Here is a 54796-nt window from a genome sequence, read left to right as displayed (position 1 = left end):
GCAAGACCCTCGCCCATATCGTGCAGCAGGAAGTCGGAATAGGGCCAGATCAACTGGAACCGGTGCGCCGCGTTCTCGGCATTGCGGCTGGTCACGTATTTGGGTGTGTGACAGGCGACGCAGCCGGAGTTGTAGAATATGCTCTTACCCCTCAGCACCATCGCATTGTTGATGCCACGACGCGCCGGTGGCGCGAGGTTCTCGGAGTAGAAGGTCACGAGATCGAGAACCGGATCCGGCGCTTCGGTGTCGCCGAGACGCTTCTGCACACCGTTCGGCAAGGACAGGCATTTCCTCTGAGCCTGCGTGCAGTCGCCCCAATGGTGCGGCGCATCCGGGGTGGAAATGCCGATGTCGCCCTCGAAGGCGCCGGAATTCTGATCCCGCACGGAGGCGTTCTGTGCCTTCCAGCCGAAGCGGCCGAGCCTCAACTCACCGGTTCGATGATCGCGGGCGCGGGCCGCACGGCCGGAAATGCCGTTGCCGTCTCTATCATCTGGATCGGCTTTGGCGAGGATGTCTGCGTCGGCGATCGCCTGGATCAGCCCCATGCCGATCATTGGATTGGCGATGCGCGGCGACAGCGTCGTCTCCGGGTCGAGTGGACCATAGCCAAGATCGGCGATCTCGTATTTTGGCCTGCGCAGGGAGACGGTCTCGCCGCCCGCGAGCGTTACGGTTTCCTCGCTATAGGTGATGACCATCCGTCCCTCGGCGGCAAGCCCCGGGACGGCGAGATCCTGCAACTGGGCGCCATAGGTCGGGTCGGGAAAATTGACGACCTTGAGATCGGCGAGTGCCTCGCGCTCCTCCTCGGTGCGCGCCGGGCGGGCGAGCCGCAGAAACATCGAGGTCGAATCGGCCGACCCTTCGGGTGGATGGCCTCGACCGTCCTTCAGGTGACAGCTTTGGCAGGCGCGCGCGTTGAAAAGCGGCCCCAAGCCGTCCGAGGCCTGGGTCGAAGAGGGCGAGGACACCCACAGCTTTCGAAACAGCGCATTGCCGAGCTTGAACTCTTCCTCTTCGGAGAAAGTGATATTGGTGGAGAAATGCGAAAAGGCATCTCCATTGAACGGATGGGTGGAGGTGGTGGCGCCACCCTGCATCAGCTCAAATCGCTCCGGCTTGGAGAAATCCTGCGTTGGTGCGGTGACCCGTTCGACGCGCTTCAGATCTTTTGGGGTCAGATCCGTACGTCTTGCCGCATCATCGGCCCGCGCCGTGCAATGCGTCGCGAACGACAGGATGGTCGCGAGCAAAAGATGTCGGGTCCTGGAGGCGGTTATGCGGAGCATGGCATGAAAATCGGGCCACCGAAGCAATCCGGTGGCCCGCCTTTGTCTTATTGGAACACAGCGTTAGGATTATCCAGGCTGTCGGAACCTTCAAGCTCGACCGCACCTATGTCCAGTGAGGCAATGACGCGTTCGATGGTCTTGGTCTGGTCGATCAGTCCGTCGATGGCGGCCTGAATAGTAGCATTGCCTTCGGCATTGCCTTCGCCGATCATCTGGTCATAGGCCTCGACCGTCTCTGCGCGCTTGGCCATGGCGTTCATGGCGTCGAGCGTCGTGGTCAGCTTCGCCTTCATTTCGGTATCGAGTGCGACATCCTTGGCGGCGACCAGTTCGGAGAGCGACGGACCGGTCATCTTGGTGCCGTCGATGCGGGTGTATTCGCCGGTATAGGCCGACGCGATGCCGATGGCGTCGTTAAGGTGCGAGGCATGAGTGTTGTCGGAGAAGCAGTCCTGCTCTTCTTCCGGGTCATGCAGCAGGACGCCGAGCTTCATGCGCTCGCCAGCCAATTCGCCGTAGGAGAGCGAACCCATGCCAGTCAGAATGGCGGAAATGCCGGCCTTGGGATCTGCGGTTACGGTCTTCGTCGCTTCGCCTTCCGGTGCCCAAGCGGTGACCATTTGCTCAAGATCGGACACGAGCAGAGACGTGGCGGCCTTCAGGTAGGCCGCGCGGCGGTCGCAATTGCCGTTCGTGCAGCTCTTGGTGTCGAAATCCGTATAGGGACGGTTGCCGGCGCCTGGGCCGGTGCCGTTAAGATCCTGACCCCAAAGCAGGAACTCGATGGCATGATAGCCGGTCGCCACATTGGCTTCAATCTCGCCGGCTTCATGTAGCGTTTCGGAGAGGAATTCCGGCGTCAGATTGGTGGCGTCGACGTCCTTGCCGTTGATCTTGATTTTTGGGTTGGCAATGACATTGGCGACGAACAAGGCGTTGTCGTCGCTTTCCGTGCCATAGGAGGCGTCGACATAATCGATCAGGCCCTCGTCGAGCGGCCAGGAATTGACCTTGCCCTCCCAATCATCGACCACGGCATTGCCGAAACGATAGACTTCCGACTGCTGGTAGGGCACGCGGGCCTTGATCCAGGCCGCGCGGGCGGCCTTCAGCGTTTCATCGCTCGGGGCCGCGATCAGCGCGTCGACAGCGGCATCTAGGGCCTTCGCCGTGGTCAGAGAATCTTCGAACTTGGCCTCCGCCATCGCCGCATAATGGACGAGAACGGCCGCTTCGTCGGCAGCGGCTGCCGGGCTGGCCATGAAGCTTGCCGAGGCAATCAAGAGCGCGAACGAGGCGCCAAGAATGGATTTGCGGGACATGGTCTCTCCTTCGACGCCGGTGCGCCTTCTCCTTGAAACGAATGACCCTCTCTTGGCGCAAAATTAAACTGGTGTCAAATAGTCTACAATGATTTCGGCTTTCGACTTGTCCTCGGCCAAGTGCTGATGCCTGACGGCAATCAGCCCTTGCGACGCATGCGGCAGAAGAAGAATCCATCAGTGTCGGTGGAAGCTGGGCTGAGCGTCACAGTCAGGCCGTTCTGCGACAGTGGGCGAGGAGACGCCTTGCCGAATAGCTTGTCCCAGGTCTCGAGCGACGGAGCGATCGAGAATTCCGTATTGGCAGCGCAAAAAGCGGTGACCTGCGCATCGTTCTCCTCTGGAAGGAGGGAGCAGGTGACGTAAAACAGATCTCCACCTGGGCGCACATAGGCGGCCGCTTCGGTCAGCGCTTCCTGTTGCTGCACAACGCGTTCCTGTAGGTTGCGGTCAGTCAGCCGCCACTTGGTGTCCGGGCGCCTGCGCCAGGTACCGGTACCGGTGCAGGGGGCGTCAACCAGAACCCGGTCGACATGGCCTTTCAGCCCGTCGAGGCCACGCAGGCTGTCGTGTACCTGAACATTGCGCGTGCCAGCGCGCTTAAGCCTTTCGATAATCGGCGCGAGCCGCTTGCGGTCGGCGTCATAGGCGTGGACCTGGCCTTTGTTGTGCATCGCTGCCGCCAGGGCCAGAGTCTTGCCGCCGCCGCCGGCGCAGAAGTCCAGCACCTGATCGCCTTCACCGGCATCGACCAGATCGGAGACGATTTGCGACCCCTCATCCTGGACCTCGAACCAGCCCTTCTGAAAGCTGAGTTCGGCGGTGACGTTCGGCAGACGCGAAGCGCCTTCGCCAGCTGGCACCCGCATGCCGAAGCGGGCGATGTTTGCGGCTTGCACGCCGGTACGATCGAGCGCCTTCAGGACCTTGTCGCGATTGGCCTTGAGGGTGTTGACACGCAGGTCGAGCGTGGGCCGACCGGCGAGCGCTTTGGCTTCCACCAGCCAGTTTTCTCCGAAGGCGGCCTCGAAGGACGCCTGAACCCATTCCGGAATGTCACCCTGTACGTGAAGGGGAGCGTCTTCCAAACGGCGGCTGGCAAAGGCCGCCGATTGCTCCGCAGAAAGCGGCTTCGGGGCAAAATTGTCGCCGTCGAATTGCGACGCCAAGTCTGCCGCCGTGAAATTCCATTGGCGCAACAGCACGGCCCAGCCGAGCGCCGTAGCGCTATCGTCGTCCATGAGCCAGCCATGAGAGAGTTTCATCCTCAGCGCGTCATAGACGATATTGCCGATCGCGGCGCGATCGCCAGAGCCGGCGAAGCGGTGCGCGAGACCCCAGTCCTTCAGCGCGTCTGCCACGGGGCGACGACGTGCTTCGATGTCATCCAGTACTTCGATCGCACCGGCAAGTCGGCCGCCCAGACGCATGTTCCATTCTCCTGCATTTGAAGAGAGCGTGGTAGCTGCGAACCGATTGAAGAGCAAGCGCCTTGCCGACCACTCGTGTGCACGGTCGCCGGCTCGCGGTCAGCCGATGATCTCGTAACAGACTTTGCTGTGGCCAGAGCGGATCATGCCGATATTCTGGGCGGCGGCCTTGGAGAGGTCGAGAACGCGGCCGCGGATGAAGGGGCCGCGATCGTTTATCCGCACGATGACACTCTTGCCGTTCGTGGCATTGGTGACTTTCAGCTTGGTGCCGAAACTCAGCGACTTGTGGGCAGCGGTGAGAAGCGTCGGGTTCATGCGTTCACCGGAAGCTGTCTTGGAGTGGAGCGCATACCATGATGCGCCGCCGCATGAAGAGGCCGCATGGGCCGAGAGCGGCAAGAAAGCAGAGAGGGCAACAATAGTTGCAATGGTGAAGGTTGAGCGCCGTTTATTCGTCAATTTACATTTCCCTAGTCGTTGACCCGAGCCAAATTTTGCGTGGCGGCGCCAAAACGAGGGAAAAAATGGCAAAAACGTGCCCTTTGGCAATCACGGAATATTACGAGATGTAACATTTGTGATTCGGCGTGTGCGATTTACGTGTTTACGATTTGGTAAGAAAGCGCAAAAACAGTTTAATTTCAGGTGAAAAACAGAATTCCATTTCGGGTGAATCCCGGAATGGTGCAATCACGAAAAAAAACACGGAAAAATAATCCAAGCCGCCACATTTTTTGCCTGAAATGTGGAAATCCGGGGGCGGACGGCGGCGAGTCAAACCTCTGGAGATGTCGTTCTTACGTTAAAACGCTTAGGCGCCAGCTTTGTTCCAGCTGCCGTCCAGCCACAGATCGTTCAGCGACTGGCGATAGTTCTCGTGGCGGAAGGCAAAGCCCAGCGCTTGCAGGCGAGCGTTCGAAACTCGCTTGTTTTCGCCGTAGAAGGAGCGTGCCATCGGGGAGAGCTCGGCTGTCTCGAACGCCTGTTCCGGCGGCGGATCGATCCCCATCAGCCGCGCTGCTTCGCTCACCACGTCCTGGGGCGGGCTGGGCTCATTGTCGGTGACATTGAAGATGCCGGGCTCACACCTTTCGGCGAGGAAGACAGCGGCACGGGCAATGTCTTCGACACGAATGCGGTTGAACATCTGATCTTTCTTGACCAGACGCCGCGCGGTGCCATTGGCGAGATTGACGAAGGCGTTGCGGCCGGGGCCGTAAATGCCCGAGAGGCGCAGGATGGCGAGCGGCAGGCCGTTCTTTTCGGCGAGCGCCTGCCAGGCTTGTTCCGCCTTGACCCGCTCGACCGAACGCTCTGACACCGGCTTCGGCACCGTGTCTTCGTCCACCCAGGCGCCGGCATGATCACCATAGACGCCGACCGTGGAAAGATAGGCGACCCATTCGAGCTTCGGCATTAGTGTTTCAAGCCGCTCCCTGCCGAACAGGCGGATCAGCGGATCTCCGTCACGGCCCGGAGCGATCGATTGGACGAGATGGGTGACAGTCGCCAGCTCCGTGCGCAGCTCCAGCGTAAGTGTGCTGCCATCGAACACGAAGGGCACGATGCCGCAGTCGCCAAGGGCAGCCGTCTTCTCGAGGCTGCGCGTCGTGCCTGAGACGCGGTGAGCGGCGACACTGAGCAGGCGGCCGATCGCCTTGCCGGAATAGCCGGCACCGAAAATCATCACATGCATGGTCTCACTCCGATAGCATCCATTCCCGTCTTACCTCGGCATCAGTCTCGAGCGGAAGGCGCTCTCTGCTCAGCCGCTCGAATTCCGGGCCCGGCATGAGCCGCGACAGAGCCCAGACGGCCATGCCGCGAACCTCCGGTGCGGGATCATCGACGAGCGTCTGGCAGGCGGGGATCAGTTCGGGCAGGGCTGAATTCCCTGCCGCGATCAGGCAATTGCGAACGAAACGGTTGCGGCCGATGCGCTTGACCGGCGAACCGCTGAAGAAGGTGCGGAAGTGCGGGTCGTCCAGAGCAAGCAGGAAGCGAAGATCCGGTTCGATCAGATCGGCGCGGGCCTGAAGCTTCATCTCCCGCGCGGCTTGCGCGAACTTATTCCACGGGCAGACCGACAGGCAATCGTCACAGCCGTAAATCCTGTTGCCAAAGGCGGCGCGCAACGCCGGATCGATGCTGCCCTTGTGCTCAATGGTCAGATAGGAAATGCAGCGCCGCGCATCAATCTTGTAGGGTGCAGGGAAGGCATCGGTTGGGCAGGCGTCGAGACAGGCGCGGCACGAGCCGCAGTGGTCGATTTCTGGGGCGTCTCTATTGAGATCCGCGGTGGTGAACAGGCTGCCGAGGAAGAGCCAGGAGCCAAACTTTCGGCTGACCAGATTGGTATGTTTGCCTTGCCAGCCGAGTCCGGCCTCTGCGGCGAGCGGTTTTTCCATCACCGGGGCCGTGTCGACGAAAACCTTGACGTCGGCACCGGAACGCGCGGCAAAGCGCGTAGCGATTTCCTTCAGCCGCCCTTTCATCACGTCGTGGTAGTCGCGATTGCGAGCGTAGACCGAGATCGCTCCCTTGCCGGGCTCTTGCTGGAGGTGGCGCGGGTCGAGGTCGGGTCCATAGTTCATGCCGAACATGACGATGGAGCGTACCTCACTCCACAGAACGCGCGGATCGGCCCTGCGCTCGCGCGTCTCCGGCATCCAGTCCATGGTGCCGTGATAGCCTGCCGCGATATAGGAAGAGAGCCGCGCTGGTGCATCGGGAATGGAGTCGGGCGCTACGACGCGACAGAGCTCGAAGCCGAGAGCCTCGGCCTCCTTCTTGATGAAGGCCGTCAGTGATGCACGCTTCCTGTCGCTTGTGGAAATAGCCTGCGCTTCCGGCATGGCCCCGTTCCGTCAGAAGTCCAGATCCGCGTAATGAGAAACCGGTGTGAGGCCGCGCAGGCGCTCGGCCAGCAGCGGGCGGAAGGACGGACGCGACTTCAGTCGCTGATACCATTCCTTGGCGATGGGGTATTCCGACCAATCGATCTCGCCGAGATAGTCGAGAACAGAAATGGCCGCGGCGGCCGCGAGGTCCGCATAGCTGAGCCGGTCACCGGCGAGCCAGGGGCGCGAGCCGGACAGCCAGCTCAGATATTTCATGTGCTGGCGGATATTTCCACGGGCGGTACGCAGCACCTTCGAATCTGGCGCGCCGCCACCGAGGCCATTCGGGATCAGCAGTTTGTGAACGCGTTCGCGTACGAGTGGTTTGGTGACGTCCTGCTCCATCTTCTGTAGGAACCATTCCGTGAGACGGCGGATTTCGGCGCGTTGGAACGGATCTTCGGCCAGCAGCCGGCGGTCGCGCTTCAGGACGCCATGAGTCTCGTCAAGGAATTCGGAGATGACCGCCGGGCCGCACAGGACCCGCATATTGTCGTCGACATAGACAGGCAGTGTTCCGGCCGGATTGAGCGAAAGGAACTCTCGACGCTTTTCCCATGTCTGTTCTTCGATGAGGTCAACCTGGAAGCCATATTCGGAGAGGACCAGTCGGATGAACCGGGACGCGGTCGACATGGGGTGATGATACAATGTTGGCATTGTCACTCGGATTTTAATGACGCTTGGACACCGGCACGGGCGCGCGACTTGCGGCTGGTCATGACCACGGCTTCCAAGCTATAGGAGCTTGATTGACGTAATACAAGCAGATCGCACATCCTCCCGTCCCGCTTCCTCTCAAGGATTTTCCATGGAAGACCAGTCCATTCTAAGCGCGCTGTTCCTCGGCCTCATCGAAGGGCTTACGGAATTCATTCCTGTCTCCTCGACCGCCCACGTCTTGCTTGCGGGCCATTTTCTCGGCTTCAAATCGCCGGAAAACACCTTCGCCGTGCTGATCCAGCTCGGCGCCATTCTGGCGATCCTCAGCGTCTATTTCCGCAAGCTCTTTCTGCTGGCCATCGGTCTGCCGACAGATCCGGCAAGCCGCCACTTCGTTGCGGCGATCCTTCTGGCCTTCCTGCCGGCGGCGGTGGTCGGCGCGCTTGCCCATGATTTTATCAAGTCGGTGCTGTTCGAAGAGCCGATGATGATTTGCGTCATGCTGATCCTCGGCGGCTTTGTTCTGCTGTGGATCGATCGGCTGAAGCTCACGCCCAAATATACCGAAGTGACTGAGTATCCCCTGTCGCTCGCCTTCAAGATAGGTCTGTGCCAGTGCGTCGCGATGATCCCCGGTGTTTCACGTTCCGGCGCGACGATCGTCGGGGCTCTGCTGCTGGGCACTGATAAACGCTCGGCGGCAGAATTCTCTTTCTTTCTCGCCATGCCGACCATGGTCGGCGCCTTTGCGCTCGACCTCTACAAGAATCGGGATGCGCTGAGCTTTGATGATAGCGCGATCATCGCCATCGGCTTCGTCGCGGCTTTCCTTTCGGCGCTGCTGGTTGTCCGCAGCCTTCTCGACTTCGTCTCGAAGCGTGGCTACGCCCCCTTCGCTTGGTGGCGGATCGTTGTCGGTGTTCTCGGCCTCATCGGACTGATCCTCGGGATCGGTGGCTGAGACTTCTGCCTGAGATAAAAAAAGGCCGCCCTCGGGCGACCTTTTTTGTCTGGAAAGCAGTCTTTTTACTGCGTGATCGAAATCGAGGCAGTGCTGCAGGGATCCACGCCATAGGCGGGTGCGCAATTGCCCTTGCGCGCAGCAACGGTGGACGGAGCCAGGAACGAACCGGCGATGATGACCAGTGCCGCACATGCAAAGAACAGTGCGATAGACTTACCCATGAAGAGGTCCCTCGGTGTGATGGTTTGTTCGTCGCCAGCGACAATCCGCGGCGCCAGAAGTGATGGTTTCTTTACGCATTGGCAGCACGGTCATCAATAGGCGATCTTGCTGAATCCGCGGTTAACGCAAGGATTCCATCCCTGCGTCTTTTGTGCAACGCAGAGATGGTCGATCAGGTTCCACCTGAAGTTCAGGCGGCCTTGCCCGAGCCGGTATACTGACCGTGTGGCCGGTATTGGACGAGATAGGTCGGCAGGATCGGTTCGACGGAAGCCGGGCTGATCCCCATACCCTCGAGGGTGCGTCCCTCGGCCTTGGCGGCGTCCGACACGACATTGTCGGACTTCAAAAGCTTGACCTGATCGCTGGTCAGCGCCGGTTTGACGAAGGGGATAAGCGAGGCAAGGCTGCCAAGCAGTGAGGCGACGGCGAAGGGAAGCGAGATGAAGGCGCGCTTGCGGTCCACCACGGCAAGCATGGTTTCCATGCATTCGCGGAAGCTCATGACGTCGCGGCCGCCGAGTTCATAGATCTTGCCGCCGGCGAGCTTGCCGTCGACCGAACGGGCTACCGCCTCGGCGACATCCTCTACATGGACCGGCTGGAGCCGGGTCCTGCCACCGCCAACGAGCGGCAGGACGGGCAGCATCTTGGCCATGGCGGCGAACTTGTTGAAAAAACCGTCTTCCGGGCCGAAAATAATCGAAGGGCGCAGGATGACGGCATCCGGAACAATCGACTGGACGGAAGCCTCGGCGCGCCCCTTGGAGGCAGCATAGTCCGATTCCGACTTGGCGTCGGCACCGATAGCCGAAATATGGGTGAGCTTGGCGCCAACCGCACGGGCGGCTTCAGCGACGGCGCGGGCACCGAAATCCTGTACGGCGTCGAAACTATTGCGGCCGCTCTCGAACAGAATGCCAACGCAGTTGACGACATGGTCGGCGCCTTGCACCGCCTTGTCGACCGAACCGCGATAGCGCAGGTTTGCCTGGACGAAGGAGATCTGGCCGACATTGCCAAGCGGTTGAAGGAAGAAAGCGAGGTCGGGACGACGCACCGCGACGCGGATGCGGTAGCCGCGCTTGGCAAGCGCCCGCACGACATGACGCCCGACGAAGCCCGATCCCCCAAACACGGTGACGAGCGGCGGAAGGTTGGACAAGGTCATGATGGGCTCCTTGGAATAGGCATGCGCAGGATGCGCTGAAGATCTTGCTGTCTTTAGCCGAATCGGAAGGCGAGCGGAAGGGCTGTCGGTGCCGGCGGCCCCTCGAAAAGTTCTTAATCAGGCGCCTTCGACAACGACCATTTCCGCATCGGCCACTTCCTGGCGGATTCTCGCGGCGATCTGGTATTCCGGCGAGTTATAGCAATTGACGGCGGCCTGATGCGACGGGAATTCAATGACGACGTTGCGCGCGCGCGCCTTGCCTTCGAGTTCGGTGAACTCACCGCCGCGCGCAAGGAACTTGGCGCCATATTTCTCGAACGCGGGCTTTGCTGCCGCCACGTAATCCTTGTAGCGTTCACCGTCGCGAATATCGACACGTGCGATCCAGTAGCCCTTGGCCATGTTTTGCCCCATTCCTGTTGGTTATTGTGGTTTCATTTCGCAATTCGACGCCCCGGTCAAGCGTTTCACCTTACCGCAGTTCGGGGTGAGACGAGGCTGGTTAACAGGAATAGAGCGATGCGCAGATCTGCTGGAGATCGGAAGATTTTGTCGTGGAGACGCGTCTGGCTTGCCCTGGCGTTGATCGCCGGTGGGTCCGCCCTTTGGCCGGCTGGTGCGGCTGAAGCCAGGGCCTGCCCGGCATCGGTTTATAGTGAGTTGCGTAGTCCGGCCGGTGCCATGGCAGATCCGGTCGAGATCGTCTGCGACCTGACACTCGGGCCGAAAGACGTTGTCGCCCGCCCGATTGCCTTTTCTGGCGCCAAGGCCTCGGGCATCACCCTCGACTGCCGAGGCGGAACGCTCGGCACGTCCGATATGACGATCAGTTATCGACGTCCGACCGTCCTGATCCGCTCGCTCAAGGGCGACGGCGGCAGATGGAGCGCGCCGCGCAACATTACGGTGAAAAACTGCACGATCATCGGCAATCTGCGTCTCGTCGGCCTCGGCTTGAACGGCCAGGCGGAGCCGGTGCGCCTGTCGTCTCTGAAGCCCGGTCACACGGCCCGGGCGCAGGCCGCCGCACCGACGGCCATTGTCCTCGACAATCTCGTCTTCATCGCCCGTGGCACTCTGCCGCTCTATCTCGGGCCTGGCGTGACGAGAGTGACGGTCAACGGCTCGCGGTTTGAAGGCGACACGACGGCCACGGCGCTATATCTCGACGCCGAGAGCGCGGAGAACCGCATCACCGGCAATCGCTTTGCCGTGAAGACGACGCGGCGCGAGCAAATCGCGATCGACGGTTCGGCGGGTAATGTCATTTCCGGCAATGTCTTCGAGGGGGCGGTCAATGGCGGCATCTTCCTCTACCGCAATGCCGGCGAGGGCGGTACGATCCGTCACCAGTCGCCGCAGTACAATCGCATTGAGGGCAATCGTTTTCTCTACGACGCGTTGATCCGGCCGCGGCCAGCGATCTGGCTGAACCAGCGTAACGGCCGCACCACCCATCGCTTTAGTGCCCCGGACCTTCCTTTGGGCAGCGGCCTCGACCCGCGTGACTTCGCCAAGTTCAATGTCGTGCGCGATAATCGTATTCTCGGCGGCTGGAAGGGACTGATCCGCAATACCGATCCGACCAACGAGATCGTCGGAAACGACTGATCGCCTCTTGCCGGCGGTCGTTCCGTCAGAGAGCGGTGGCCATTTCCGCGAGGATCGCCAGTGCGGCGGCCTTTGGATCCGGAGCTTTGACGATCGGGCGGGCGACGACGAGGTGGCTGGAGCCGGCCTTCAGCGCGTCGGCGGGCGCCATCACCCGCTTCTGGTCACCCTTGTCGGCGCCGGCCGGGCGGATGCCGGGCGTAACCAGTGCCATATCCGGACCGATGATCTTGCGCACGGCGCTTGCTTCTTCTGCCGAACAGACAATGCCGCCCATGCCGGCAAGGCGCGCCTGTTCCGCACGCTTCAGCACGAGCGTGTGCGGATCATATTCATAGCCGGCATCGACCAGATCCTGCTCGTCCATTGAGGTGAGCACGGTGACGCCGAGCAGACAGAGACCGGAGCCCTCTGCCGCCTTGACAGCGGCCCGCATGGCTTTGGGATAGGCATGCAGTGTCAGCATCGACATGCCCATCTTGGCGATGTTCTCGACGCCGGAAGCGACGGTATTGTCGATATCCAAGAGCTTCATGTCGAGGAAGATCTTCTTGCCGCTCTGGGCAAGTTCGCGGGCGAACTCGAGCCCACCGGCAAAGGCCAGCTGATAGCCGATCTTGTAGTACAGGATGTCGTCTCCAAGTGTCGTGACGATGGTCTCGGCTTCCCGGACGGTCGGCACATCCAGGCCGACGATGAGGCGTTCGCGTGGCGTCATTGGTCCATCCCCTGCCAGTCTTCGATGGGGGTCCAGTCGCATGCGACGCGCAGATCTGCAAGAGAGAAGGCGAAGAGATTACCGCCGCCCGGCGCCTGATCATGGGCGCGGGCGATTGGACGGTTGTCGAGATGGCACTTGAGCAGGGTTCCCACCCCGCCATGGCCGATAAAGGCGATCGGGTTGCGCGGATTGTGTCCGATGAGGATCTTTTCGACGGCGGCAACGATGCGGGCCTGCGCATCCGCTGCCCGTTCCCAGCCGCGAAAGCTATCTTGCGGATGGGCGAAGAACCAGTCGGCGGCTTTTTCGAATTCGTCGGGCTTCAGGAAGCCGGTGGCCGACCGGTCGTTCTCATGCATTGCCTCCACGGTCTCGAAGCCGATGCCGGCAGCCCTGGCGAGGATTTCCGCGGTTTCGATCGCCTTTGTTTCTGCGCTTGAGACGATGCGCGCCAGTTGCTTCGCCCAGGGGCGTGCCGCGGCTAGTTCAGCGCGAGCGGCACCGATGTCTGACAGTCCCCATTGAGGAACGGGAACGGTCGGATCGATCCAGACCTGGGGGTGGGTGATATAGAGGCCGAACATCCCGGCTTGCTGCAGCCGTCAGCCGCGACGATAGATCCACAACTGCGCCGGAGGAATGTTGCGCATGACGAAGTCGAAATGCTGGATGTGATAGCTTTCCGGCTTGGCGATGATCGGTGAGACGGCGCCATAGGAAATCTGCATGACGGGGCGTCCCGGCGGCAGGCGGTCGAGCAGCGCTTCCAACATGCGGATGCGTTCTGACATCGGGAAGTTGAGCAAGGGGACAGCCGAGATGACCGAGTCGAACATCTGGTCGGCGCGGGGACCGAGCGTCTTCTGAAGATCGAAGGCGTCTCCGTGGATGAAGTTGACGCCTGGATAGGTTTGAACCAGATGGTCGTAGAAATCTTCGGAATACTCGATCGAAACGAGGTTTTCCGGCCTTACGCCGCACGCCAGGATCGCCTTGGTGATCACGCCCGTTCCGGGTCCGAGTTCCAGCACCGGCAGACTGGAGTGTGGATTGACGACGCTGGCCATCCTGCGTGCGGTGATAGAGGACGTCGGAGCGATGGCACCCACGGTCTTCGGCCCTTGCATCATGCCCTTGAAGAAGCGGATCTCCTCATCGAACTTCTTCTCGAACCGCTGCTTCAACCGTCGTACCATGGCTTAATCTCCACTCAAGACCTTAAAACGCGCTCATCCACGTCCGGCGCATGTTGCGCTGGATTGTCGCAAAAACAAGACAAAATGGCGCACAAGGAGAAATATCCCCCGAATGCGTCAGGAGTCACACGCGCATCGGCATCAGGACGTAGAGCGCGTCATCGCCGGCTGTGTCGCGGATCAGCGTCGGAGACCCGGCATCGGCCAGCAGAAAGATTGCGTCGTCGCCGGACAATTGTGCGGTGATGTCGAGCAGATATTTGGCGTTGAAGCCAATTTCCATCGGGTCGTTTTCATAGCCGACCGCGACCTCTTCCGTCGCACTGCCGGAATCCGGGTTGTTGACGGTCAGTGTCAGGTGCCCTTCGGCAAGCGCCAACTTGACGGCGCGGCCGCGCTCGGATGAAATGGTCGACACGCGATCGACAGCCCGGGCGAAGCTCTGGCAATCGACGCGCATCTCCTTGTCGTTCGCCTGGGGAATGACGCGCTGGTAGTCGGGGAAGGTGCCGTCGATCAGCTTGGAGGTCATGACGATCTCGCCGATGGTGAAGCGAATTTTGGCGTCCGACACTTCGATGGTGACAATAAGGTCGGGATTGTCGACCAACTTCTGCAATTCGCCAACGGTCTTGCGCGGGATGATGATGCCCGGCATGCCTTCCGAGCCGGCCGGCGCCTCGACGTCGGCGCGGGCCAGTCGGTGACCATCGGTCGCCACCGCGCGCAGCTTGAGCGCGCCGGCGCTCTCGATCGTGTGCAGAAAGATGCCGTTCAGATAATAGCGCGTCTCTTCGGTCGATATGGCGAACTGGGTGCGGTCGATCAGCATCTTCAGTTCGCTTGCCTTCAACTTGAAGGAATGCGTGAAATTGCCTGCGGTGAGATCGGGGAAATCGGCTTCCGAAAGGCACTGCAGCGAGAACTTCGAGCGCCCTGATGCGATTGTCATCGAGGCGCCGTCGGGCGTAGTGGCGAGTAGCACTTCCGAACCGTCCGGCAACTTGCGGACGATTTCATAGAGCAGATGCGCAGGGACGGTGGTCGCGCCGGCCTGTTCGACCATAGCTGGCGTCGCCTCGGTAATCTCGAGGTCAAGGTCGGTGGCCTTCATTGCCAGGCTCGCGCCTTCGGCTCGCAGCAACACGTTTGACAGGATCGGGATCGTGTTGCGACGTTCGACCACTCTGTGCACGTGGTTGAGCGACTTGAGAAGGTTGGACCGTTCGAGAGTAATACGCATGGACGCTTCCGCTTTCGACCTGTCGCGGCCCGGTATGCCGCGCCGCATTGTTCCTTGCCGGCCGTCGGCGGCCGGATGATGTGGGACGGGCAAAATGGCAGGAATTAAGCGCGAAAAGCAAGAGGTAGCTGTGATGTCGCGCACCAATTTGACGCCATGACTAACGAGGCGTCGGGAATGCCGCCCTTGCCCAACCGGAGGGGCTGGATGATAAGGAGGGAAGCAGGCGAGCACACAGGACGGACAGAGTGACGGAAGATGTAAAGCAAGGGACGGGACAGCTGCGGACCTATCGCATCAATGACGTGGTGATCACCGCGCGGCCGCAGGAGCCGGCGCTCTATCTGGTCGCTACCCCGATCGGCAATCTCGGCGACATTACGCTGCGGGCGCTGGAAACCCTGGCCGGTGCCGATGTGCTGGCCTGTGAGGATACGCGCGTGACCCGTGTGCTGCTGGACCGCTACGGTATCAAGAACCGGCCCTTCTCCTATCATGAGTATAATGCCAACGAGGCCGGGCCGAAGTTGATCGCCGCGCTCGAGGCGGGCAGATCCGTGGCACTTGTCTCTGATGCCGGGACCCCGCTCGTTTCCGATCCAGGCTATCGCTTGGGGCAGTTGGCGATCGAGGCCGGCCATCGTGTCGTGCCGATCCCTGGTGCCTCGGCGCCGCTCGCCGCCCTGGTCGGATCCGGTCTACCCAACGACGCCTTCCTTTTTGCCGGCTTCTTGCCGGTCAAGGACAAGGCGCGCCACGAGCGGCTGGCCGGGCTGATCGACGTGCCCGCCACGCTGATTTTCTTCGAGAGCCCGCACCGCATCGGCGACACCCTTCTTGCCGCCGCGCAGGAGCTTGGGGCCGAGCGCCACGCCTGCGTCTGTCGCGAACTGACCAAGACCTTCGAGGAATTCCGCCGGGGTACGCTTCAGGAGCTTGCTGACCACTATGCGGACAAGGCGGTCAAGGGCGAGGTCGTGCTGGTGATCGGACCACCGCTGGAAAAGCCGGCGCCCGAGTCCGGCGATGTCGACCGGATGCTCATCCAGTTTGCCGAGACCCTGCCGACCGCCAAGGCAGCGGCGGAAGTCGCGAAACTGACCGGCCAGCCGCGCAAGGAGCTTTATCAACGCCTGCTAGAGCTGAAAGGCGACGGATGAACAGGCTTGCCTCCCCACTAAAGAGAAAGCGGGCCGAACGTCGGGGGCGATGGTCGGAATGGGGCGCGGCATTCTTCCTTATGGCGAAGGGCTATCGTATCGTGGCCATACGTTACCGGGTGCGGGCCGGGGAGGTCGACATCATCGCGCGGCGCGGCGAACTCATCGCATTCGTGGAGGTCAAGGCCCGCCAGGATCTGATGGCGGCGATCGACGCTGTTACCTTCGCAAGCCAGAATCGCATCCGTGCCGCCGGCGATCATTGGCTTTCCCGCCAGCCCGACGCAGCAAGGCTGACGCTACGCTATGACATCGTTGCGGTGCGGCCCTGGACGCTGCCACGTCACTTTGAGGGCGCGTTTTAGGTTCGTTTTGATTTCGGTTTTCCGCAGACTGTAATCGAAATGACATAAAACATTCAATTCCGCGTCACAGATCGCGACTAATGCACTCCTCACCCCAATTCTGGTGGAGAGGATCTATCCATGTTCAAGCAATTCTCAATGGCCGCGCTGGCCCTGTCCATGACCGCTTCCACAACGCTTGCCGCGACCAATATCAGCTGGTGGCACGGCATGGGCGGCCGCAATGGCGAAGTGATCAATGAACTCTCTACGAAGTTCAACGAATCCCAGGGCGAATGCAGCCTGACTCCGGTCAGCAAGGGTACCTACGAGGAGGCTCTCGCCGCTGGCATCGCCGCTTTCCGTTCGGGCGAACAGCCGAACATCCTGCAGGTCTTTGACGCTGGCGCCGCCACCATCATCAACGCCAAGGGCGCGACGGTTCCTGCGGAAGACCTGCTCAAGAATGCCGGCTTCGAATTCAATCGCGACGACTTCATCGAAGGCGTCCGCTATTTCTACGCTGACTCCACCGGCAAATTCGTCGGCATGCCGTTCAACTCGTCGGCGCCGATCATGTACATCAACGACGAAGCCCTGAAGAAGGCTGGCGTTGAAGCCCCCAAGACCTGGGAGGAATTTGAAGCTATCGCTCCGAAGCTGAAGGAAGCCGGCTTCATCCCGCTCGTCCAGTCGCAGCTGACCTGGGAGTTCACAGAGAACTTTTTCGCACGTCATAACCTGCAGTTCGCTTCGAACAACAACGGTTACGACAGCGTCGTCGACACCACGATCAACGTCACCGACCCTAACCACGTCATGATGTATGAGAAGCTGAAGGCCTGGTACGACGAAGGCTTCTTCGGCTACTATGGCGCCGGCTGGTCCGACAACCAGAAGCCGTTTGAAGAAAACAAGGTCGCCCTGTGGATCGGCTCGTCCGGTTCGTTCGGCGGTCTCCAGAAGACCGCTGCCATGCCTTTCTCGGCAACCTTCCTGCCCTACTGGAAGTCGGTCAATCCGACCGGTGTTCACACCTTCATCGGTGGCGCCGCCCTGTTTGCCATGTCCGGGAAGTCGGAAGCTGAAAACAAGTGCACGGCCTCCTTCTTCCACTTCCTGACCTCGCCTGAGATCCAGAAGTTCTACCACCAGTCGACCGGTTATGTTGCCATCACCAAGGCGGCCTACGAGCTTGCCAAGTCTGAAGGCTACTACAAGGAAAAGCCGGCTGCCGAAGTCGGCATCCAGCAGCTCTCGCTGCCGGGCGGCGAGTGGGACAAGGGCTACCGCCTTGGCTTCTACCCCCAGATCCGTTCCGTGATGGAGCGCGAATACAACCGTATCTTCTCCGGCGAGACCACCCCGAAGGACGCCATGGAGACCATCAAGAAGGAAGGCGACGAACTGCTCGCCCGCTTCGCCAAGACGGCTGGCTGATTACTCCAGTCTTGAATTGATTATGGCTCCGGGGGTTCAGCGCCCCCGGACCTTTCAGTAAAAGGGCTCCAGATGAAGCGCGTGCAGTTCAACTCGTCGGTTCTTCCCTACCTGTTTCTGTTGCCGCAGATGCTGGTAGTGGTCATCTTTTTCTATTGGCCGTCGGTGCAGGCGATTCAGTCCTCCTTCTATATCGAGGATCCCTTCGGCTTCGGTTCGACCTTTGTCGGCACCGCGAACTACACGGATGCACTCTTTTCCGTCGAGTATCAGAAGATCGCACGTTTCACGCTCGTCTTCACCGTGCTTGTCACGTTTCTGGCGCTTTCCATAGGACTTCTTCTCGCCGTCAAGGCGGATGCTGTGATCCGCGGCAGCAGCGCCTATAAAACCCTGCTCATTTGCGTTTATGCGATCGCGCCGCCGGTGGCCGGTTTGATCGGCATGATGTTTTTCGATCAGCACATTGGCCCCTTTGTGCACATGGCCTCCTACCTCGGCTGGGACATGAAGGTCGGCATCAATTATTTCGATACCGCATTTGCCATGGTCACCGTCGCGGTCTGGAAACAGATCCCATACAACTTCATATTCTTCCTGTCGGGCCTCCAGGGTATTCCGGCATCTATTCGCGAGGCGGCGGCGATCGACTGCCGCTCCGGCAGCCGGCGCTTCTGGACAGTCATTCTGCCGCTTCTGACGCCGACGGCGTTTTTCCTGCTGATCATCAATATCACCTATGCACTGTTCGATACCTTCCCGGTCATCGATGTCATGGTGAAGGACAAGGCGGCCAACAATCCGATCACGCTTGTCTACAAGGTCTTCCTCGACGGTTTCCGAGGCAATGATCTCGGTTCGTCCTCGGCGCAATCCGTCATCCTGATGGTGGTGGTCTTTGCCCTCACCATAGTTCAATTCCGCTTCATTGAGCGGCGCGTTCATTACGGTTGAGGACGGACAAGATGTACAAGACAAAATTCTGGGACCATCTCGTTCTTATGGCCGGCGTGCTTTTCATGCTGACCCCTGTCGTGGTGGCCTTCATGACCTCGACGCATGAAGCGGCCGATATCCACATGAAGGGCCTCATGCTGAGCTGGGGCGGACACTTCGTGGACACTTACGGGACCGTTCTTACCAAGAAGGGCGGTTTTACCGGGCAGGTCACGGGCGCGCGCATGGTGCTCAATTCGCTTATTCTCGGGCTTGGCTTTGCGGTCGGCAAGATCGCATTATCGATGCTGGCGGCCTATGCGATCGTCTATTTTCGCTTCCGCTTCGCCACGCTGGCTTTCTGGATCATCTTCACCACGCTGTTGCTCCCGCTGGAGGTGCGCATTGTTCCATCCTACCAGGTGGCAAGCGAACTCGGCATGCTCAACAGCTATTCCGGTTTGATCGTGCCGCTGTTGGCGTCCGCGACCGGTACATTCTTCTTCCGGCAGTTTTTCAAGTCCGTTCCCGACGAGCTTCTCGAGGCTGCACGCATCGACGGCGCAGGTCCCTTCAAGTTCTTTATCGACATCCTGCTGCCGATATCGCGCACCATGATCGCGGCGGTTTTCATCATCATGTTTGTCTATGGCTGGAACCAGTATCTCTGGCCCCTGCTGATTACGACTGATGAGACCTATTACACCCTGATGCGCGGCATCAAGCAGATCCTGCAAGTCTGGATCGGGTCCCAAATCCCGGACTATAACGAGGCCTTCGCGCTCGCCGTGCTGGCTCTTCTGCCCCCATTGTTGATTGTCGTCGTCTTCCAGAGTTGGTTCATCAAGGGCCTGACCGAAAGCGACAAATAAGGAGCGTTTGCCATGGCCACGATCGATATCAGCCAGGTTTCCAAGATCTACAGCGGCGGCGTGAAGGCGGTGAATGCCGTCGACATCGCCATCAGGGATGGGGAGTTCGTCGTCCTGGTTGGCCCTTCAGGTTGCGGGAAGTCGACCTTGTTGCGCATGGTGGCGGGTCTGGAAAATATTTCCGAGGGCACCGTCTCGATTGACGGCCGCGTGATAAACAAGATCGAGCCCGCCGACCGCGATATCGCCATGGTATTCCAGAACTATGCGCTTTATCCCCACATGACGGTGTTTAACAATCTTGCCTATGGCCTGAAGAATCGCAAGACACCGAAAGCCGAGATCGCGGCTAGGGTCGCCGAGGCGGCACGGATGCTGGAGCTTGAACCCTATCTCGACCGCAAACCGCGCGCACTGTCAGGCGGCCAGCGCCAGCGTGTCGCCATGGGGCGCGCCATCGTGCGTAAGCCTGCGGCTTTCCTCTTCGACGAGCCCCTGTCCAATCTTGATGCCAAGCTACGCGTCTCCATGCGCGGCGAGATCCGTCGCTTGCAGCGACGGCTGGGCACAACCGCCATCTATGTCACCCATGATCAGTTGGAGGCGATGACGCTTGCCGATCGTCTTGTGGTCCTCAACGGTGGGGAAATCGAGCAGATCGGAACGCCGCTCGAAGTCTACCACCAGCCAGCCTCGACTTTTGTCGCCAGCTTCATTGGCTCCCCGGCCATGAACCTCGCTGACGCCACTATCGATGGCAGGCAGCTTGTCATCGGTGGCGCAACCCTTGAACTCGCCAGATCTCCTTCGGCCCAAGGCGCGGTCACCCTGGGCGTTCGGGCCGAGAGCCTGAAACTGGCAGAAGATCACGATTCTGCAGCGTTGCCATTCAAGGTGGATTATGTCGAAGAGCTTGGGGCACAGCGTCTCGTTCATGGTTTTGTCGGAGACCAGGTTTTGACCGTAGTTCTCTCTGGAACGCTGTCTTTACCGGACACGCTACGGCTCACGGTCGCAGCTGCGGATCTGCACATGTTCGACAAGACGACCGGGCGACGCATCCAATCGGCATCGGATGGGACTGCGGAAGCGCATGGAATGGTTGTCACCAAGGCTCCTGTTCCGGCCTGACAGCCAGACCGGAACAGGTTTGCAATCGATCTCCTCCGGTTCTTCCGGACGCAATCAGGGAAGTTCCCCGATCACCGGGAGGTGGAGCCTCTTGGTTGTCAAAGTTGTTGCATGGCTAAAATTTTAGCCTTCTGGCGAACCATTTCTCCAAACTCGTCGCGCTATCATTGTGTCGGATCAAACGAGTGGGGGGAAGCTATGCCGATCAAGTTGATGTTTGCTGCAGTGGCCCTGGTCGCAATGGCGCGCAGGGAAGCGCCGGCGACAAAACCGGCCTTGGTGGTCGGCCACAAAGAAAAATTGGATTTGAAGCCTGCGCCGATTAATCCAGCTTGGGTCATCCAGGGACAGCCGTGGGCACGCGCGGCCAATCATTCGGAAGCCGACGACAGGGCGGCAGCGACGGCGGTTTGGGATTGCACGGCCGGCGAGTTCCGCTGGTTCTTTCGTTGGGACGAGACTGTGGTGATTGAGGAAGGTAGCGTCTTGGTTACTGCCGAGGATGGCACACAGCGCCTTTTGACAAAGGGTGATATCGCCTATTTCCGTGGTGGAACCTGGGCTACCTGGCGTATTGACAACTATGTTCGCAAAATAGCGTTCTTCCGCCGCCCCTTGCCATCGCCGTTGGCCTTTGCCTATCGCGCCGGCAATGCCTTGCGGCGCAGAAGTCTGGGCCTGCGGCTTCACTGGGGCAGGCTTTCACAAAATTGAATCGCGGACCCGTTGCCTTTGAACGTTGGGCCACCTAAGTCTTTGGACCAAACGAAAGGGCGGTTCATGGCCAAGATTTCCAAAGTTGCGATCCAGATGGATCACGTGTCCTCGATCTCTATCGGCGGAGATTCTACGTTTGCCATGAGCCTGGAAGCGCAGGCGCGCGGCTACCAGCTTTTCCACTATACGCCGGACCGACTGTCGATGCGCGATGGCAAGGTCTATGCGACCGTGGAGCCGATGACTCTTCGTGACGTGAAGGGTGACCACTTCACTTTGGGCGAGGCCGAGCGCGTCGATCTTTCGACCATGGACGTGGTGCTTCTGCGCCAGGATCCGCCCTTCGACATGGCCTATATCACCTCGACGCATATGCTCGAGCGGATCCATCCGAAGACACTCGTCGTCAACGATCCGGCCTGGGTTCGCAATTCGCCGGAGAAGATTTTCGTTACCGAATTCGCCGACCTCATGCCGCAGACGCTGATCACCCGCGACGCCGGCGAGATCGCCCGGTTCCGCGAGGAAATGGGCGACATCATCCTGAAGCCGCTTTACGGCAATGGCGGCGCCGGCGTTTTCCACTCCACCCGTGACGACCGCAATTTCACTTCGTTGATGGAGATGTTCCATCAGATGTTCCGCGAGCCCTTCATTGCGCAGGCCTATCTGCCGGCGGTGCGCAAGGGTGACAAGCGGATCATTCTGGTCGATGGCGAACCGGTCGGCGCGATCAACCGTGTGCCGGCCGAAACCGACAGCCGTTCCAACATGCACGTTGGCGGGCGCGCTGAGGCAACGGAGCTGACGACGCGCGAAAAGGAAATCTGCGCCCGCATCGGGCCCGCGCTGAAGGAGCGCGGCTTCCTGCTGGTCGGCATCGATGTCATCGGCGACTATATGACCGAGATCAACGTCACCTCGCCGACCGGTATTCGCGAGGTCAAGAAGTTTGGCGGCGCCGATATTGCCGCGCTGCTTTGGGATGCGATCGAGAGGAAACGCGCCTGAGGTATTTTCCTTCCGCATTTCCCTTTTTGTTCTATTTGCACAACCGACTGCAACCGAAAAACGAGTATTGCGCGAATTTGTTCCGTTAATGTTCTTGTCTCCTGTCCGAAATCGTGCCAGATTGCAACTCACGGCTCGCGCAAGACGTAGTTGTGAAGAGCGATCTGGTTTCGTGGGGGCGGGCAATGGTAGCGCGTGTCAGTACGGTTGCATTCCAGGGGATTGAAGGCGTTCCGGTTGATGTCCAGGTAATGGTCGCGCCTGGCAAGATCAACATGCATATTGTCGGACTGCCCGACAAGGCGGTGGCTGAAAGCCGCGAGCGGGTCCAGGCGGCGCTGCATGCCTCGGGCCTCGCCCTTCCGCCCAAGAAGGTCACGATCAATCTTGCTCCTGCAGACCTGCCGAAGGAGGGTTCGCATTTCGACCTGCCGATCGCGCTTGGCCTGATGGCGGCACTCGGCGCCATCCCGGGTGATGCACTTTCCAATTATGTGGTGATCGGCGAGCTTAATCTCGACGGCACGATCGCATCGGTTGCCGGCGCGCTGCCGGCGGCGATCGGTGCCAATACGCTCGGCAAGGGGCTGATCTGCCCGGCTGATTGCGGTGCCGAGGCCGCTTGGGCGGGAGCCGACATCGACATCCTCGCGCCGCGCAGCCTGATCGCGCTTGCCAATCATTTCCGCGGCACCCAGGTACTCACTCGCCCGGAACCGGCGATCAGAGCGCTGCCCGCCAACCTACCGGACCTTGCCGACATCAAGGGTCAGGAAAGCGCAAAGCGGGCGCTGGAAGTCGCAGCCGCCGGTGGGCACAACCTCCTGATGGTCGGGCCACCGGGATCGGGCAAGTCCATGCTGGCCGCTCGCCTCCCGTCGATCCTTCCCCCGCTTTCAGCCGCAGAATTGCTGGAAGTGTCTATGGTTCATTCGATCGCCGGCCAGCTTTCCGGCGGCAAACTGTCCGATCGCCGGCCGTTTCGCACGCCACACCATTCGGCGACGATGGCCGCGCTGGTTGGCGGTGGCTTGCGCGCGCGCCCGGGCGAGGCTTCGCTCGCCCACCGTGGTGTCCTCTTCCTCGACGAACTGCCGGAGTTTGCCCCGCCGGTGCTCGATGCGCTACGTCAGCCGTTGGAGAGCGGCGAATGCATCATCGCGCGTGCTAACCACAGGGTTGCCTATCCTGCCGAGTTCCAGTTGGTGGCGGCGATGAACCCCTGCCGCTGCGGCATGGCAGGCGAGCCGGGCCACACTTGCGCGCGCGGACCGCGCTGCATGACGGATTATCAGGGCCGAATTTCCGGGCCGCTGATGGATCGCGTTGACATCCGTATAGACGTGCCAGCGGTCTCCGCCTCCGACCTGATCCGACCGATGGCGGCGGAGAAGAGCGCTGACGTGGCCCGGCGCGTGGCACTCGCCCGAGACATGCAGCGCGAGCGGTTCGAAGCGGCCGGTGTCGCCGGCGTGACCACCAATGCTCGCTGCTCTACGGCGCTGATCGAGACCTTGGCGGAGCCGGACGCGGCAGGCCTGCAATTGCTGCGCGACGCGGCGGACAAGTTCAAGTTCTCTGCCCGTGGCTATCACCGGGTACTGAAAGTGGCACGCACGCTGGCCGATCTCGACGGCGCTCCGCTGCTCGGTCGTATCCATCTGGCCGAGGCGATTTCCTACCGTATCTCCTCCGAGCGGCTGTCGGCGGTGGCCTGAGGCATTGATGTCGGCGCGGGTGGATGAATACCGGCCAAGCGGGGCTCCTCTTGGTATGCGAGCCGTCAGATACCTGGAAAAGAAAAGGGGGGCTCGCCCCCCTTCACGCGAAGGCGAGCCGTTCTCCGCTCAGTCGCCGAGGCCGTCAAACAGGGCCGTCGAGAGATAGCGTTCGGCAAAGGACGGGATGATGACAACGATGGTCTTGCCGGCGTTTTCCTCGCGCTGGCCGACCTTGATGGCAGCGGTGAGGGCGGCACCCGAGGAGATGCCGACCGGAACACCTTCGAGCCGGGCGACGAGCCGGGCGTTTTCGAAGGCTTCTTCATTGGTGACGGTGACGATCTCGTCATAGACCTTGGTGTCAAGGACGCCGGGCGCGAAACCGGCGCCGATGCCCTGGATCTTGTGTGGGCCAGGGTTGCCGCCGGAGAGAACCGGGCTGTCGGCTGGCTCCACGGCGATGACCTGGACAGAGGGCTTCTTTGCCTTCAACACTTGGCCGGTGCCGGTGATCGTTCCGCCGGTGCCGATGCCAGACACCAGGATGTCAACGCCGCCGTCGGTGTCGTTCCAGATTTCCTCGGCCGTTGTCTTGCGGTGGATTTCCGGGTTGGCCGGGTTTTCGAACTGCTGCGGAATGATCGCGTCAGGAAGGGTTGCGGCAAGCTCTTCGGCTTTGGCGATTGCGCCCTTCATGCCTTTCGGACCTTCCGTCAGCACGAGTTCGGCGCCGAGCAGGGCGAGCATCTTGCGTCGCTCGATCGACATGGTCTCGGGCATGGTGAGGATCAGCTTGTAGCCCTTGGCTGCGGCAGCGAAGGCCAGCGCGATGCCGGTATTGCCGGAGGTCGGTTCGATCAGCGTGGTCTTGCCGGGGGTGATCTTGCCCTGAGCTTCCAGGCTCTCGATCATGGCTACGCCGATGCGGTCCTTGACTGAGGCAATCGGATTGAAGAACTCGAGCTTGGCGAGAAGATTGGCTTTCACGCCCTTTTCTTTCGCCAGCTTGTCAAGGCGCACGATCGGCGTATCGCCGATCGTCTCGGTGATTGAGGCATAGACGCGGCCGCGGCCCGGTTTCTTCATATCGGACATGGTGATCTCCCTTTGGGTATGCTTTGGCGACACAGTAGGGCGAAAGCCTGAAGCTATCCAGAACCCTTCGCCTAGACGTTCGCGAATGATTAGAAAAATCACACGCTTCGCGACGCGGGTCGCGAAATTTTATTCAGGCGCGCGCGGCGATATAGGCTGCCGTGCCGGCGAGAACGGTCGCCGCCGAACGGTTGAGTGTTTTTAGTGAATTGGGTTTCTTCAGCAGTGTCCGCGCCTGTGAGGCCAGCAGGATATAGGGGACGAGCACGGCGAGCAGCATGACGAAGGTAATGCCGACGAGGGCGGCATAGTCCTTCGCCCCGATGGCCTCCAGCGGGATCAGTGTCGGAACCAATGCGACATAGAACAGCATGGTCTTCGGATTGCCGAGCGTGACGAGCAGGCCGGAGAGGAAGGAGAGCCCGACATGTGTCGAGCGCTTGGCCTCGATATTCTGCGCGATCAGTCCGGTCGTCCAGAGCTTCCAAGCGATGTAGACGAGATAGAGCACGCCTAGGTATTTGATGATCGCGAAGGGCGTGGTCAACGTCTGCGCCACCAACGCCAGGCCGAAGATGACGGCGGTCAGATAGCAGAGGTCGCCGAGGATAAGGCCGAGCCCCATAAAGAAGGTCGGGCGAAAACCCGATCCCAGCGCGCGTGCCACGATCGCGGTCATGCCGGGGCCGGGAATGACGGCAGCGACGAAAAGTGCACCACTGTAGGCGAGAAGCGTGGCCGGTGTCATGAGATCCTCCGTGAACGGCTGATTGCTAGCGCGCCGCCGCCGAACTTGCAATGGTGACAAGAACGGCGTTGCTGCGGCAGGGCGGCTCGGTTTAGCACGTTCGCGAGAAATGCCAGCCAAGGGCCTCGCCCCATGCCTTCTTCCTCATCCTTGATCGCCTTCGCCCTCATCTGCCTCGGCATGGTGCTGACGCCCGGGCCGAACATGATCTATCTCGTGTCACGCTCCATCTGCCAGGGGCCGGTCGCCGGTCTTGTTTCGCTCGGCGGCGTGGCGCTCGGCTTTGTCTTCTACATGCTGATGTCGGCGCTCGGCATCACCGTGCTGGTCATGGCCGTGCCCTTTGCCTATGACGCGCTGAAGTTCGCCGGCGCCGCCTATCTGCTCTGGCTTGCCTGGCAGGCCATCCGGCCAGGCGGTCGCTCGCCATTTCAGGTGCGCGACCTGCCGAACGACAGCCCGCGCAAGCTCTTCATGATGGGGCTGGTCACCAACCTGCTGAACCCCAAGGCCGCTGTTCTCTATCTCTCCCTGCTGCCGCAGTTCGTCGATCCGGCGTTGGGCAGCGTGCTCCTGCAATCGGTGGTGCTTGGCGGCAGCCAGATAGCCATCAGCCTCGCGGTCAATGCAATGATCGCGCTGATGGCCGGCTCGATAGCGCTTTTCCTCGCCAGGCGGCCCTTCTGGATGGTGGTGCAGCGCTGGCTGATGGGCACGGTTCTCGTCGGGCTTGCCGCTCGCATGGCGACCGAAGCCCAGCGATAGGGTTTCAGAACATCGGCCGCCTGGCGCACGCTGCATGACTGATCTCGACCGGATTCTGGAACGGAGTGTCGACAGGGCCTAGACCAAGGCCTCGATGATCAACTAGATCCCGAAGATGTCGAGGAACACAGTTTTGGCGGCTGCCCAACCGACCGGATCGTCGAAATAGTCCTGCCGGAAGGTCAGCTTTCCCTTCACGGTCAGACCCCCGTCGAGCCGAAGCCGCCGGCGCCGCGGGTGGTTTGCGAGGCATTGGAGACTTCCGCCACACGCGCCTGCACGACCGGCGCGATCACCATTTGGGCGATCCGCATGCCGCGGCTGATCTCGAACGGCTCGTGCCCGAGATTGACAAGCAGCACCTTCACCTCGCCGCGATAGTCGCTGTCGATCGTGCCCGGCGTGTTGAGGCAGGTGACGCCGTTCTTGAAGGCGAGGCCGGAGCGGGGCCGAATCTGCGCCTCGAAGCCTTCCGGGATCTCGAAGACGAAGCCGGTCGGCACCAGCGTTCTGTCGCCCGGCGAAAGCACGAGTGGCTCGCCTTCGGCGACGGCGGCCCGCAGGTCCATGCCGGCGGCGCCCTTGGTCTCGTAAGCTGGCAGGGGGATGCCGTCGCCGTGTGGCAGGCGAACGAGATTGAGCATGGGGCCGAGAACATCTCGCATGGCGGTCATCCTTCCTTCCGGGAGCGTTCCTCTTCCCAATTGCATATTCGACCCCAAGTCGCTAGATAACCGCCCAACAAAAGGATTTCTCTTCATGGCCGAAACGCTTGCAGAGGCGGTCTCCCGCCGCCGCACCTTCGCGATTATCGCGCACCCGGATGCCGGCAAAACCACGCTCACCGAAAAGCTGCTGTTGTTCGGCGGCGCCATCCAGCTTGCCGGTGAGGTCAAGGCCAAGAAGGACCGCATCCAGACCCGCTCGGACTGGATGAAGATCGAGCGTGAGCGCGGCATCTCCGTCGTCACCTCGGTGATGACCTTCGAATATGAAGGCAATGTCTTCAACATTCTCGACACGCCAGGCCACGAAGACTTCGCCGACGATACCTATCGCACGCTGACGGCGGTCGATGCGGCGGTCATGGTCATCGATGCCGCTAAGGGTATCGAGCCGCGAACGCTGAAGCTGTTCGAAGTCTGCCGCATGCGCGACATTCCGATCATTACTTTCATCAACAAGATGGACCGCGAAAGCCGTGACCCCTTCGAGATCCTCGACGAGGTCGAGGAGAAGCTGGCGCTTGATACTGCCCCGGTGACTTGGCCGGTAGGGCGTTCGAAGACTTTCTGTGGCTCTTACAACCTGGTGGAAAACACTTTCCGTGGCTCCGACAAGCAAGTCGATGGCCTGCCGGTTAACAGCCCGTCCAATGTTGCCGAGAAGCTACCGGAAAACGAACGCGCGGCCTTCATTGAAGAGCTGGAGCTTGCCCAGGAGGCCTGCCGCCCGTTTGACCGCCAATCCTTCCTCGAAGGCCACATGACTCCGGTCTTTTTCGGCTCGGCGCTGAAGAACTTCGGCGTGCGCGATCTGATCAATGCGCTCGGCGATATGGCCCCGCCACCACGCGACCAAGTGGCCGACACCCGCACCGTCCATGCCAATGAAGACAAGATGACGGCCTTCGTTTTCAAGATTCAGGCCAACATGGACCCCAACCATCGCGACCGCATCGCCTTTGCCCGCATCTGCTCCGGCAAGCTGGAGCGCGGCATGAAGGTCCGCCTTGCCCGTACCGGCAAGCAGATCGGTTTAACGGCGCCGCAGTTCTTCTTCGCCTCGCAACGCCAGCTGGCCGACACGGCCTTTGCCGGTGATGTGGTCGGCATTCCGAACCATGGCACGCTCCGTATCGGCGATACGTTGACTGAAGGCGAGCCTCTGGTCTTCCAGGGCGTGCCGAATTTTTCGCCGGAAATCCTGCGCCGTGTGCGACTTGAGGATGCGATGAAGGCCAAGAAGCTGAAGGAAGCCTTGCAGCAGATGGCCGAAGAGGGCGTCGTGCAGCTATTCTCTCCGGAAGACGGTTCTCCTGCGATCGTCGGCGTGGTTGGCGCGCTTCAGCTCGACGTCCTGAAGGAGCGCCTTTCTGCCGAATACGGTCTGCCGGTCTCATTTGAAATGTCGCGCTTTTCGGTCTGCCGATGGATTTCTGCTGACCAACCGGCCGAGCTGGAGAAATTCATGAGCCAGCGCCGCGGCGATATCTGCCGAGACCTCGACGGTGACCCGGTGTTCATGGCGCAGGACGGCTTTTCCCTGCGCTATGAGAGCGAACGTTACCCGGCGATCAAAATGGCCGCGATCAAGGAATATCACGCCATCAAGGCGGCGTGATCGTCCGCTCCGCAGGGCGGCGTCCTGGCCGCTCTCGATATACCGCAGCATGACGCCCGGGCGTGAACCCGTGCTTTGCCGCAGATGAAGGCCGGTCAGATCGCCCGGACGATCTGCAAATGGCCCGTCGAATCGACGTGCACGCCAAGGCCCTCATAAGACGCGATCGTCGGATGCGGGGTCTCCATCGTATGGCCATGGGTGGCGGTGACCACCATCACGTCGGCCCCTGCGGCCTCGGCCGCGCGCACGCCCGCCAGAACATCCTCGAACACCAGGCAGCGGGCCGGGTCAGCGCCGATATGCCGCGCGCCCAGCCGATAGCCCGCGGGATCCGGCTTGCCGATCACCACATCCTCGGCGGTGACGATCTTCGGCGGCTGCGGCAGGCCGGCGGCCTCAATGCGGGCGCGGGCCAACGCAACAGGGGCCGAGGTGACGATCGACCAGCGGTCGGACGGGAGCGCGTTCAGGAAATCGATCGCGCCGGGCAGGGCCACCACGCCCTCGACATCCTCGATCTCGGCGCGTTCGATGACCAGCGCTTCGGCTTCCACGTCGACGTCCGGCAGGCCCAGTCCGCGAATGGTGTCGATGCCGCGCTTGCCATGCATGGTGGGCAGAAAGGCCTCAACATCAAGGCCATGACGCGCCGCCCATTTTGCCCAGACCCGCTCGGCGGCGGCGATGGAATTCAGCAGCGTTCCGTCCATGTCGAACAGGAAACCGGCATAACGTTTGTCGAAGACTGTGGTTTGAGCGGAGGTCAATCGCGGGGCTCCTTGCAGCGGGACGGGAGGCGAGGCAATACAATGCACTAGCCGCTTTTGGCGATCACCGCAAACGGCGCTGGCCGACCGCGAACAGTGAGTGATCAACTGGATCCGGCAGAGTGTCGACTCTCCGAGATCCTTCTTCGGTGCGATCAAGACGGCACCATCGCCTTGGCCGATATTGAGGAAGACGATCTCAAGCTATCGCTCGCTCGTCGTGTGGGCTTTGGGAATGCGGAGCGTTTCCGGCTTCTTGGTCGTCGGGCCCCAGAGAATTTCCAGTCAGCCAACGGGTTGTTCTGGCACAACCTCAAGTCAGTCACTCCATAGGACCTGTCGCTTCCCCGTTGTTCGATTGGTGGCGTAGAAGTAGGTCTTCGCGGTCCGGCCGCGGCTATTCTTCGGCAAGTCGACGAAGCGATGATCCAAGCCAGGCGTCTCCATCAAGGGTGCTGCCAGGAAGCGGAGCACCCGGACGGGGCTATCGTAGCGGATTCGCCTCTTTTGCGCGAGATGGCAAATAGATACACGTTATGGGTGAGAATACTTGGCCGATGTTGTGTTCGCTGGGGAGGTGACAGGTCGCTGCGCTGCATCTATAACGGAGGCATTGAGAGACAGGGGCGTTCGTCTAACGATGGGCTGAGAAGCACCCTTTGAACCTGAACCAGATAATGCTGGCGGAGGGAGTCGCTCGGGGTCTTTTCGCCGTTCGCGCGCTACTTGTCCCCCAGCACTTGCCTCGCTGAAAGGGGCAAGATGACCAAGGCCGAGACATTTGGAACACTGCTGGACGAAATGCGTGCCACCGCGCCGCTTGTGCAGTGCATCACTAACTACGTTGCAATGAACATCGCCGCCAATGTCCTGCTGGCGGCGGGGGGCTCGCCGGCCATGGTGCACGCCCAAGAGGAAGCAGGCGAATTCGCCGGTTTTGCTGGGGCGTTGACCGTCAATATCGGCACGCTCTCGCCTACTTGGGTCGACGGGATGAAAGCAGCGATCGGTGGTGCGGTTGCGGCTCGCCGCCCGTGGGTTCTCGACCCGGTCGCCCATTTCGCCACCGGCTTTCGCCGCAAGGTGACGGCTGATCTTCTGGCGCTCGGGCCGACCGTGGTGCGCGGCAACGCTTCGGAGATCATCGCGCTTGCCGGTGGTGTGAGCAGTGCCAGGGGAGTCGACAGCCGCGATCCGGTGGAGCAGGCGGAGGAGGCAGCACGATGGCTGGCGCATAAGCAGCGCTGCATCGTCGCCGTCACCGGCGCGACCGATCTCGTCACCGATGGCAACCGCGCCACTCGCATCGAAGGCGGTTCGCCGCTGATGCCCAAAGTGACGGCTTTGGGTTGCTCGCTGACCTGCCTTGTCGGCGCCTATGCAGCGATCCGCCCGCAAGATCCGTTCGGTGCGACGGTGGCGGCACTCACCCATTTCGCCGTGGCCGGTGAGCAAGCTGGAAAACAGTCGCCGGGACCGGGCAGCTTTGCTGTCGGCTTCCTCGATCTGCTGGCCGAGGTCGATGGCGTCATGCTCGACAAGCTCGCGCGGGTGGTGCGGCTGTGAAAAGGTTCGACCTTTCCCTCTATCTGGTGCTTGATCCAGCGCTTTGCCGGCCGCTCGGCATGGTCGAAACCGCGCGGCTGGCTGTCGCCGGGGGCGTAACTATGGTGCAGTTGCGCGACAAAGGTGCTTCGCCGGCGCAGATGATTGAGACGGGCAGAGCGCTGAAGGCGGCACTGGCCGACAGTGGTGTGTCACTGATCGTCAATGATGACGTCGAGGCGGCGGTCGCGATCGGCGCGGATGGCCTGCATGTCGGGCAGGACGATATGGAGGTGCAGACGGCCCGTCAGTTGATCGGGCCGGACATGATCCTCGGACTTTCGGTGGAAACAGAGGCGCTGGCGGCGCGTGTCGATCCGGCGATGGTTGATTATGTCGGAGCCGGACCCGTTTTCACCACGGCCACCAAACCCGGCCACAAGCCGCCTATCGGCATGGATGGCCTTGCCCGCCTGATCGCGGCGACGTCGTTGCCGGCAGTCGCCATTGGCGGCCTTAAGGTCGAGCATGTCGCGACAAGCCTCGCTGCGGGCGCCGCAGGTCTCGCCGTCGTTTCGGCCATATGCGGCCAGCCCGATCCGCGCACCGCCGCCTTGAAACTCTCCCAAGCCATCCGAAAGGCCAGATCATGATTCGTAACGTTTTATCGATCGCCGGTTCCGATCCCTCGGGCGGTGCCGGCATCCAGGCCGATCTCAAGGCCTTCGCCGCGCGCGGTGTCTACGGCATGGCAGCGCTGACGGCATTGACCGCCCAGAACACGCAAGGTGTCTCCGCCGTCCATCCAGTGCCGCCGGACTTCGTCGGCGAGCAGATTCGCATGGTCTTTGCCGATGTGCGTGTCGATGCGGTGAAGATCGGCATGATTGCCAATGCCGGGATCGCCGAAGCAGTGGCCGCAATACTCGTCCAGCATCGCGGCATGCCAGTGGTGCTGGACCCGGTAATGGTTGCCAAGGGCGGCGCCTCGCTGCTCGATCCGCAGGCGGTGGCGGCGCTGACGACCCTTCTGCTGCCGCTCGCCACACTCGTCACCCCCAATCTCCCGGAGGTGGCAGCTCTGCTTGGCGAAGCCGAGGCAAGCGATCGCCAGACCATGGAGGAACAGGCTGTGCGGCTGCGGGCGCTCGGTCCCTCCGCTGTACTGGTCAAGGGCGGCCATCTCGGCGGTGTGGAAAGCCCGGACGTGCTCGTGTCCGACGCAGGCACCTGCTGGTTCGAGGCGCCGCGTGTCGAAACCCAAAATACCCATGGCACGGGATGCTCGCTATCGAGCGCTATAGCCGCCGAACTCGCCAAGGGGCTTGCCCCGCATGTCGCCGTTGCTGCCGCCAAGACATGGCTCGCCGGCGCGATTGCCGGCGCCGATGCACTTGTCGTTGGCTCCGGCCATGGGCCGGTCCACCATTTTCACACACTCTGGAGCACTAAAGGAAATAACCCATGAGCCTGCCCCTCGACCAACAAACAGTCCTTGTCACCGGCGCCGGCCGTGGCCTCGGCGCCGCGATTGCCGCAGCCTTTGCCGGCGAAGGGGCAAACGTCGCGGTGAACTATCGCAACAGCCGGAAGCAGGCGGAAGAGCTCGTGCTCCGGCTTGGCGAGAGGGCGGCTGCCTTCGGAGCCGACGTGCGTGACGGAGACGCAATCGAGCAAATGGTGGCCGATGTCACGGGGAGGCTCGGTGCCCCGACTACGATCGTCCACAATGCGCTTGCCGATTTCTCCTTCAACGGTGATGCGCGCACCAAGCTCGATGTGCTGAGCTGGGAGGAGGTCGCCGCGCACATGGAAACCGGGGTGAAGGGTGCCCTGAACCTGATCCGGGCCGCGATACCTTCAATGCGGGAACGCGGCTTCGGCCGGATCGTGCTGATCGGCACCAATCTCTTCCAGAATCCGGTCGTGCCCTATCACGACTATACCGCCGCCAAGGCCGCGCTGTTGTCGCTGGCGCGCACGGCAGCCGCCGAACTCGGGCCCTTGGGGATTACCGTCAACATGGTTTCGGGCGGCCTGTTGCGCACCACGGATGCCAGCAGTGCGACGCCGGAATCGGTGTTCGACCTGATCGCCGCCAACACGCCTCTGCGTCGGGTGACGACACCCGAAGAACTGGCCGATGCCGTACTGTTCTTCGCCAGCCCCTGGGCGCGCGCGGTGACTGGACAGAATCTGATCGTCGACGGCGGGCTGGTGTTCAATTGAGCAAGCAGGTTACGGCATCTTCGAGTCGAGGGTGATGTCTTCACCGTCGACCGCGAAGGTACCGTAACCCTTGTGGTGCAAGGTTTTCGGCGCGACTTGTTTTGGGTCATGCCAAGCCTTGACCACGTCCAGCACGAAGAGGTTGTGTCGCTCGACGAAGTCGCGGTCCACCACCTTGCACTCGAGATTGGCGAAACACTCGCCGATCAGCGGCGCGGACACGGCTTCGGCCGGCAGCGCGGTGAGCCCGATCGTGGCGAATTTGTCAGTGTCGCGTCCAGAACAATTGCCGACCGCCACGACCTTTTCCGCCATCGCGGCGGAAGGGATGGAGATCACGCATTCGCCGGTCCTTGAGAGCGCGGCGAAGCTGTGGTCGGCGGAACTGACGATGCAGCCGATCCGTGGCGGGGTGAACTCCATCATCATATGCCAGGACATGGTCATGACGTTCGGCTTGCCGTGGAAGGCGGTGGTGAGCAGGACCACCGGTCCTGGTTCGATCAGTTGGTAAACCTTATCGAGCGCATAGGCTTTCATGGTTTCGGATCCTCCGGCAGGGTCTTGTTGCGGCGATAGCTTTCGACCCAGGCATGATAGGCTTCCGCATCGCCATATTCGAGGAATTGTTCGAAGTAGGGATGGGGATCGGCGGCGCGCGTCGCGTGCTTGATTGGGCACCAGAAGCGCTCGGTGCGCCCGGCGATCTCGCGGGCATAGGCGATCACGCCGTTGGCATAGCCGCAGTAGATGCAGTTGAGCTTTTCCAGCCCGTTCAGATAGGCGAGATGCTCGCGGTCAATGACGATATGGCTGCCGCGCTTGACCCGTTCAATGTCATAAACGCGAAAGCAGATCTGCTGATAGATCGTCACCGAGAGATCGAGCAACACGATTGGAATGATCAGCCCGTAGATGAAGGGGGCCGTCAGCAGGTAGGCAAGGTTGCCGCGCGTGACATAGCGCCAAAGGCCGGTCCGGTATTCGGCCTGCCACTTGCGCATGTCTTTTTCGAAGCGGACCTTGCCTCGCTCCAATTGGTAGCGGAAGCGCTCGCGCTGGGCTGCGATACGCCGGTCGAGTTCCTCTTCAAGTTCTCGGCGGACCGCGGCGAGCCGCTCCTGGATATCCTCGAGAACGGTCTTTTCCATATTGCTATTCCTTGTCGTAATGCCCCGCGGCGAGCCACAGCGTGTTTTGCCCTATCCGAAATGGACCGTATGAATAGGGGCGACGAGCGGATTCTGTCTGATCGCAGCGGCCAGCGCCGCAATTTTCGGGCAATGGACGGTCAACCACTCCTGATCCATCCAGCCGGCCAGCATCCAGAGATAGATGTCAGCCATGGTCATCTGTTGCCCAAGGATGAAAGGGCCGACGATCACTTCTTCCAGAATGGCGTGGTGACGTTTGACGTAAGCGTCGGCACTCGTTTTCACGCCCTCTATGCCATCGGCGTTGTCCGTGTAGCGGTCCGAATAGCCCTTTCGCAATTCGCCTTCGTAAATGTTGACCGCCATGAAGATCAGCCAGCGATCATGCTGGGCGCGCGCCGAGCTTCCGGGGAGTGGCGCAAGCTGCGCCGCAGGCAGGGCGTCGGCGAGGTGCAGCATCATGGCGGAGCCTTCCGTCATGATGGACGAATCGGGGAGCTGCAGGGCCGGAACCTGCTGTCGCGGGTTGATCAGCTTGAAGTCTTCCGTGAGGTGCTTGCCCTCGGCGGTGCTGGTCTGAACGATGCGATATTCAGCGCCGGACAAAGCCAGAGCCGCTTCGACCGATGCGCTGCCCGATCCGGTCGATCCGTAGAGTACGTACATGAACTGACTGCCTCCATTGTTTGGTGGCCACTCTATCGCACGGCGCCGAGATGGAAAGGCCATGTTTCATGGCAGGCGGGTAAGAAACAAAAACGCCGGACGCAAGGCCCGGCGTCATGTCTCTGGCTTTCAGCCGCGATTGTCAGTGGTCGGCTTTGATGAAGGTGCCGTTCTGCAACTCGTGCATCGCCTGCATCAGTTCCTCGCGCGTGTTCATCACGATCGGGCCATGCCAAGCGACCGGCTCCTTGATCGGCTTGCCGGTGACCAGCAGGAAGCGGATGCCTTCATCTCCGGCCTGCACTGTTACTTCGTCACCCGTGTCGAACACCACCAGTGTCCGGTTGCCGGAGAGGTCTCGGATGCTCAGCTCCTCGCCCTGATATTCCTTCTCGACCTTGACGCCGAAGGGCTTGGAGGCATCGCGGAATGTGCCGGAACCCGCGAAGATATAGGCGAAAGCCGAGCGGTAGGTGTCGACTGGAAAGCTCTTGCGCTTGCCCGGCTGCACGGAGATATCGAGATAGACGGGCTCGGCGGCAATGCCGTCGACGGGGCCGGTCTTGCCCCAGAAGTCGCCTGTGATGACACGTACGACGGTGCCGTCGTCATCGACCACGACGGGGATGTCGGCGCCCTTGATGTCCTGATAGCGCGGTGCTGTCATCTTCAGCGACGAGGGCAGGTTGGCCCACAGCTGGAAGCCGTGCATTTTGCCGGAAAAATCGCCCTTCGGCATTTCCTGGTGCATGATGCCGCTGCCGGCCGTCATCCATTGCACGTCGCCAGCGCCGAGTAGGCCGCGATTCCCCAGGCTGTCTCCATGTTCGACCGTGCCGGCCAGCACATAAGTGATCGTTTCGATGCCGCGGTGCGGATGCCAGGGGAAGCCCCGGATGTAGTCGGACGGATTGTCGTTGCGGAAATCGTCCATCATCAGGAAGGGGTCGGTCATCGACGGATCGCCGAAGCCGAAGACGCGGTGCAGTTTCACGCCGGCGCCCTCCATGGCGGGTGTGGCATGGCTTTCATGCTTGACGGGGCGTATGGACATGGTCGAGCTCCTTTCGAGCAGAACGTGAAGTTGAAGCCAATATAGTTGATCCGCAGGCACACGTAGATGGGCGCCCCGGGAACGCAGTGTTCACAAAAGCCGATGCCGCAGTGCAAAAAGTGATTGCGGTCATCGTCAAAATTCTGTCATCAATAGGCCGATTGTTTAGATTTCATTAGCCATTCGAGCAAAGACTGGCAGCAGGGCCGAACTGCCGGATTTGCAAAATCAGGGCCGTGCTGACGCGGACGGGCCATCGGAGATCTTGGAAAACATGTGTCGTTGGGCAGCCTATCGCGGTGAATCGATCTATCTCGAGGAACTCGTCTCGTCGCCCGCCCATTCGCTCATTGAGCAATCCCACTGTGCCACCAGAGCCAAAACCGCAACCAATGCCGACGGTTTCGGCATCGCCTGGTATGGCGATCGGCCGGAGCCGGGGCGCTTCCGTGACGTGCTTCCGGCTTGGTCGGACTGCAATCTGAAGAGCCTGGCGCGGCAGATAAGATCCCCGCTGTTTCTCGCGCACGTCAGGGCAGCGACCCATGGTGCGACGCGTCGTGATAATTGTCATCCCTTCGTTAACGGCATCTGGTCGTTTATGCACAACGGTCAGATCGACCATTTCGACCGCCTGCGTCGGCCAATGGAATCCATGCTGGACGACGAGAACTTCCATGCGCGAACAGGAACAACGGATTCCGAGCTGCTTTTTCTTTTGGCTCTGCAATTCGGTCTGCGCGAACGGCCGATCGCGGCCATGGCCGAGGCTGTTGGTTTTGTTGAGCAGATCAGCCGGCACTTGACCGGCACCGCTCGAGTCCGCTTCACTGCCGCCTTCTCCGACGGCCGCACGCTTTATGCCGTACGCTATGCCACCGACGCCTACGCGCCGACCCTGTTTGCCGCACCGATGGGCGGAAAGGGCGGGTACTGCCTTGTTTCCGAACCGCTCAACGATGAGACAGATACCTGGGTCGAAATCCCGGCCGGCAGTGCGGTGATCCTTGATGCCAACGGTCTCGATGCAGCGGTCTTCGAGCCAGCCTGGGAACCTGAGGCCAAAGTCGAACGGTCGGCTGCACCGGCCGTCGCACTTTGACCGAAAAACACGTCAGGCGAGCGGGACGATTCCGAGTTCGCTGCGCAGCTTGCGGGTCAGTCCCTCTGCAACCAGGTCGTAGGATCGCTTCACATAGTGGACGAGTTCGTCGGGCGACAGCGGTGCCTTGTCGGTAATCGACACCCATTTGCGTTTGGCGAAATAGCGTGCCTGGCCGATCCCGTCGAGCGCAGTCAGGATCTCGAAGCTCTCCTCCGTGCACTTGAGGCAGATGTTCGTGCCCTCATCGCCGCGATGGAGCAGGGTGAATACTTTGTCGCCGACCTTGGCGACATGCGATTCCCACTGGTCGACCAATATCACGCCGGCAAGGTCGGTGACGAAACGGTCGAAATCCACCTGTTGGAAAAGGTCCATGTCGTTCAGCCTCCGTTGAGCCTTCCGGCGATCAGTTGCGCCAGACGGTCGGCAACCTCGTCCTTCGAGAGGTCGGGCCATGTCTCGACGCCGGTCTTCGTGATGAGCTTCACGCTGTTGCGCGTCCCGCCCATGATCCCTGTTTCCGGCGAGACGTCATTGGCGACGATCAGGTCCGCGCCTTTGCGCTCGAGCTTGGTACGGCCGTTGTCCTCGACATTCTGCGTCTCGGCGGCAAAGCCGACGACGATCTTCGGCCGATACTTGTGGTGTCCGACGGTCTTCAGGATGTCGGGGTTCTCGGTGAGCCGCAGCGGTGCGGGTGCCTCGCCGGGTTGCTTCTTGATCTTCTGGTCCGCCGGCGCGACAGTCCGCCAGTCGGCGACTGCGGCGACCATGACGGCGATATCGGCCGGTAGGCGGGAAATGACAGCATCACGCATCTCCTCGGCTCGTTCGACGTGCACGGTTTTCACACCCGTCGGATCGGGGAGTGTCACCGGGCCGGAGACGAGGGTGACGTCCGCGCCGAGTCTGGCCAGCGCTGCGGCGATCGCATGGCCCTGGCGGCCGGAGGAGCGGTTGGCAATGTAGCGGACCGGGTCGATCGGCTCATGGGTCGGGCCGGAGGTGACGATGGCGGTCTTGCCGGCTAGTGGCTTCGGGGCATCGTCGAGCAAGCGCTCGACGGCGGCGACGATGTCCAGCGGTTCGGTCATACGGCCAAGGCCGTTTTCTCCGCTCTCGGCCATTTCCCCCGCCATCGGCCCGACGAGATTGATGCCGTCTGCCTTCAACGTCGAGACGTTACGCTGCGTCGCCGGATGAGCCCACATTTTCGGGTTCATCGCCGGCGCGACGAGAACTGGCCTGTCTGTCGCGAGCAGGACGGTCGAGGCGAGGTCGTCGGCATGCCCGTTGGCCATCTTGGCCATCAGATCGGCCGTCGCTGGGGCGATGACGATCAAGTCGCAATCGCGGGCAAGGCGGATATGGCCGACGTCCTGTTCGTCCTCGCGGGAGAAGAGCTCGGTGTAGACATGGCTCGCCGACAGCGCACCAACCGCCAGCTGTGTGATGAATTCCTGCGCCCCGCGTGTCATGATCGGCCGGATCGAGGCGCCCCGCTCGCGCAGCCGGCGGATGAGGTCCAGGCTCTTGTAGGCAGCGATGCCGCCCGAAATGATGAGAACGATGCGTTTGCCCGCCAAGGTCATGCCAGTGGAATCTCCCTTAAGTCGCGGCGACACTATCGCAATTTCATTGCCGGGCAAATCGGTCGATGCGGCTGGGCGGAAACACTCAGCCCGGTGGTGCCTGGGCGATGGCGATCACCAGCGGCATCTCGGCGATCGTTCCATGGTGAGTTTCAAGATATGAGATGCCTGGGCCGAGGGTTGAGGCCATAGACTTTACGATGCGGCTGCCGAGCCCCGTGCCGGTGGGCGCGCTCGTCAGTTGCATGCCGACGCCGTCGTCCTCGACGCGCAGCAGGGCGGCATTGTCGCCGGTGCGCTTCAGCCGGATGCGAATCTCTCCGGTCGGTTTGTCAGTATATGCATACTTGTAGGCATTGGTGACGAGTTCCGTGACGATCATGCCGATGGAGACGGCGCGATCGGCCGTGATCGAGATCGGATCGGCGTCCAGTGTGAGATGCAGAGGCTTCTCCGGGTTCTGCAGTGAACCCGATAGCTCGCTTGTGAGGTTCCGCAGATAGCGGTCAAGCTCCACCCGACTGACGTCGTCCGAGGTGTAGAGGCTTCTGTGCATGCCGGCGATCGCGGTGATACGCGCTTGCGTTTCGGCAAGCTCGGATTTCACGTCCGGGTTTTTGGAGTTGGAGATTTGCAGGCGCAGAAGGCTGGCGACGAGGGCCAGAGAATTGGCGACACGGTGGTTGACCTCACCAAGCAACGCTTCGGCGCGCTCCTTGGCGAGCCGTATCTCCTCCTCGGCTCGTTCCTTAGCGGCGCGCAATTGGGCATTCGCCACGGAATGCTCGATCGCACTAATGAGTAACGGCATAAAATCGTCACTGACAGTCTTGATGACATAGTCCGACGCACCGGCCCTGATCGCCTCTATGGCAACCTGGGCTTCGTTCGACCCGGTGACGTAAACGACGGGCAGAATGACATCGCGTGCACGCAGACGTCTCAACACCTCGTGGCCGGTAACATTCTGAAGGTAATGGTCGAGCACCAGGATGTCGAAGCTCTCGGCGTTAAGCAGGGCCAGAGCCTGCTCCGGCGTTTCGGCATGGGTCAGTCTGTAGCCCAGACGTGCCACGGCCTTGTCTACCAGGCGGACAATTGCCGCATCGTCATCCAGATAGAGTATCCGGATGCTCATCGGCAAATTCCGCCGTCAGGGGATCTGCATGACTGAGAAGAATAGCCCGAGCTGCCGGATGGCATTGGCGAAATTGTCATAGTCGACAGGTTTGGTGATGTAGACATTCGCCCCAAGGTCGTAACATCGCTGGATTTCGTGTTCATCGTCGGTTGTGGTCAGAATGACGACCGGAAGGCGACGTGTATGCGGGTTGGACTTTACTTTCTCAAGGATATCCGTGCCGGACATATCCGGCAAGTTGAGGTCGAGCAGGATCAGCAGATAGCGATCGGTCGAGGCCAAGCCACTCCGGTCATGACCGAGCACGTAGTCGAGCGCATCATTGCCGTTGGTGAACGGAATGATCTCGTTGTTCACTCCGGCGCGACGCACATTCTTCTCGATCAGGCGAGCATGACCCTCGTCGTCCTCGATCATGACTATGGTGACTTTTTTCCCCACGGCTTTCATCTCTCAACTCCGTATGATCCGCGCCAAATCCGATGGCAGGCGCAGCACGAAAGTGGACCCCGATCTCATTTTTGACCTAACGGTTATCTCTCCGCCGAGGTTCCGGGCGAGTGACCGTACATGCGCAAGGCCGATGCCTTCACCCGACTTGTCTTGTTGTCCTGACCGCCGGAAAAGCTCGAAAATGCGTTCGTGATCTTCGTCTGCAATGCCTCGACCGTTATCCTCGACCTCGATGCGCACCATGTTGCGGCCCTCCGGCAGCACACGCACCGCTAGAGTGAGCGGTCTCCCCGGCTGTTTATACTTCACGGCGTTATCGAAAAGGTTACCAAAGATCTGTTCGAGCGAGAAACGGTCCGTAACGATAAAGGGAACGCGGACATCGACCTGCACCTCGCCGTCGCCCTCGGCGATCTGATGATGGACGCTGGCGCTGGTCGCCTCGATGAGAGCTGTCAGATCGATCCGTTCGGGTTTCAGCTGGCGCCGTCCGTCTCGCGAGATCTTCAGGATCGCATTGATGAGACCGTCCATCTTCTTGGTTGAAGAACGGATGAAGTCGATCGCCTCCGGCAGATCCTCCGCTGCCGCAAGCCGCGCTTCCTTGATCTGATCCTCGCTCAACGTTCCACCATCGGCGAGCACGTAAGCCTGCAAGGCCTTGAGTGAGGCGTCGAGTTCCGCGGTGAAGCCCATGATATTGACCAATGGCGCACGGAGGTCGTGGGTCACAATATAGGCAAATCGCTGAATTTCCTGGTTTGCTCGCATCAGGTCTTCGGTACGCTCGTTGACGCGCTCCTCAAGTCCGGCATTGAGCGATTCGACTTCGCGACGGGCGCTTGACAGTGCCCGCACGTGCTGCGTGATGATCCCGATCGCGCCGCCCATGACTACGATGATGGCGATGGCGCCGCCGACCGTCACCCATTGCAGTTGGTTTGTAGCTTCCGACAGCGTGGAGACGCCGATCGCCACGTTTTCGTCCGACTTATCCTTGAAAAACTCGAGGATCTCCTGAATATCCTCCATGATCTTGCGGCCGTATTCTGTCTTGACCACCGCGATCGCGTCGGCCACACGGTCGGATTTTGCCAGCGTAATCGTGCTCGCGAGCTCAGCCATTTTTGCTGCGACAAGCTCGTCCAGTTTCTGAAGTCGCTTCTCTTTTGCAGGGCGGTCTTTGACGAGTTTGGCGATCAGCGCTTGGTTTCTACGGATTTTTGAAAGTGCCGCCTCGTAGGGTTCGAGAAAAGACTCATCCTGGGTCAGGAGGAAACCGCGCTGTCCCGTCTCCGCGTCCACGAGATTCTGCATCAGATCGGCGGCAGTCCTGCGGATTTGTCGCTCACCATTGATGAACTCGAACGTATTCTGGGTGTGGTTCACGAGCCAGAGCGAGGAAATGACGATTACGATCAGCAGTAACATGCCAATCGCCAGCATCGGGAGTGTCATCCGGGCGAAGCTCGCGTTGGTACCACGCATGTCGGTTCCCGTGCAAAAGACCTCCAGCAAGGAAGGTAGAGAAAGAGTCCGCAAGATACAGGCCGCCCGGCGGAACGTACAATTTCTGTGTTAACGCCTGCTGGAAGGCTTGGTTCCCTCCGGTGGCCTTTTTTTGACAGGTAAGGGAATGTCCCCTTCGGATCAACCGATCTGGACAGCCGCAATGACCACCAGCGTGACCGCAATGACCCAAAGCGCCAGCCGCGCGGACCTTGTGTGGCGCGCTTCGGCGCGGCCAATCGCTTCGGCCGTCTCGGGGTCGAACCTGAGGCCGGTCGCGCTCATCTGAACGATCTCGCCGTGCAGCCGTTCCGTCTTGGCGGCGATCTCGGGCAAGGCTTCCGCCAGACGGAAAACCGCGTGAATGCCCTCCTTGAGGTCGCCGACAATGCGCTTTGGTCCAAGATTGTCGCGGATCCAGGCGGAAACGACAGGATCCGACGCCTTCCACATGTTGAAGCGCGGATTGAGTATGCGTGCGACGCCCTCGACCACGACCATGGTCTTTTGCAGCATCACGAGTTCCGGACGCGTCTCCATGTCGAAGAGCTCGGTGACCTCGAACAGCAGGGTAAGCAGCTTGCCCATGGAGATGGTCTCCGCCGGCTGTCCGTGGATCGGCTCGCCGATCGCCCGGATCGCCTGGGCAAAGCTTGCGACATTATGGTGGGCTGGCACATAGCCGGCCTCGAAATGCACTTCGGCGACTCGCAGGTAGTCGCGTGTGATGAAGCCAAAGAGAATCTCGGCGAGGAAACGCCGTTCCTTCTTGCCAAGTCGCCCGGCGATCCCCATGTCGACCGCGACGATCATGCCGTCGGGGGCAACGAACAGGTTGCCAGGATGCATGTCGGCATGGAAGAAGCCGTCGCGCAGCGTGTGGCGCAGGAAGGACTGGATCAATGTGTCGGCAAGTGCGTCGAGATCATGGCCCGCCGCTTTCAGCGCCTCGACGTCGGACATCTTGATGCCGTCGATCCATTCCATGGTGACGACATCGCGCCCAGTGCGCTCCCAATCGACGGTCGGAACGCGGAAGCCCGGATCGTTCTTGGTGTTCTCGGTGATCTCCGAAAGCGCCGCTGCTTCCAGCCGCAAGTCCATCTCGACCTTTGTCGTCTGCTCGAGCGTACGGGTCACTTCCACTGGACGCAGCCGGCGCGTGTGCGGCAGAAAACGCTCCTGCAGATGAGAGACGAGATACATGGCCTCCAGGTCGGCAGCAAAGCGCTTGCGCACGCCGGGTCTGATCACCTTGACGGCGACCTTCCTGCGACCCTCAGGGGTGTCGACTTCCGCCGGATGGACCTGGGCGATCGAGGCCGCGGCGATCGGTTCGCCGAACGAGGCGTAAAGATCATCGATCGAGCGGCCGAGCGAGCCCGTCACGGTCGCTTTGGCGGCGTCCGTTGGGAAGAAGGCCATGCGGTCCTGCAATCCGGCAAGGTCCTCGGCAAAATCGGCACCGACAACATCCGGCCGCGTCGCGAGGAACTGCCCGATCTTGACATAGGAGGGACCGAGCCGTTCGACCGCCCGGGCCAGCCGGTCGGAGCGCTGCTCGCGCTTGGCGCGCTTGCGGGCAAAGAGTCCGGCGGCACCCTTGGCGATGCTAACCAGCGGGGGCAGATCTTCGGAGGGCAAAGCGGAAATCACGCCTTCCCGGACCAGCACCCAGCCCACCCGCGCCAGGCGGAAATATGCTCCGACAGTGCTCATGCAGATCAGAGCTTCCAGCCAGAATGAAGCGCCGCGATGCCGCCGGAGTAGTTGGTGAAGGTGACGCGCGAGAAGCCGGCCTTGGCGATCATGGCCGCGAAGTCGCGCTGGTTGGGGAATTTCCGGATCGATTCCACGAGGTACTGGTAGGGTTCGGCGTCGCCGGTGATCATTTTGCCGAACTGCGGAATGGCCTTGAATGACCACTGGTCATAGAAACGGTCGAGCAGCGGCATTTCGACTTCGGAAAACTCCAGCACCAGAAGGCGCCCGCCGCGCTTGAGGACGCGATACGCCTCGCTTAGCGCCACGTCGATGCGCGGCACGTTGCGGATGCCGAAGGCGATCGTATAGGCGTCAAAGCTATTATCCTCGAACGGCAATTCCTCTGCATTGGCCTCGACGAATGTGAGGTTTTCCGAGAGCCCCTTTTTTTCGGCCCGCTCGGCGCCGACGCCGAGCATCGAGCCATTGATGTCGAGCACGGTGGCATGCGCCAGCCGTCCGGAGGCTTCGACGATGCGAAAGGCGATGTCGCCCGTACCGCCGGCAACGTCGAGCACCTTGTAGGCCGAATCCTTGCGCGGATTGAGCGCGGCAATCATCGCATCCTTCCAGACGCGGTGCAGGCCGGCCGACATGACGTCGTTCATGATGTCGTAGCGCTTGGCGACCTTGTGGAAGACCTCATTGACCAGAACCTGCTTCTCGCCTTCCGCGACTTCGCGAAAGCCGTAGGAGGTTTCCATGCCGCCATCGGCGGAAGTGCGGCTCTCGGCCATCTGATCACTCCAATGTCTCATGTGGTCGAAAAGACCATAGCGAAAACGCCCTGGGCACGCTATCTCCGACCTGGGCTGGCCAGAGAGCTTTCGCGCTGGTCTACAGACGTTTCAGGCGCCATTCAAACGGAAAGATGGGGTGCAATGCCGGAATTGCCAGAGGTTGAGACGGTCAAAAGAGGGCTGGCGCCGACCATGGAAGGCGCGATGGTGCAACGGATCGAGCTGCGTAGGCCCGATTTGCGCTTTCCGCTGCCGCGCGATTTCGTCGCACGGTTGACTGGTCGGCTGATCGTCGGTCTCGCCCGTCGCGCCAAGTATCTGCTGATCGATCTCGATGATGGAACGACGGTGATTTCGCATCTCGGAATGTCCGGATCGTTCCGCATTGAGGAAGGGGAAGAGTCCGACCAGCCGGGTGAGTTTCATCACGCCCGGTCGAAGGACAAAAAACACGATCACGTCATTTTTCATTTGCAGCGACCGTATGGCAGGGGCGTGGCGCGCGTCATCTATAATGACCCACGCCGTTTCGGCTACATGGATCTGGCATTCCGGAACGAACTTGATGTCTACCCGGCCTTTCGCGATCTCGGGCCCGAGCCGGTCGGCAATGCGCTCGATGCCGCCTATCTTGCGGCGCGCTTCGCCGGCAAGCAGCAACCCTTGAAGATGGCCCTGCTCGACCAGAAGGTCATCGCCGGGCTCGGCAATATCTATGTGTGCGAGGCGCTATGGCGATCACATTTGTCGCCCAAGCGCGCCGTCGCGACTCTGGTGACGGCCACCGGCCGGCCGAAGAAGGAGCTCGAAGCGCTGGTCGAGGCGATCCGCGCTGTGATCGTCGATGCGATCGCGGCCGGTGGCTCGTCGCTGCGTGACCATATCCAGGCCGACGGAACGCTTGGCTACTTCCAGCACAGTTTCAGTGTCTACGATCGCGAGGGCGATTCTTGCCGGACCCCAGGCTGCGGCGGTACGGTCGAGCGTATGGTGCAGGGCGGACGTTCGTCATTCTATTGCCGCCGCTGCCAGAAATAACAATGATTTGAAACGGGAGTTGCCGATGACCTATGAAACCCTTCTGCTGGAGACCCGCGGTCGCGTCGCGATCATCACCCTCAATCGCCCGCAGGCGCTCAATGCGCTCAATTCGACCGTACTGATCGAAATGCGCCAATTGCTCGGTGAGTTGCAGGCGGATGCCGGGATCGGTGCGGTCGTGCTGACCGGCTCGGAAAAGGCCTTTGCCGCCGGCGCCGACATCAAGGAAATGCAGTCGCTCGAATTCGTCGACGTCTTCCTTGGTGATTTCTTCTGTGGTTGGGAAGAGATCGCCGGTTTCCGAAAGCCCTTGATCGCGGCCGTATCCGGCTTCGCCCTCGGTGGCGGTTGCGAGCTTGCCATGATGTGCGACTTTATTATCGCGACGAAAACCGCGAAGTTCGGCCAGCCGGAAATCACTCTCGGCGTCATTCCCGGCATGGGCGGTACACAACGCCTGACACGGGCGGTTGGCAAGGCCAAGGCGATGGATCTCTGCCTCACCGGTCGGATGATGGATGCGCAGGAGGCTGAAAGCGCCGGCTTGGTGGCGCGCATTGTTGATCAGGAGCGCCTGCTCGAGGAGGCGGTCGCGGCGGCCGAGAAGATTGCCGGCTTCTCCCAGGCTGCGGTGATGATGGCAAAGGAAAGTGTCAATCGCGCTTTCGAACAGACGCTGAGCGAGGGGTTGCGCTTCGAGCGTCGTCTTTTCCATTCGCTCTTCGCCACAGAGGACCAGAAGGAGGGCATGGCCGCCTTCATCGACAAGCGCAAACCGGCGTTCAAGAACCGCTAAGGGACTCGCAACGCGCGATTTCCTTGAAAATGCGCGTTGACGACCCTGCGCTTTCCGGCTATATGCCCGCCCACGGTTGGGAAAGCTGATGGCTTTTCCGAGAATAGCTCCCGAATTGCTGAGATGACAGGTCGCAAGGACCCGACGCGGCGATGGCGGATTTTGGTTTGAATTCGAAGAGAGGCATCCATGGCCAATACCACTTCGGCGAAGAAGGCGACCCGCAAGATCGCTCGCCGTACCGCAGTCAACAAGGCTCGCCGTTCCCGCGTTCGCGGCTTCATCCGCAAGGTTGAAGAAGCCATCGCCTCCGGTGATGCTGTCCTCGCCAAGGACGCGCTGAAGGCCGCCCAGCCGGAACTGCAGCGCGCTGCCAGCAAGGGTGTGGTTCACGCCAACACCGCTTCGCGCAAGATCTCGCGTCTGGCGAGCCGCGTGAAGGCGCTGGCGATCTAAGTTTCGCCGCATTTCTGTCACATTTTAGAAAGCCTGGCTGAGAAGCCGGGCTTTCTTTGCGTGCTCAAGGGGGCATATCGGTTCTGGTTGTGTTTGACATTTCGGTGTCAGGCAAATGACAAAAAATATTATTTAATATCAATGTGTTAGTGGAGGATTAGCGCATCAGGGTGACTTCACTTAACGGCAGGCGCCCCCCGATTTGAGTCAAGCAATTTTTTATTTTTCGGCCATTTTTGCCCATTCGGCATCGCTCATTATTGAATCTCGTTGATTCAAAAGCGATTCTCCAGACGGCAATTGTGACGGTCTGATAAGTGCGCATGAGTCAATGGCCGCAGCCAAATTCGACGTAAAAATCACAGTTGATCTTCACTTTTGATCCTGCCTTAATACTTCTCAACAAGGGGCGCGGAGTTAGGCTCCGGAGGTGATCCGAACTGGCAAATTGCGTGTCAGGATCGCTTCAAGTCACTTGTGGCGGGATTTTCTCATTCCGTTTCTTCAGACATCTTTGGTCTTGTGCCGGGAATCTAACGATTCCCGCTTGAGGTGGATTTTGTCAAACGCGCCAGTGATCAGTCGGCGCAGAGGAAAGGGAAAGGGATCTCGCTGACACCGAGTTCTTTCATGTCGAGGATGAAAGTTCGCGGTGCAGGCGCGGAATGCTCGTCGCTGTTGAGGTAGCGGCCGCGTTTCGCATTGCATGGGGTCTTTTGGCTGGGCCAAGTCATGCGATGACGGCTGTGTGGGCGCGGTCCGTCACACCGCACGGGGATAAGTTTGTCATCGGACGTTCGACGCCCGATGAGATAGAGAAGTGAAAAGGCGGCAAGATGCAAATGAATACAATGACGGCTGGTGCGCTGGGCAACGGGGACCAAGCGCAGACGGCGCGGGGCGCTGTGTGCTCCGATGCGGCGGGGAACGGTTCCGAAATGAAACATGATGTGCTGTTTGAGCGCGTCAGTCAGCGGCTGAAGGCGCAGGTGGGTGCCGACGTCTATGCCAGCTGGTTCGGCCGTCTGAAGCTGCATTCTGCGTCGAAGAGCCTTGTCCGTCTGACTGTGCCGACGACCTTTTTGAAGTCCTGGATCAACAATCGCTACCTTGACCTGATTACCTCCATTTTCCAGCAGGAAGACCCGGCCATTCTCAAGGTCGAGATCTTGGTGCGCAGCGCAAGCCGCAACCTGAAGGCGCCAGCCGCGGACGAGCGTCCCGCCACTGATGCCGCCCCGACTACGCCCGCCCGCAAGCCGTCCGCCCAGCCGATCGGCCAACTTGCCGCCTCTGCCGGAAATGTGGCCCCGGCCCGCAGCGCCCCCCATGGGCCGCTTTTCGGCTCGCCGCTCGATAGCCGTTACACCTTTGAAGGCTATGTTGAAGGCTCTTCCAATCGCGTCGCCCTTGCTGCGGCGAAAACGATCGCCGAGGCCGGTGCCGGTGCGGTTCGCTTCAATCCGTTGTTCATCCATTCCTCCGTCGGCCTCGGCAAGACACACCTGTTGCAGGCAATCGCAAATGCCGCGGTCCAGAGCCCGCGGGCGCCCCGCGTAGTTTATTTGACCGCCGAATATTTCATGTGGCGTTTCGCCACCGCCATTCGTGATAACGACGCCCTGACGCTCAAGGATTCGCTACGCAACATCGACCTTCTGATCATCGACGACATGCAGTTCCTGCAGGGCAAGATGATCCAGCATGAATTCTGCCATCTGCTCAACATGCTGCTTGACAGCGCCAAGCAAGTTGTCGTTGCTGCCGACCGTGCGCCGTGGGAGCTGGAGTCGCTTGATCCGCGGGTGCGCTCGCGCCTTCAGGGCGGTGTTGCCCTTGAACTGGAATCGCCCGACTACGAAATGCGCCTCGAAATGCTGAAGAGCCGGCTGGACGCGGCCAAGAAGGATGATGTCTCGCTCGACATACCGCTGGAAATCCTGTCGCATGTCGCCCGCAGCGTTGTTAGTAGCGGCCGGGATCTGGAAGGCGCCTTCAATCAGCTGATCTTCCGACGCTCCTTCGAGCCGAACCTGTCGGTCGAACGGGTTGACGAATTGCTTGCTCATCTGGTCGGCGCATCCGAACAGAAGCGGGTCCGCATTGAGGATATCCAGCGTATCGTCGCGCGGCACTACAATGTTTCGCGCCAGGAATTGGTGTCGAACCGTCGCACGCGCGTGATCGTCAAGCCGCGCCAGATTGCCATGTATCTGGCAAAGACCCTGACCCCGCGCTCCTTCCCGGAAATCGGCCGACGCTTCGGCGGCCGCGATCACACGACAGTTCTCCATGCCGTTCGCAAGATCGAGGAGCTGGTGTCCGGGGATACCAAACTCAGCCACGAGATCGAGCTGCTGAAGCGGCTGATCAACGAGAATAACGCCTGATGAGGGGCCGGCGGAAACGCCGGCCTTCTTCAATTAATCTGCGAGGTGCAATTGGTCCGGTCGTCGGTCGACTTTTACGAGGGTAACGCCGAGGATTACGCTGCCCGTTCATCGGGCGCGGCGCGCATGTGGCTTGATCGTTTCATGGCGGATCTGCCGCCTGGCGCATCCGTGCTCGAACTTGGCTGCGGCGCAGGCCATGACGCGGCGCGTCTTATCGCCGCCGGCTTCGACGTCACCCCAACCGACGGTTCTCCGGCCATGGCGCGCGAGGCGGAAAGGCGTCTCGGCCGGCCGGTTGAGACCCTGCGGTTCGAGGATCTCCACGGTGCGGCGATGTATGACGGGATCTGGGCGAGCGCCTGCCTACTGCACGTACCGCGCAAGGAACTTCCAGATGTGCTGGCGAAGATCGCCTTGCTGCTAAATCCATCCGGATTGTTCTATGCGAGCTACAAGACCGGCGGTCGCGAAGGGCGGGACAGCCTTGGCCGATATTACAACCGTCCCGGTTCAAGCTGGCTGAGCCGGGTCTATTTGGAGGCAGGCTTCCAGGCGCCAGTGATCGAACAGGTCAACGGCGGCGGCTTTGACGGCGTCGCGACCGAGTGGCTGCACGTCGTCGCGAGGCCCAAGCCGCCTCGCAATTGATCGTGGTGGATCGTCGGCGGGGCTACGGCCTCACGCTCGGGCGATGGCAATGATCTCGGCACTGTCTGGAGCAAATGCCGATCCGACCCAGTCCCCCATCCATTCGACGGACGAAAATCCGGCCTCGGTAAGCAGCTTGGCGATGGCTTCCGGGCTTGGAAAGCGCAGCGTACTTGGGCTGATCCGTTGTTCACCCGTCTCCAACAGGGTGAAAACGGCGTCGAAGCGAACGAGATCGTCCCAAACCCCGTTGACATGATAGAAGACCTCGACGGGGCCGACGCCGGCAACATCGGTCTGTTCCCGGGTCTTTTCCGCAGTCCAGCACTCCCATGCCCGAGCAAACGGATTGCGGCTTTCGAAGACAAGCTGCCCGTCCCGTGCGAGATGCTTCCGGGCGTTGGCAAGCACGGCGAGCGTCTCCTCATCTTCAAGGAAGACCTGGAACACATGGCCGGTCATGATGATAAGATTGAAGGTCTCGCCGAGCGCGAAGTCGCGGGCATCTCCCGCAATCCAGCGGACCCGCCCCGCCTTGTCCTTTTCGCGGGCGACGGTGAGCATTCCGGGCGCCGGATCGAGCCCGGTGACGGAATGGCCGAGCGCGGCTAGTCTCAGCGAGAGCGAGCCGGTGCCGCAGCCGAGATCCAGGATGCGGCAAGGCGCTGTGCTCAGGCCCAGGTAAAAATCGTCATCGACTCCGTGGGTGTTAAAACTATCGTAGAGGATGGCCATATCGTAGCGGGCAAAGGCATCGTCGACCGGCATCCGCATCCCCCCTTATCACTAGCAGGCGAGGTCGGCGACCACCGCGTCGAGGATCAGCATCCCCTTCGGCGTGCAGCGTAGTCGCGAGTTGCCCAGCCGTTCGATAAATCCGTGTTCCAGTAAAGCCTGCTCGCGCAGCGGGTCTGGATCTCGGCCGGAAAGCTGCTGCCAGCGGGCGAGATCGACGCCCTCGCGTAGTCGAAGCCCCATGAGCAGCAATTCGTCGGCCTGCTCATCCAATCCCAGCAGTTCCCGCTCGACCATGCCGTGGCCGTCGCGTTCGACTGCGGCCAGCCAGCCTTCCGGATTGCGCTCAGTGGCGGTTGCCAGCTTGTCACGGCCGCGCGTCAGCCGGCCATGCGCGCCGGGACCGATGCCGGCATAGTCGCCGTAGCGCCAGTAGGTCAGATTATGGCGACTTTCGGCGCCGGGCCGCGCGTGGTTGGAGACCTCGTAAGCCGGAAGGCCTTCGCTTGCGGTGATCTCCTGCGTCGCCTCATAGAGCAGTGCCGACTGTTCCTCGTCCGGAACGATGAACTTCCCGGCCTTATGCAGACCGTAGAAGGCCGTCCCTTCCTCGATGGTCAGTTGGTAAAGCGAGAGGTGGTCAACAGCGTAGGAGATCGCCAGGCGCAGTTCCTTCTCCCAGGCCTCGACCGTCTGGTGGGGCCGGGCGTAGATCAGGTCGAAGGACATGCGCGGGAAGATTTCGCGCGCCAGTCGGATCGCTTTCAGCGCGTCCTCGACGTCGTGCAGGCGGCCGAGGAACTTCAGGTCTGGATCGTTGAGTGCCTGGACGCCCAGCGATGCCCGGTTCACGCCTGCCGACCGATAGCCACGAAAGCGGGTGGCCTCGACGCTTGAGGGATTGGCCTCCATGGTGATCTCGATACCGTCCGGCACGTGCCATTGGCGGGCGATGCCTTCGAGGATCGCGCCGACGGTCGCCGGATCCATCAGCGACGGCGTGCCGCCGCCGAGAAAGATACTGGTGACGGTCTTCGGGCCGCTCAGCTGCCGCATCTCTTCCATCTCACGCAGAAAGGCGGAGACGAAACGCGGCTGGTCGACCGGCTGATGGCGGACATGGCTGTTGAAGTCGCAATATGGGCATTTGGCCGCGCAGAAGGGCCAATGCACATAGACGCCGAACCCCGGTTCGCCGGTATCGGGAAGGAGAAGCGGCGAGGCCTCTTGCATCGGCAGCTCAGGCCTCCAGACAGGTTTCGACGAACTTCTTGAAGGCACGGGCCCGGTGCGAAAGAGCCTCGGGGTCTCCTGGCTTCCAGCCATGTTTTTCTTCGGAAGTCATCTCGCCGAAGGTAGTCTTGAAGCCCTCCGGCTGGAACACCGGATCATAGCCGAAACCGGAGGTGCCGCGTGGCGGCCAGACGATCGTGCCGTCGATTTCACCGCGGAAGAACTCGGTGTGGCCATCGGGCCAGGCCAGGCAAAGCACGCTGACGAAACGGCCGCTACGCTGCTCGGGCGTCGTCGCGCCCTGCTCAGAAAGCGCCTTTTCGACCTTCTCCATGGCCATGGCGAAATCACGGCTACCGTCTTCGAGCTCGGCCCAGTTGGCGGTATAGACGCCGGGTGCGCCATCGAGTGCGTCAACGACGAGGCCGGAATCATCAGAGAGCGCCGGCAGGCCGGAGGCGCGGGCAGATGCCAGCGCCTTGATCGCGGCATTCTCCTCGAAGGTCGTGCCCGTTTCGTCCGGCTCGGCGAATTTTAGTTCGGCGGCGCTCTTGGCCGAAAAGCCGAACGGACCGATCAGGTCGGCGATCTCGGCGATCTTGCCAGCGTTATGGCTGGCGACGATGATGGTGCGGGTATCAAGCTTGCGCATGCGGTCAAATCCTATTCGATGTTCCAGAGCCGAGGCTCCGCGCATTCCAGGCTATTGCCGGCCGGGTCACGGAAGTAGATCGAGCGCGCCCCGTTCGGCCACAGAAAGTCCGCTTCGATTGTAACATTCGCCTGACGCAGCCGTTCGACCAAGCCGTCCAGAGCCGCGCCGCAGACCCGGAAGCAGGCATGGCCCGGACCGGTGGCGCCATGGTTTGGCACCGGCAGGGCCCCGGCTGCTACAGGTTGCGCCGTCTCTGCGGGGTTGAAGATCAGGAGCATGCCGGCACCGCAGCGATAGAAGAGATGCCGGTTGCCTTGGCGGCTCACTTTTTCGAGGTTAAGCACGCCCCCGTAGAAGCCTTCTGCCGCATTGAGATCGGCGGCGTAGAGTGCGGTCTCAAGGATGCCCTCCAGGACTTGCGTCACTTCTCCTGTTCCCCTGTGCTGCCTCGCTTAGAGCAATGCCTGTTTCTGCATCTGGACGAGTTCGCCGATACCATTGCGGGCAAGTCGCATCAGCGTCAGGAACTCCTCCTCGGAGAAGGGGGCGCCTTCGGCCGTGCCCTGCACTTCGACGATCGCGCCAGAACCGGTCATGACGAAATTGGCGTCGGTCTCGGCGGCGGAGTCTTCCAGGTAGTCGAGGTCGATGACCGGCTGGTTGGCGAAGATGCCGCAGGAAATTGCGGCGACATGGTCCTTGAGGACCTTCTCGACCTTTACCATGCTGCGCGCTTCCATCCATTTCAGGCAATCATGCAGCGCGATCCATGCACCCGTTATCGACGCCGTACGGGTGCCGCCGTCGGCCTGGATGACGTCGCAGTCGATGGTGATCTGGCGCTCGCCGAGCGCCTCTAGATCGACGATGGCGCGTAGTGAGCGGCCGATCAGTCTCTGGATTTCCTGGGTGCGTCCGCTCTGCTTGCCGGCTGCAGCTTCGCGCCTCATACGGTCGCCCGTGGCGCGTGGCAGCATGCCGTATTCCGCCGTGACCCAGCCCTTGCCGCTGTTGCGCAGCCACGGCGGGGTTTTTTCCTCAAGGCTCGCCGTGCACAGCACATGGGTGTCGCCGAACTTGACGAGGCAGGAACCCTCGGCGTGCTTGGAGAAATTGCGCTCGAAGGACACCTTGCGCATTTGGTCGGTTTTTCTGCCTGATGGCCGCATAGTCCGCTCCTGGAATTGTTAGAGGCCTTCTACGGTTCATGAGTACGATTTGCAAAGAAAAACCATTTTGGCCGGTCGTTAGCAGGAGACTTGGCGAGATTCCCTTTGGTGATCGGTGGTGGAGTGATTATATTTCATCCCAATGACAGACAAACTATGCCTGTGCGACGTATGAAAGAGCCCAAGTCACTGTTGAACGACGTCGCCACCTCGCTGGATGATCGTTCCAGCGAGGTGTTTCGGCGAATCGTCGAGACCTATCTGGAATCCGGTGACCCGCTTGGTTCGCGCAACCTCTCGCGCCTGCTGCCGATGTCGTTGTCGCCCGCGTCGGTGCGCAATGTCATGGCCGATCTCGAGGATCTCGGGCTGATTTATGCGCCGCATGTCAGCGCGGGCCGCCTGCCGACACAGCAGGGTCTGCGGTTCTTTGTCGATGCCTTCATGCAGGTGGGTAACCTTTCCGAAGAGGAGCGCGGCAGCATCGACAGGCAGATCCGCCCGCCAGGACCGGCTCAGCCGATGGAAAGCCTCTTGACCGAGGCAAGCCGTATGCTGTCAGGCCTGTCGCGCGGCGCAGGCCTGGTGATTTCCGCCAAGAGCGATCCCATCCTCAAGCATGTCGAGTTTATACGGCTGGAGCCGACCAAGGCGTTGGCCGTGCTGGTCGGCGAACATAACCAGGTCGAAAACCGCATCATTGACCTGCCGGCCGGAATCACTGCCTCGCAACTGACCGAGGCCGCCAATTTCCTCAACGCCAATATGACCGGCCAGACCCTGCCGGAACTGCGCACCCAGTTGGTAAAGCTAAAACAACAGGTCGCCGGCGAGTTGGATACGCTGTCACAGGATCTGGTCGAGCGCGGTCTTGCCGTCTGGTCGGGCGGCAGTGAGGAGCATAAGCCCACCCGGTTG

At 60.9% G+C, this 54796-nt stretch carries 58 protein-coding genes and 1 riboswitch (2 of these 59 only partly in view); of the genes, 24 read left to right on the top strand and 34 right to left on the bottom strand.

Translation table 11 applies throughout. The features are described 5' to 3' along the window. The 7 genes from RNA01_RS03245 to RNA01_RS03215 form a co-directional block, all read right to left on the bottom strand. Positions 1 to 1295: the 5' portion of a di-heme oxidoreductase family protein gene (locus tag RNA01_RS03245; protein ID WP_147178516.1), read on the bottom strand. Its footprint begins 238 nt before the window's first position; only the first 1295 of its 1533 coding nucleotides appear in the window; the start codon lies at positions 1293 to 1295; the stop codon falls past the left edge of the window. A gap of 47 nt (positions 1296 to 1342) precedes the next feature. Further along, complete coding sequence (locus RNA01_RS03240; RefSeq protein ID WP_147178515.1) at positions 1343 to 2620, bottom strand: imelysin family protein; 1278 nt, start codon at positions 2618 to 2620, stop codon at positions 1343 to 1345. Positions 2621 to 2760: 140 nt separating this feature from the next. Beyond that, a complete protein-coding gene (locus RNA01_RS03235) occupies positions 2761 to 4050 on the bottom strand; it encodes an RsmB/NOP family class I SAM-dependent RNA methyltransferase (RefSeq protein ID WP_147178514.1) in 1290 nt (429 codons plus the stop codon). Positions 4051 to 4149: 99 nt separating this feature from the next. Beyond that, the gene (locus tag RNA01_RS03230) at positions 4150 to 4512 is read right to left on the bottom strand and encodes a septal ring lytic transglycosylase RlpA family protein (RefSeq protein WP_147178513.1); all 363 of its coding nucleotides are present in this window, start codon (positions 4510 to 4512) and stop codon (positions 4150 to 4152) included. A 352-nt stretch (positions 4513 to 4864) separates the two neighbouring features. Further along, complete coding sequence (locus RNA01_RS03225; RefSeq protein WP_147178512.1) at positions 4865 to 5749, bottom strand: SDR family oxidoreductase; 885 nt, start codon at positions 5747 to 5749, stop codon at positions 4865 to 4867. A 4-nt stretch (positions 5750 to 5753) separates the two neighbouring features. Next, positions 5754 to 6908 (bottom strand): tRNA epoxyqueuosine(34) reductase QueG, encoded by a 1155-nt coding sequence (gene queG / locus RNA01_RS03220; RefSeq protein WP_147178511.1) that lies wholly within the window; start codon positions 6906 to 6908, stop codon positions 5754 to 5756. 12 nt (positions 6909 to 6920) lie between these two features. Further along, on the bottom strand, positions 6921 to 7613 hold the full coding sequence (locus tag RNA01_RS03215) for a glutathione S-transferase family protein (RefSeq protein ID WP_147178510.1): 693 nt from the start codon (positions 7611 to 7613) through the stop codon (positions 6921 to 6923). Positions 7614 to 7764: 151 nt separating this feature from the next. On the opposite strand from RNA01_RS03215, the gene RNA01_RS03210 reads away from it, so the two are divergent. Then, on the top strand, positions 7765 to 8577 hold the full coding sequence (locus RNA01_RS03210) for an undecaprenyl-diphosphate phosphatase (RefSeq protein WP_147178509.1): 813 nt from the start codon (positions 7765 to 7767) through the stop codon (positions 8575 to 8577). Positions 8578 to 8642: 65 nt separating this feature from the next. Here RNA01_RS03210 and RNA01_RS23610 read toward each other — a convergent pair whose 3' ends face one another. From RNA01_RS23610 to RNA01_RS03200, 3 genes are all read right to left on the bottom strand, one after another. Continuing rightward, on the bottom strand, positions 8643 to 8801 hold the full coding sequence (locus RNA01_RS23610) for a hypothetical protein (RefSeq protein WP_170253337.1): 159 nt from the start codon (positions 8799 to 8801) through the stop codon (positions 8643 to 8645). 191 nt (positions 8802 to 8992) lie between these two features. Further along, on the bottom strand, positions 8993 to 9973 hold the full coding sequence (locus RNA01_RS03205) for a complex I NDUFA9 subunit family protein (RefSeq protein ID WP_147178508.1): 981 nt from the start codon (positions 9971 to 9973) through the stop codon (positions 8993 to 8995). 117 nt (positions 9974 to 10090) lie between these two features. After that, entirely contained in the window at positions 10091 to 10378 is a 288-nt protein-coding gene (locus tag RNA01_RS03200) for a DUF1330 domain-containing protein (protein WP_147178507.1), read from the bottom strand. A gap of 117 nt (positions 10379 to 10495) precedes the next feature. On the opposite strand from RNA01_RS03200, the gene RNA01_RS03195 reads away from it, so the two are divergent. Then, positions 10496 to 11587: a right-handed parallel beta-helix repeat-containing protein gene (locus RNA01_RS03195; RefSeq protein WP_147178506.1), complete on the top strand. Its 1092-nt coding sequence runs from the start codon at positions 10496 to 10498 to the stop codon at positions 11585 to 11587. Between the two features lie 25 nt (positions 11588 to 11612). Here RNA01_RS03195 and pyrF read toward each other — a convergent pair whose 3' ends face one another. From pyrF to dnaN, 4 genes are all read right to left on the bottom strand, one after another. Next, positions 11613 to 12305, bottom strand: coding sequence for an orotidine-5'-phosphate decarboxylase (gene pyrF / locus RNA01_RS03190; RefSeq protein ID WP_147178505.1), 693 nt, complete (start codon positions 12303 to 12305; stop codon positions 11613 to 11615). Continuing rightward, positions 12302 to 12892 (bottom strand): histidine phosphatase family protein, encoded by a 591-nt coding sequence (locus RNA01_RS03185; protein WP_147178504.1) that lies wholly within the window; start codon positions 12890 to 12892, stop codon positions 12302 to 12304. Before RNA01_RS03185 ends, pyrF begins: the two co-directional genes overlap by 4 nt. Before the next feature lie 18 nt (positions 12893 to 12910). Beyond that, the gene (pmtA, locus tag RNA01_RS03180; RefSeq protein WP_147178503.1) at positions 12911 to 13504 is read right to left on the bottom strand and encodes a phospholipid N-methyltransferase PmtA; all 594 of its coding nucleotides are present in this window, start codon (positions 13502 to 13504) and stop codon (positions 12911 to 12913) included. Between the two features lie 124 nt (positions 13505 to 13628). Further along, complete coding sequence (gene dnaN / locus RNA01_RS03175; RefSeq protein WP_147178502.1) at positions 13629 to 14747, bottom strand: DNA polymerase III subunit beta; 1119 nt, start codon at positions 14745 to 14747, stop codon at positions 13629 to 13631. Between the two features lie 281 nt (positions 14748 to 15028). Between dnaN and rsmI the strand changes: the two genes are divergently transcribed. The 9 genes from rsmI (at position 15029) to RNA01_RS03130 (ending at position 24076) form a co-directional block, all read left to right on the top strand. Then, on the top strand, positions 15029 to 15907 hold the full coding sequence (gene rsmI / locus RNA01_RS03170) for a 16S rRNA (cytidine(1402)-2'-O)-methyltransferase (RefSeq protein WP_371864044.1): 879 nt from the start codon (positions 15029 to 15031) through the stop codon (positions 15905 to 15907). Continuing rightward, on the top strand, positions 15904 to 16272 hold the full coding sequence (locus RNA01_RS03165) for a YraN family protein (protein ID WP_147178500.1): 369 nt from the start codon (positions 15904 to 15906) through the stop codon (positions 16270 to 16272). The genes rsmI and RNA01_RS03165 overlap by 4 nt, the downstream gene beginning before the upstream one ends. A 120-nt stretch (positions 16273 to 16392) precedes the next feature. Beyond that, complete coding sequence (locus RNA01_RS03160; RefSeq protein WP_147178499.1) at positions 16393 to 17691, top strand: extracellular solute-binding protein; 1299 nt, start codon at positions 16393 to 16395, stop codon at positions 17689 to 17691. 72 nt (positions 17692 to 17763) lie between these two features. Then, positions 17764 to 18645, top strand: a complete 882-nt coding sequence (locus RNA01_RS03155) for an ABC transporter permease subunit (RefSeq protein ID WP_147178498.1) — start codon at positions 17764 to 17766, stop codon at positions 18643 to 18645. Between the two features lie 11 nt (positions 18646 to 18656). Further along, positions 18657 to 19499, top strand: a complete 843-nt coding sequence (gene ugpE / locus RNA01_RS03150) for a sn-glycerol-3-phosphate ABC transporter permease UgpE (protein WP_147178497.1) — start codon at positions 18657 to 18659, stop codon at positions 19497 to 19499. 12 nt (positions 19500 to 19511) lie between these two features. Next, positions 19512 to 20630: a sn-glycerol-3-phosphate import ATP-binding protein UgpC gene (locus RNA01_RS03145; protein WP_147178496.1), complete on the top strand. Its 1119-nt coding sequence runs from the start codon at positions 19512 to 19514 to the stop codon at positions 20628 to 20630. A gap of 198 nt (positions 20631 to 20828) precedes the next feature. Then, on the top strand, positions 20829 to 21344 hold the full coding sequence (locus RNA01_RS03140; RefSeq protein ID WP_147178495.1) for a cupin domain-containing protein: 516 nt from the start codon (positions 20829 to 20831) through the stop codon (positions 21342 to 21344). Positions 21345 to 21410: 66 nt separating this feature from the next. Then, positions 21411 to 22358 carry a glutathione synthase gene (gene gshB / locus RNA01_RS03135; RefSeq protein ID WP_147178494.1) on the top strand — a complete coding sequence of 316 codons (948 nt, stop codon included), beginning with the start codon at positions 21411 to 21413 and terminating at the stop codon, positions 22356 to 22358. A gap of 185 nt (positions 22359 to 22543) precedes the next feature. Further along, positions 22544 to 24076 carry a YifB family Mg chelatase-like AAA ATPase gene (locus RNA01_RS03130; protein ID WP_147178493.1) on the top strand — a complete coding sequence of 511 codons (1533 nt, stop codon included), beginning with the start codon at positions 22544 to 22546 and terminating at the stop codon, positions 24074 to 24076. Between the two features lie 129 nt (positions 24077 to 24205). Here the strand turns inward: RNA01_RS03130 and cysK are convergent, their stop codons facing one another. Next, positions 24206 to 25174: a cysteine synthase A gene (cysK, locus tag RNA01_RS03125; protein WP_147178492.1), complete on the bottom strand. Its 969-nt coding sequence runs from the start codon at positions 25172 to 25174 to the stop codon at positions 24206 to 24208. A gap of 133 nt (positions 25175 to 25307) precedes the next feature. After that, the gene (locus RNA01_RS03120) at positions 25308 to 25922 is read right to left on the bottom strand and encodes a LysE family translocator (RefSeq protein WP_147178491.1); all 615 of its coding nucleotides are present in this window, start codon (positions 25920 to 25922) and stop codon (positions 25308 to 25310) included. A 132-nt stretch (positions 25923 to 26054) separates the two neighbouring features. Between RNA01_RS03120 and RNA01_RS03115 the strand changes: the two genes are divergently transcribed. After that, on the top strand, positions 26055 to 26687 hold the full coding sequence (locus tag RNA01_RS03115) for a LysE family translocator (protein WP_147178490.1): 633 nt from the start codon (positions 26055 to 26057) through the stop codon (positions 26685 to 26687). A gap of 200 nt (positions 26688 to 26887) precedes the next feature. On the opposite strand, the gene dut is transcribed toward RNA01_RS03115, so the two are convergent. After that, positions 26888 to 27352, bottom strand: coding sequence for a dUTP diphosphatase (gene dut / locus RNA01_RS03110; RefSeq protein ID WP_147178583.1), 465 nt, complete (start codon positions 27350 to 27352; stop codon positions 26888 to 26890). Between the two features lie 94 nt (positions 27353 to 27446). Here dut and RNA01_RS03105 point away from each other — a divergent pair, with 94 nt between their 5' ends. Next, a complete protein-coding gene (locus tag RNA01_RS03105) occupies positions 27447 to 29030 on the top strand; it encodes a peptide chain release factor 3 (protein WP_147178489.1) in 1584 nt (527 codons plus the stop codon). A 95-nt stretch (positions 29031 to 29125) separates the two neighbouring features. On the opposite strand, the gene RNA01_RS03100 is transcribed toward RNA01_RS03105, so the two are convergent. Further along, positions 29126 to 29800: an HAD-IA family hydrolase gene (locus RNA01_RS03100; RefSeq protein ID WP_235916381.1), complete on the bottom strand. Its 675-nt coding sequence runs from the start codon at positions 29798 to 29800 to the stop codon at positions 29126 to 29128. Between the two features lie 612 nt (positions 29801 to 30412). Next, positions 30413 to 30509: riboswitch (TPP riboswitch) on the top strand. A 53-nt stretch (positions 30510 to 30562) separates the two neighbouring features. Between RNA01_RS03100 and thiM the strand changes: the two genes are divergently transcribed. From thiM to RNA01_RS03080, 4 genes are read left to right on the top strand one after another with little or no spacing between them, the layout of a single operon-like run. After that, on the top strand, positions 30563 to 31366 hold the full coding sequence (thiM, locus tag RNA01_RS03095) for a hydroxyethylthiazole kinase (RefSeq protein WP_147178488.1): 804 nt from the start codon (positions 30563 to 30565) through the stop codon (positions 31364 to 31366). Further along, positions 31363 to 31998, top strand: a complete 636-nt coding sequence (thiE, locus tag RNA01_RS03090) for a thiamine phosphate synthase (RefSeq protein ID WP_147178487.1) — start codon at positions 31363 to 31365, stop codon at positions 31996 to 31998. Before thiM ends, thiE begins: the two co-directional genes overlap by 4 nt. Then, positions 31995 to 32813, top strand: a complete 819-nt coding sequence (thiD, locus tag RNA01_RS03085) for a bifunctional hydroxymethylpyrimidine kinase/phosphomethylpyrimidine kinase (protein WP_147178486.1) — start codon at positions 31995 to 31997, stop codon at positions 32811 to 32813. The genes thiE and thiD overlap by 4 nt, the downstream gene beginning before the upstream one ends. Next, positions 32810 to 33574 (top strand): 3-oxoacyl-ACP reductase, encoded by a 765-nt coding sequence (locus RNA01_RS03080; protein ID WP_147178485.1) that lies wholly within the window; start codon positions 32810 to 32812, stop codon positions 33572 to 33574. The genes thiD and RNA01_RS03080 overlap by 4 nt, the downstream gene beginning before the upstream one ends. A gap of 9 nt (positions 33575 to 33583) precedes the next feature. On the opposite strand, the gene RNA01_RS03075 is transcribed toward RNA01_RS03080, so the two are convergent. From RNA01_RS03075 to RNA01_RS03060, 4 genes are all read right to left on the bottom strand, one after another. After that, positions 33584 to 34114, bottom strand: a complete 531-nt coding sequence (locus RNA01_RS03075; RefSeq protein WP_147178484.1) for a flavin reductase family protein — start codon at positions 34112 to 34114, stop codon at positions 33584 to 33586. Beyond that, positions 34111 to 34725, bottom strand: coding sequence for a hypothetical protein (locus RNA01_RS03070; RefSeq protein WP_147178483.1), 615 nt, complete (start codon positions 34723 to 34725; stop codon positions 34111 to 34113). The genes RNA01_RS03075 and RNA01_RS03070 overlap by 4 nt, the downstream gene beginning before the upstream one ends. 51 nt (positions 34726 to 34776) lie before the next feature. After that, complete coding sequence (locus tag RNA01_RS03065) at positions 34777 to 35394, bottom strand: glutathione S-transferase family protein (protein WP_170253336.1); 618 nt, start codon at positions 35392 to 35394, stop codon at positions 34777 to 34779. Between the two features lie 142 nt (positions 35395 to 35536). Next, on the bottom strand, positions 35537 to 36448 hold the full coding sequence (locus RNA01_RS03060; protein WP_147178481.1) for a pirin family protein: 912 nt from the start codon (positions 36446 to 36448) through the stop codon (positions 35537 to 35539). 274 nt (positions 36449 to 36722) lie between these two features. On the opposite strand from RNA01_RS03060, the gene RNA01_RS03055 reads away from it, so the two are divergent. Continuing rightward, positions 36723 to 37550, top strand: a complete 828-nt coding sequence (locus RNA01_RS03055) for a class II glutamine amidotransferase (RefSeq protein WP_147178480.1) — start codon at positions 36723 to 36725, stop codon at positions 37548 to 37550. Between the two features lie 12 nt (positions 37551 to 37562). Here RNA01_RS03055 and RNA01_RS03050 read toward each other — a convergent pair whose 3' ends face one another. The 7 genes from RNA01_RS03050 to ubiE all read right to left on the bottom strand — a co-directional run bounded on the left by RNA01_RS03050 (position 37563) and on the right by ubiE (position 44749). Further along, positions 37563 to 37928 carry an MmcQ/YjbR family DNA-binding protein gene (locus RNA01_RS03050; protein ID WP_147178479.1) on the bottom strand — a complete coding sequence of 122 codons (366 nt, stop codon included), beginning with the start codon at positions 37926 to 37928 and terminating at the stop codon, positions 37563 to 37565. Positions 37929 to 37933: 5 nt separating this feature from the next. Then, positions 37934 to 39145, bottom strand: coding sequence for a bifunctional phosphopantothenoylcysteine decarboxylase/phosphopantothenate--cysteine ligase CoaBC (gene coaBC / locus RNA01_RS03045; RefSeq protein ID WP_147178478.1), 1212 nt, complete (start codon positions 39143 to 39145; stop codon positions 37934 to 37936). An 85-nt stretch (positions 39146 to 39230) separates the two neighbouring features. Then, positions 39231 to 40283 (bottom strand): sensor histidine kinase, encoded by a 1053-nt coding sequence (locus tag RNA01_RS03040; protein WP_147178477.1) that lies wholly within the window; start codon positions 40281 to 40283, stop codon positions 39231 to 39233. Positions 40284 to 40298: 15 nt separating this feature from the next. Further along, the gene (locus tag RNA01_RS03035; protein WP_147178476.1) at positions 40299 to 40736 is read right to left on the bottom strand and encodes a response regulator; all 438 of its coding nucleotides are present in this window, start codon (positions 40734 to 40736) and stop codon (positions 40299 to 40301) included. Between the two features lie 3 nt (positions 40737 to 40739). Continuing rightward, complete coding sequence (locus RNA01_RS03030) at positions 40740 to 42227, bottom strand: sensor histidine kinase (protein WP_147178475.1); 1488 nt, start codon at positions 42225 to 42227, stop codon at positions 40740 to 40742. A 162-nt stretch (positions 42228 to 42389) separates the two neighbouring features. Beyond that, positions 42390 to 43967, bottom strand: coding sequence for a 2-polyprenylphenol 6-hydroxylase (gene ubiB / locus RNA01_RS03025; protein ID WP_147178474.1), 1578 nt, complete (start codon positions 43965 to 43967; stop codon positions 42390 to 42392). Between the two features lie 5 nt (positions 43968 to 43972). Then, positions 43973 to 44749 (bottom strand): bifunctional demethylmenaquinone methyltransferase/2-methoxy-6-polyprenyl-1,4-benzoquinol methylase UbiE, encoded by a 777-nt coding sequence (ubiE, locus tag RNA01_RS03020; RefSeq protein ID WP_147178473.1) that lies wholly within the window; start codon positions 44747 to 44749, stop codon positions 43973 to 43975. 144 nt (positions 44750 to 44893) lie between these two features. Here ubiE and mutM point away from each other — a divergent pair, with 144 nt between their 5' ends. The 5 genes from mutM (at position 44894) to RNA01_RS02995 (ending at position 50086) form a co-directional block, all read left to right on the top strand. After that, positions 44894 to 45790, top strand: a complete 897-nt coding sequence (gene mutM, locus RNA01_RS03015; protein ID WP_147178472.1) for a bifunctional DNA-formamidopyrimidine glycosylase/DNA-(apurinic or apyrimidinic site) lyase — start codon at positions 44894 to 44896, stop codon at positions 45788 to 45790. A gap of 25 nt (positions 45791 to 45815) precedes the next feature. Beyond that, positions 45816 to 46589, top strand: a complete 774-nt coding sequence (locus RNA01_RS03010; RefSeq protein WP_147178471.1) for an enoyl-CoA hydratase — start codon at positions 45816 to 45818, stop codon at positions 46587 to 46589. Positions 46590 to 46778: 189 nt separating this feature from the next. After that, entirely contained in the window at positions 46779 to 47045 is a 267-nt protein-coding gene (gene rpsT / locus RNA01_RS03005) for a 30S ribosomal protein S20 (RefSeq protein ID WP_147178470.1), read from the top strand. An 836-nt stretch (positions 47046 to 47881) separates the two neighbouring features. Beyond that, on the top strand, positions 47882 to 49435 hold the full coding sequence (gene dnaA, locus RNA01_RS03000) for a chromosomal replication initiator protein DnaA (RefSeq protein ID WP_147178469.1): 1554 nt from the start codon (positions 47882 to 47884) through the stop codon (positions 49433 to 49435). Positions 49436 to 49480: 45 nt separating this feature from the next. Then, positions 49481 to 50086 (top strand): class I SAM-dependent methyltransferase, encoded by a 606-nt coding sequence (locus tag RNA01_RS02995; protein WP_147178468.1) that lies wholly within the window; start codon positions 49481 to 49483, stop codon positions 50084 to 50086. A 30-nt stretch (positions 50087 to 50116) separates the two neighbouring features. On the opposite strand, the gene RNA01_RS02990 is transcribed toward RNA01_RS02995, so the two are convergent. The 5 genes from RNA01_RS02990 to rph are packed head-to-tail and all read right to left on the bottom strand — an operon-like array spanning position 50117 to position 53878. Beyond that, the gene (locus tag RNA01_RS02990; protein ID WP_147178467.1) at positions 50117 to 50854 is read right to left on the bottom strand and encodes a class I SAM-dependent methyltransferase; all 738 of its coding nucleotides are present in this window, start codon (positions 50852 to 50854) and stop codon (positions 50117 to 50119) included. An 18-nt stretch (positions 50855 to 50872) separates the two neighbouring features. After that, complete coding sequence (gene hemW, locus RNA01_RS02985; RefSeq protein WP_147178466.1) at positions 50873 to 52054, bottom strand: radical SAM family heme chaperone HemW; 1182 nt, start codon at positions 52052 to 52054, stop codon at positions 50873 to 50875. Positions 52055 to 52061: 7 nt separating this feature from the next. Further along, entirely contained in the window at positions 52062 to 52706 is a 645-nt protein-coding gene (gene rdgB / locus RNA01_RS02980) for an RdgB/HAM1 family non-canonical purine NTP pyrophosphatase (RefSeq protein WP_147178465.1), read from the bottom strand. An 11-nt stretch (positions 52707 to 52717) separates the two neighbouring features. Further along, on the bottom strand, positions 52718 to 53134 hold the full coding sequence (locus RNA01_RS02975) for a VOC family protein (RefSeq protein WP_147178464.1): 417 nt from the start codon (positions 53132 to 53134) through the stop codon (positions 52718 to 52720). Between the two features lie 27 nt (positions 53135 to 53161). Further along, the gene (gene rph, locus RNA01_RS02970; protein WP_147178463.1) at positions 53162 to 53878 is read right to left on the bottom strand and encodes a ribonuclease PH; all 717 of its coding nucleotides are present in this window, start codon (positions 53876 to 53878) and stop codon (positions 53162 to 53164) included. Positions 53879 to 54049: 171 nt separating this feature from the next. Between rph and hrcA the strand changes: the two genes are divergently transcribed. Beyond that, positions 54050 to 54796 carry the 5' portion of a heat-inducible transcriptional repressor HrcA gene (gene hrcA / locus RNA01_RS02965; RefSeq protein ID WP_147178462.1) on the top strand. The gene runs 342 nt beyond the window's last position, so the window shows 747 of its 1089 coding nt (coding positions 1-747); it begins with the start codon at positions 54050 to 54052; its stop codon lies beyond the right edge, outside the window.

This window comes from Paenirhizobium naphthalenivorans (genome assembly GCF_007992095.1).
GTDB lineage: Bacteria > Pseudomonadota > Alphaproteobacteria > Rhizobiales > Rhizobiaceae > Allorhizobium > Allorhizobium naphthalenivorans.
The sequence above is the reverse complement of the archived record's forward strand: the minus strand, read 5'-3'. Positions and strand labels throughout refer to the sequence as shown.

Excerpts from the sequence above, each read along its gene's own strand:
- RNA01_RS03240 (WP_147178515.1), bottom strand. The coding sequence starts at position 2,620 with ATGTCCCGCAAATCCATTCTTGGCGCCTCGTTCGCGCTCTTGATTGCC.
- RNA01_RS03235 (WP_147178514.1), bottom strand. The coding sequence starts at position 4,050 with ATGCGTCTGGGCGGCCGACTTGCCGGTGCGATCGAAGTACTGGATGAC.
- RNA01_RS03225 (WP_147178512.1), bottom strand. The coding sequence starts at position 5,749 with ATGCATGTGATGATTTTCGGTGCCGGCTATTCCGGCAAGGCGATCGGC.
- queG (WP_147178511.1), bottom strand. The coding sequence starts at position 6,908 with ATGCCGGAAGCGCAGGCTATTTCCACAAGCGACAGGAAGCGTGCATCA.
- RNA01_RS03215 (WP_147178510.1), bottom strand. The coding sequence starts at position 7,613 with ATGCCAACATTGTATCATCACCCCATGTCGACCGCGTCCCGGTTCATC.
- RNA01_RS03210 (WP_147178509.1), top strand. The coding sequence starts at position 7,765 with ATGGAAGACCAGTCCATTCTAAGCGCGCTGTTCCTCGGCCTCATCGAA.
- RNA01_RS23610 (WP_170253337.1), bottom strand. The coding sequence starts at position 8,801 with ATGGGTAAGTCTATCGCACTGTTCTTTGCATGTGCGGCACTGGTCATC.
- RNA01_RS03205 (WP_147178508.1), bottom strand. The coding sequence starts at position 9,973 with ATGACCTTGTCCAACCTTCCGCCGCTCGTCACCGTGTTTGGGGGATCG.
- RNA01_RS03200 (WP_147178507.1), bottom strand. The coding sequence starts at position 10,378 with ATGGCCAAGGGCTACTGGATCGCACGTGTCGATATTCGCGACGGTGAA.
- RNA01_RS03195 (WP_147178506.1), top strand. The coding sequence starts at position 10,496 with ATGCGCAGATCTGCTGGAGATCGGAAGATTTTGTCGTGGAGACGCGTC.
- pyrF (WP_147178505.1), bottom strand. The coding sequence starts at position 12,305 with ATGACGCCACGCGAACGCCTCATCGTCGGCCTGGATGTGCCGACCGTC.
- RNA01_RS03185 (WP_147178504.1), bottom strand. The coding sequence starts at position 12,892 with ATGTTCGGCCTCTATATCACCCACCCCCAGGTCTGGATCGATCCGACC.
- pmtA (WP_147178503.1), bottom strand. The coding sequence starts at position 13,504 with ATGGTACGACGGTTGAAGCAGCGGTTCGAGAAGAAGTTCGATGAGGAG.
- dnaN (WP_147178502.1), bottom strand. The coding sequence starts at position 14,747 with ATGCGTATTACTCTCGAACGGTCCAACCTTCTCAAGTCGCTCAACCAC.
- RNA01_RS03165 (WP_147178500.1), top strand. The coding sequence starts at position 15,904 with ATGAACAGGCTTGCCTCCCCACTAAAGAGAAAGCGGGCCGAACGTCGG.
- RNA01_RS03160 (WP_147178499.1), top strand. The coding sequence starts at position 16,393 with ATGTTCAAGCAATTCTCAATGGCCGCGCTGGCCCTGTCCATGACCGCT.
- RNA01_RS03155 (WP_147178498.1), top strand. The coding sequence starts at position 17,764 with ATGAAGCGCGTGCAGTTCAACTCGTCGGTTCTTCCCTACCTGTTTCTG.
- ugpE (WP_147178497.1), top strand. The coding sequence starts at position 18,657 with ATGTACAAGACAAAATTCTGGGACCATCTCGTTCTTATGGCCGGCGTG.
- RNA01_RS03145 (WP_147178496.1), top strand. The coding sequence starts at position 19,512 with ATGGCCACGATCGATATCAGCCAGGTTTCCAAGATCTACAGCGGCGGC.
- RNA01_RS03140 (WP_147178495.1), top strand. The coding sequence starts at position 20,829 with ATGCCGATCAAGTTGATGTTTGCTGCAGTGGCCCTGGTCGCAATGGCG.
- gshB (WP_147178494.1), top strand. The coding sequence starts at position 21,411 with ATGGCCAAGATTTCCAAAGTTGCGATCCAGATGGATCACGTGTCCTCG.
- RNA01_RS03130 (WP_147178493.1), top strand. The coding sequence starts at position 22,544 with ATGGTAGCGCGTGTCAGTACGGTTGCATTCCAGGGGATTGAAGGCGTT.
- cysK (WP_147178492.1), bottom strand. The coding sequence starts at position 25,174 with ATGTCCGATATGAAGAAACCGGGCCGCGGCCGCGTCTATGCCTCAATC.
- RNA01_RS03120 (WP_147178491.1), bottom strand. The coding sequence starts at position 25,922 with ATGACACCGGCCACGCTTCTCGCCTACAGTGGTGCACTTTTCGTCGCT.
- RNA01_RS03115 (WP_147178490.1), top strand. The coding sequence starts at position 26,055 with ATGCCTTCTTCCTCATCCTTGATCGCCTTCGCCCTCATCTGCCTCGGC.
- dut (WP_147178583.1), bottom strand. The coding sequence starts at position 27,352 with ATGCGAGATGTTCTCGGCCCCATGCTCAATCTCGTTCGCCTGCCACAC.
- RNA01_RS03105 (WP_147178489.1), top strand. The coding sequence starts at position 27,447 with ATGGCCGAAACGCTTGCAGAGGCGGTCTCCCGCCGCCGCACCTTCGCG.
- thiM (WP_147178488.1), top strand. The coding sequence starts at position 30,563 with ATGACCAAGGCCGAGACATTTGGAACACTGCTGGACGAAATGCGTGCC.
- thiD (WP_147178486.1), top strand. The coding sequence starts at position 31,995 with ATGATTCGTAACGTTTTATCGATCGCCGGTTCCGATCCCTCGGGCGGT.
- RNA01_RS03080 (WP_147178485.1), top strand. The coding sequence starts at position 32,810 with ATGAGCCTGCCCCTCGACCAACAAACAGTCCTTGTCACCGGCGCCGGC.
- RNA01_RS03075 (WP_147178484.1), bottom strand. The coding sequence starts at position 34,114 with ATGAAAGCCTATGCGCTCGATAAGGTTTACCAACTGATCGAACCAGGA.
- RNA01_RS03070 (WP_147178483.1), bottom strand. The coding sequence starts at position 34,725 with ATGGAAAAGACCGTTCTCGAGGATATCCAGGAGCGGCTCGCCGCGGTC.
- RNA01_RS03065 (WP_170253336.1), bottom strand. The coding sequence starts at position 35,394 with ATGTACGTACTCTACGGATCGACCGGATCGGGCAGCGCATCGGTCGAA.
- RNA01_RS03060 (WP_147178481.1), bottom strand. The coding sequence starts at position 36,448 with ATGTCCATACGCCCCGTCAAGCATGAAAGCCATGCCACACCCGCCATG.
- RNA01_RS03055 (WP_147178480.1), top strand. The coding sequence starts at position 36,723 with ATGTGTCGTTGGGCAGCCTATCGCGGTGAATCGATCTATCTCGAGGAA.
- RNA01_RS03050 (WP_147178479.1), bottom strand. The coding sequence starts at position 37,928 with ATGGACCTTTTCCAACAGGTGGATTTCGACCGTTTCGTCACCGACCTT.
- coaBC (WP_147178478.1), bottom strand. The coding sequence starts at position 39,145 with ATGACCTTGGCGGGCAAACGCATCGTTCTCATCATTTCGGGCGGCATC.
- RNA01_RS03040 (WP_147178477.1), bottom strand. The coding sequence starts at position 40,283 with ATGAGCATCCGGATACTCTATCTGGATGACGATGCGGCAATTGTCCGC.
- RNA01_RS03035 (WP_147178476.1), bottom strand. The coding sequence starts at position 40,736 with ATGAAAGCCGTGGGGAAAAAAGTCACCATAGTCATGATCGAGGACGAC.
- RNA01_RS03030 (WP_147178475.1), bottom strand. The coding sequence starts at position 42,227 with ATGCGTGGTACCAACGCGAGCTTCGCCCGGATGACACTCCCGATGCTG.
- ubiB (WP_147178474.1), bottom strand. The coding sequence starts at position 43,967 with ATGAGCACTGTCGGAGCATATTTCCGCCTGGCGCGGGTGGGCTGGGTG.
- ubiE (WP_147178473.1), bottom strand. The coding sequence starts at position 44,749 with ATGGCCGAGAGCCGCACTTCCGCCGATGGCGGCATGGAAACCTCCTAC.
- mutM (WP_147178472.1), top strand. The coding sequence starts at position 44,894 with ATGCCGGAATTGCCAGAGGTTGAGACGGTCAAAAGAGGGCTGGCGCCG.
- RNA01_RS03010 (WP_147178471.1), top strand. The coding sequence starts at position 45,816 with ATGACCTATGAAACCCTTCTGCTGGAGACCCGCGGTCGCGTCGCGATC.
- rpsT (WP_147178470.1), top strand. The coding sequence starts at position 46,779 with ATGGCCAATACCACTTCGGCGAAGAAGGCGACCCGCAAGATCGCTCGC.
- dnaA (WP_147178469.1), top strand. The coding sequence starts at position 47,882 with ATGCAAATGAATACAATGACGGCTGGTGCGCTGGGCAACGGGGACCAA.
- RNA01_RS02990 (WP_147178467.1), bottom strand. The coding sequence starts at position 50,854 with ATGCCGGTCGACGATGCCTTTGCCCGCTACGATATGGCCATCCTCTAC.
- hemW (WP_147178466.1), bottom strand. The coding sequence starts at position 52,054 with ATGCAAGAGGCCTCGCCGCTTCTCCTTCCCGATACCGGCGAACCGGGG.
- rdgB (WP_147178465.1), bottom strand. The coding sequence starts at position 52,706 with ATGCGCAAGCTTGATACCCGCACCATCATCGTCGCCAGCCATAACGCT.
- rph (WP_147178463.1), bottom strand. The coding sequence starts at position 53,878 with ATGCGGCCATCAGGCAGAAAAACCGACCAAATGCGCAAGGTGTCCTTC.